Raw genomic sequence first — 56,738 nt, 5'->3', positions numbered from 1 at the left:
AGCCGCACGGCGGCCGGGACCTGCCGATGATCGTCATGCAGCACCAGTACCTGTTGACCGACGAGATACCGGCCATCGCCGACTGGACCCGCGAACACGGCCGCAAGCTGCCCATGATCCGCGACCCCGACGTCAGCTACTACCTGCGGCAGGAGAAGACCGGACTGAACCTGGGTCCTTACGAGCGCGGTTGCGAAGGGGCCTGGATGGTGCCCGATCAGCCCATGCCGGACGATTTCAGCTTCCAGCTCTACCCAGACGCGCTGGATCGCTTGGAACCCTACATCGAGGATGCGATGGCCCGCGTCCCCGTCCTGGCCGAGGCCGGGATCAGCAAGGTCATCAACGGTCCCATCCCCTATGCCCCCGACGGCCTTCCGCTGATCGGGCCCATGCCGGGTGTACGGAACGCATACGAGGCGTGCGCCTTTACCTTCGGCATCGCCCAGGCGGGGGGCGCGGGCAAGGCGCTGGCCGAATGGATCCTGGATGGCCGCCCCGAATGGGACCTGTGGTGCTGCGATCCCCGCAGGTTCACCGGCTACGCCGATCAGGACTATGCCGACGCGCGGGGCCTGCAGACCTACGGCCATGAATACGCAATGCACCACCCCTTCCACGCTTGGCCGGCCGGACGGAACAAGCGCCTCTCGCCCGCCCATGACCGGATCGTGGCGGCGGGCGGTCAGATGGGCGCGTTCGGCGGCTGGGAACGCGCGCTCTGGTATGCGCGCGCGGACGACGACACGTCCGAAACCGCAACGGAGACCTGGGATCGCCACGGCCCCTGGTGGGACGCCGTGGCCGAGGAGGTGGCTGCCGTGCGCGACGGCGTGGGCGTCATCGACCTTTGCGGGTTCACCCGCCTGAACCTGTCCGGCGACGGCGCGGCGGACTGGCTGGCGGCGAAGATCGCCGGGAAGCTGCCGAAGGTCGGCCGCATCGGGTTGGCATACATCGCGGATGCGGACGGCCGTTGCATCACGGAGATGTCGGTGCTGCGCCACGGCTCCGATTTCTTCACCCTGATCACCGCCGCCGCCGCCGAATGGCACGACGCCGAATGGCTGCGCCGGAACATCCCGGATGGGCTGTCGCTGACCGATCACACGGCGGACTATTCCACGCTGCTCGTGACTGGTCCCGAATCCCGCGACCTCCTTTCGCGCATCGGAACGCGCGCCGATCTGCACGCCCCGTGGTTGACTCACCAAGGGTGCCGCATCGGGGACGTGGCATGCGCCCTGGCCCGCGTCAGCTTCGCGGGTGAGCTCGGGTGGGAGATCCACGCAGCCAACGCCGACATCCCCGCCCTATGGGACGCCGTCACGAACGCGGGGGCCCGACCCTTCGGGATGATTGCGCTCGATTCGATGCGGATCGAGAAGGGGTGGTTGGCCTGGAAGACGGACCTATCCAACGACTACACCCTGCGCGAACTGGGTCTGGAACGGCTCATGCGCGATCCCGGACCAGCCCCCGACAGACGCCTGGTCCTGCTGCGTCACGACGGCGACTGCGACCCCCTGCCCATGTCCAACGCCCTGCACGACGGCCGCATCGTGGGCGAGGTGACTTCGGCTGGTTTCGCCCACCGTACGGGGCAGCCCCTGGCCCTGGCCATGCTGCCCGCCACGCTGACCGAGCCCGGTACGCAGATCGCCATCGACCTTTACGGCGAAGCCGTTCCCGCCACCGTCCTGGACGGCCCCGTCTGGGACGCCGACCTGACCCGGATCCGGGCATGACACCGCCCGCCCAGGCCCGGGTCGTCGTCATAGGCGGCGGCGTGGTCGGCTGTTCCGTCGCCTATCACTTGGCGAAGAAGGGCTGGGCCCCGGTGCTGCTGGAACGCAAGGCCCTGACCTGCGGCACCACGTGGCACGCCGCGGGCCTGATCGCCCAGCTTCGCGCCACCCCCGCCATGACGCGCCTGTCGAAGTATTCCGCGGAACTCTACGGCACCCTGGAGGCCGAGACGGACATCGCCACGGGTTTCCGCCGCAACGGGTCGCTGACGATCGCCGTCACCGAACACCGCCGGCAGGAGATCCTGCGTCAGGCCGGCATGGCCCGCGCCTGGGGCGTCGAGGTGCACGAGGTCGACCGCGACGCCGTTCGCGCCCTGCACCCCCATGTCCGCGTGGACGACATGACCGCGGCCGTCCACCTGCCCGGCGACGGTCAAGGCGACCCGGCCAACATCGCCTTGGCCCTGGCGAAGGGCGCCCGCGCCCACGGTGCCACGATCCTGGAACGGACGGCCGTTACCTGCATCTGGCGACAGGGGCGGCGGATCACCCATGTGGAATGGGTCCAGGACGGCGATGGGGGAGCGATCGCCTGCGACGCGGTGGTGAACTGCGCGGGCATGTGGGGCCGCGAGGTCGGCGCGATGCTGGGCACGGACGTCCCTTTGCAGGCCTGCGAGCACTTCTACGTCGTCACCGAAGCCATTCCCGATCTCGGCACCTTGCCGACGCTGCGGGTCCCCGACGAGTGCACCTACTACAAGGAGGACGCGGGCAAGATTCTGTTGGGCGCGTTCGAGCCGGTCGCCAAGCCCTGGGGTCCCATCCCCCCCGATTTCGAGTTCGACCAACTGCCCGAGGACGTCGAACACTTCGAACCCATCCTGGAGAACGCCATCGCCCGGATGCCCGTGCTGGAACGGGCGGGAATCCACACTTTCTTCAACGGACCCGAATCCTTCACCCCCGACGACGCCTATCACCTGGGTCCCTGCCCCGGCATGGACAACGTGTGGGTGGCGGCGGGCTTCAACTCCATCGGGATCCAATCCGCCGGTGGAGCGGGGCTCGCGCTGTCGGAATGGATGGACGGGGGCGAGATGCCCTTCGACCTGACGGGCGTGGACATCGCGCGGATGGAGCCGTTCCAGTCCAACCCCCGTTACCTGCGCGAACGGGCGACCGAGACGCTGGGCCTGCTCTACGCCGATCACTATCCCTATCGTCAGAAAGCCACCGCACGCGGCCTCCGGCGCACCCCGGTTCACCACGAGATGCTGTTCCACGGTGCCGTGATGGGGGAGCTTGCGGGATGGGAGCGCCCGAACTGGTTCGCCCACCCGAGCCAGGAACGGGTGTATCGCCACGACTGGCATCGGCAGAATTGGTTCGATAACCAATGCGCGGAACACGAGGCCGTCCGCGGCGCCGTCGGAATGTACGACATGTCGTCCTTCGGCAAGCTGCGGATCGAGGGGCCCGACGCGCTGGCACTGCTATCCCTCTGCTGCGGGGCGCGGATGGACGTCGCGGTCGGCCGCGTCGTCTATACCCAGATGCTCAATGCCCGCGGTGGGGTGGAGGCCGACGTCACCGTCACGCGTCTCGCCCCCGATGCGTTCCTGATGGTCACGCCCACGGCGACGCGGCTGCGTGACCAGACCCGTCTGGAGCGCCACGCTGTCGAACTTTCGGCCACCGTGACCGACGTGACGGCGGGCGAGGCGGTGCTGGCCGTGATGGGACCGAACGCCCGGGCCCTGATGGCCGACGTGGTATCGGAGGACATCGCAGCGGACGCCCTGCCCTTCGGCCGTGCCGCGACGGTGAACCTGGGTCTGGGGCGGGCACGCCTCCACCGTGTGTCCTATGTCGGTGAGTTGGGGTTCGAGGTGTACGTCTCCTGCGACATGGCCGGTCATGCGTTCGAGGTGATCGCCGATGCCGGCAAGCGGCACGACCTGTCCCTCGTTGGGTTGCACGCGATGGACTCGCTGCGGATCGAGAAGGGTTTCCGCCACATGGGCCACGACATCACCCCCGAGGACGACGTCGTTGCCGCCGGGCTTGCCTTCGCATGTCGGAAGGACGGGGGCTACGTCGGTGCAAAAGCCGTGGCCGCCAGCCGCGCGGACGGCCCTGCGCACCGGATGCTGCAGTTCCGCCTGACCGATCCGGCGCCGATGCTGTTCCATGCCGAGCCGATCCTGCGCGACGGTCGGATGGTGGGGCATCTGACGAGCGGAAACTATGGACATACGTTGGGCGGCGCGGTCGGCCTGGGCTACGTTCCCGCGAAGGGCGAGGCGATCGCGGACCTACTGGTCAGCGAGTGGGCGATCGAGGTCGCGGGGACGACCATCGCGGCCGAAGCATCGTTCGAGCCCATGTACGACCCGGCGGGCGCGAGGATGCGGGCATAGGGGTGCCGCTCCCGGGATCACGTCCGGAATGGGATACCTAGCCGTTCAAGTCCCCGAACTTCCCCGCAAGATACGTCAGCAACGGACCCGCTTCCGGCGCTTCCCCGGTCGCATGGCGAATCGTCGCCTTCGGTTCCCGCAACGCGCCGAACCGTTGCAGCCGCTCGCGCAGCCATCCCGTCGCGGCCGACGGATCGCCCCGGGCCAGCCCGTCGTCCAAACCTGGCACGTCCCTGCGCATCGCGCCCATCAGGCACCCGGCATAGACGTTGCCAAGCGAATAGGTCGGAAAGTACCCCATCAACCCCACCGACCAGTGCACGTCCTGCATGAACCCCTCCGACGGCCTCGTCACCGGCGTTCCGAAGTCCGCCGCGAAGCGGTCGTTCCAGGCACCGGGCAGGTCGGCGACCTCCAGATCGCCCCGGATCAGCGCACGCTCCAAGTCGAAGCGCATCATGACGTGGAGGTTGTATTGGAGCTCATCGGCCTCCGTGCGGATGAAGCCGCGGCGGACGGCGTTGACGGCACGATAGAAGTCTCGCGGGGTGGCGACGCCGATGTCGCCGAACGCATCCCGCATGCGCGCGAACAGCCAATCGCAGAACGGCTCGGACCGGGCCATCTGATTCTCGTAGATGCGGGACTGGCTTTCGTGAACGCCCATCGACGCCCCGCGCCCGATCGGGGTCAGCAGATGAGCATCGTCGACGTTCTGTTCGTAGCAGGCATGCCCGACCTCGTGGATCGTGGAATACAGGCAGTTGAACGGATCGCCCTCGTCCACCCGCGTGGTGATGCGGACGTCCTGGCCGCTGCCGGAACTGAACGGGTGCACCGCCAGATCGATGCGGCCCCGGTCGAAATCGTAGCCGAACCGTTCCGCGACCTGCCGCGACAGGGCCATCTGCGCATCGTGAGGAAACCGGCCCGACAGAACCGGCGCGGGGCCCGCTTCCAGGGCGGCGGCGCGGAGGTCGACAAGGACGGGGCGCAGCGCGTCGAACATCGCGGCCATCGCCGCGCCCGCCCCACCGGGTTCGTAATCCTGCATCAATGCATCGTAGGGGTCGCCACCATCCGCCAGCGCCTCACCCTCCCGGCGGCGCAAGTCGACGACATGGGACAGCACCGGCAGGAACGCGTCCACGTCCTCCTCCGCGCGGGCCCGGGCCCAACGTCCCTGCGCCGCGGAGGTGACGCGCGCGATCTCGGCGGCCAGATCCGTGGGAACCTTCGCGTTCCGCTCAAAGCTACGGCGCACATCGCGCAGATTGGCGGCGGCGACCTCATCGACGGGGTCCGCCGCGGCCAGCCATTCGCCGATGCGCGGATCGGTCCGCCGGGCATGCAGGACGGACTCGAGCGCGCCCATCTCCTCGGCCCGCATCGAGGCCGCACCGGGCGGCATCACCGTTTCCTGGTCCCACCCCGTCCGCCCCGCGACCGAGGCCAGCGCCTCCGTGGTGCGGACATGCGCCATCAAGTCGTCATAGGCCGTCACCGCGTCACCCCCGGACCGATTGAGGGATCGGATAGGACGCGCGATGCCGCGCGCGAACGGTCAGGGATAGCAGGATGACGGCGCCGAACTGATGGACGATCGCCAGATACCAGGGCGACGAATGCATGACCGTCACGATGCCCAGAAGCATCTGCAGCCACGTCATGTGCATCACGCCCGCGAAGGCCACCTCGGTCTTGCGATGGGCCGATGACCGCGCCGACCACCACGCCGCCAGGATCAGGCCGAACAGCACGTAGCCCCACAGCCGGTGGAAGAACTGCACCGTGCCGTCGTTCTCGAACAGGTTGCGCCACCAGGGCGCGATCTCCCACATGCCCGGCGGGGTCAGGCCGCCGGCCATCAGGGGCCAGTCGATGTAGTTGCGGCCAGCGTCGATCCCCGCGACCAGGGCGCCCCAGATCACCTGCAGGAAGGTGGCCGCGATGATCACCGTGCCCCAGGTCGCGAGCCGGGGTTCGCGCAACCGGTGTGCCTGGACCAACTGAGCCTGCGGACGCGACAGGTCCAGCATGAACCAGGCGATCGTTCCCAGGATCACGAAGGCCAATCCCAGATGGACCGCCAGGCGATAGGACGCGACGTCGAGCATCGTGCCGGTCAGGCCGCTCGATACCATCCACCACCCGATGACACCCTGCAATCCGCCGAGCACCCCGAGCGCGATCAGCCGCGGGGTCCAGCCCGGCGGCACCTTGCGCGTGGCCAACAGGGCGATCAGGCCTACAGCCCAGACGAGCCCAATCACCCGACCTAGTTGCCGATGGCCCCATTCCCACCAATAGATGACCTTGAACTCGGCCATCGACATGCCGCGATTCTGAAGCTGGTATTCCGGGATCTGGCGATACAGGTCGAACTCCGCCTGCCACCGCTCGTCCGACAGGGGCGGCAGGGCACCCGTCAGGGGGCGCCATTCCGTGATCGACAGGCCGCTGTCCGTCAGTCGGGTCAGCCCGCCCACCGCGATCATCACCACGACGAGGGCGAACAGGACGATGAGCCAGGCCCGCACGGCGAGGCGGTCGCCACGCTGCCCCGCCGCGATGCCACCCGTGGCGGCCGTGCGGGGGGCGTCGTCCCCGACCTCCTGGAATATCGCGCGCTTCGCCATGTCCGGCCCCCGTCGTTCCCGTGCAGGGCTCATGTAGGCGATGGACCGTCACGGCGCATCCCCCAAGGGCGTCGCAGGTCAGTTCCCGGCGCGCGGCCCCACGGGCTTGCCGTCCTTCCATCGGACCATTTGGCGCATCATCCCGTGGAACGTCTGCACGTCGGACCGGGTCAGCGGCATGCGGGACCACAGGTTGCGCAGGTTCCGCTTCATCGCGGGGGCTTTCGCTTCGGGGAAGAAGAAGCCGGCCTGGTCCAGCCGATCCTCGTAATGATCGGCCAATGCGGCCATCTCGGCCGCATTCGCCCAATCGGTGCCCGCCATGTCCATTCGGCTCGACGCGTCCTGCGCCACCCGCCGCCATTCGTACCCCATCAGGAGCACGCATTGCGCCAGGTTGAGCGATGGGAATTCGGGATTGGTCGGCACCTCCACGATCACGTTGGCGCGGGCGACGTCGTCGTTCTCCAACCCCGTGCGTTCGGGGCCGAACAGGATGGCCGTGCGTTGCCCCTGCGACCCACGGATCTGTGCGTCGCGCATGGCGTCCTCGGGCGTCATCACTGGCTTAGTCAGGTCGCGTCCCCGTGCCGTGGTCGCGTAGACGTGGGTCGCGTCCGCAACGGCATCCGCGGTGGCCGCGACGACCATCGCCCTATCCAGCAACCGCCCCGCCCCGGAGGCCAGCGCCACCGCGCGTTCGTTCGGCCACCCGTCACGCGGCGCCACGACGCGCATGTGCTCCAACCCGAAGTTCAGCATGGCGCGGGCGGCGGCCCCGATGTTCTCGCCCATCTGGGGGCGCACCAGGACGAAAGCGGGGCGGGGATCGTGCGACATGGACGGGGCGGTATCGCGGCGGCGCTTGCGGCGCAATCCGTGGGGGGCTATCGCCGCGCGCATGCCGGACGTCCCGCAAACCTACCTGATCCTTCCGCCCGAGATCGACGCCGCGTTGCCAGACCGCCTGGCGGCGCTTCTGGACGCGACACCGGTGGCTTGCCTGCGCCTGGCGCCGGCCACGACGTCGGAAGACCGCATCCGCCGGGCGGCGGATGCCTGCCGCACCGTCGCACATGCCCGCGACGTTCCCCTCGTCCTCGCGGATCACCCTGCCCTCGTGACGCAGCTCGGACTCGACGGTGTCCATCTGACCGATCCCCGCCCCCTACGAAAGCTGCGAACCGATTGGGGCACGGACCCGATCGTAGGGGCCTGGTGCGGGGCGTCGCGTCACGACGGGATGCTGGCCGGTGAGCACGGCGCCGACTACGTCGCCTTCGGTCCGATCGGCGAGAGCGCGCTGGGACACGGCACCCGGGCGGAGGACGACCTGTTCGCCTGGTGGTCCGAGATGATCGAACTGCCCGTCGTAGCCGAAGGCATGCTGGACCTGGCGGCCGTCGAACGCCTGGCGCCCGTGACCGACTTCTTCGCCTTCGGCGGCGAGGTTTGGGACGCCGACGACCCTGCGGCCGCGTTGCGCGACCTGACCGCGCCCTTGCGCTAGGGCGTGTCGAACGCCTCCCTGACCGCGGCCTCCGCCGTTCGGGCCAGGGCCTTCCGGTCCCCACCGAACGCCCCGGCGTCCAAGGCGCTTCCATAGGTAACTACGACGCGACCGTGCCGCCGGACCGCCAGCATGCGGATCAGATGGCTCCCCAGGTCCATGTCGCCCCACCATCCGTAGAACGCGCGGTCCCGCCCCCGGGGCGCGTGATAGCGAAGCGCGACCGGTTGGACGCTGATACCCTTCGGAAGGTCGCCCCCGAGGAACGCGGCGAACAGGGTGGTCTTGAACGGCAGAACCCGCAGGCCGTCCGTGCTCGTCCCTTCCGGGAAGAAGAGTAGCCGTTGCCGCAGACGCAACCGATCCCGCAGCATCGCGCCGTGCTTCGCCGCCTCGCCCCGTCTGCGGGCGATGAAGACCGTGCCCGTCGCGCGGGCCAGATGACCGATCCCTGCCCAACCCGCCACCTCCGCCTTCGCCACGAAATGGACCGGCGCGGTGGCGTTCAGGACGAGGACGTCCAGCCAGGAAACATGGTTCGCGACCTGCCCACCGGGTCGATCCATCGCATCCCCGCGAACCGTTCGCGACAGGCCGAGGATCCGCAAGGATAAGCGGCAGACCCCCACGGTGATCCAAGGGGTGACCGGACGCGCCTGCCCGTAGAGCGGACGCTCGATCAGACGAGCCAGTAGAAGCAGCCCTAGACCGAGGACGAGGATCGTGATGATCGACCCGCCCCGCCTCGCTATGCGCAGGCGGGCAGGCATGTCCAAGGTCTCCGACGGCGGAGGCGGAGGTCCGATCCATGTCATTGGGACCACGCCTTCAGGGCACGCGGCATCCGGACCGAGTCGAGCGGCAACACGACGCAGACGTCGATGGTGGCGAAGGCCGTGTCGATGAAGGCGCAATCCGCGACCATCGCGCCCGCGCGGACGTATCCCTTCACGAGGGCCGGGACGCGTCGCATGTCTGCCGGACGCCCCGCCCCGACGATCCGGCGCCCCGCCCGGGCAACGGGTCGGACCGTCCAGCCCCCTGGCAGCGCCGCCGCATCGCGCAGGGCGCGCAAGGCGGGCAGGTGGTGGTCGAAGGTCGTTCCAGGGAAGGACGCGGTCCCTACGAGCGTCCGGCACCCGAGCCCTTGCAGGCGATCGACCGCGGCCCTGAGAAGAAGCCCCGTGCCGACCCCTCCCCGTCGGGAGGGGTGGAGGCACATGCGCCCGATCTCCCCGAGGGGACGCGATCGATCGGGCAGACCGTCCAGCACGAACTCCTGCGATGTGTAGGACGAGCCGAGCGCGACCCGCAGCGTTCCAAGGATGGCCGGGTCCGACTCGTCCCGATCGATCAGGACGAGATGTTCGGCCTGTCCGTCGAACCGGTCGGCCTCCGCCCCCGCGCCGGCGCCCATCTCGTCCACGAAGACGGCGCGCCGCAGGGCGGCCGCTGCGTGCAGTTCGTCGTCACGGGCGGAACGGACCTGGAGGCGGGCCATGGCGGTCGGGTAGCGCCGCCGGCGCCCCCTTGCAAGATTTCGCGCGCTTCCACCAACAGGCAACTTGGGGTTGTGCCTGAGGCGGGTGTTCTTCAGGTATTCGTCCGTGGACCGGTCCGGGGGGACATGGGACGGTCAGTCATAGACCCGGAGTAGCAATATGCGTGTCCCATCGATGACCTGTTTTCCCGCATGCTCGAAGTTCACCGTGACGCGATCGCCCACGTTGGACTGGACCTGGCCCAGACCCCAGTCCGGCGCGTCCGGATGGCGAACCATCATACCCGGCTCCAGCATGGCGTTCGACGTGGCTGCAATGGACATGGGGGGGCATCCGCGATGACGACCTCCGACGACGTAGCGCGACGCGACTCGGTGGACGAGCCCGATCTGGTCGCATTGACGGGGTCCCGCTTGTGCCACGACCTCGCCTCGCCGCTGGGGGCGATCGGCAACGGGCTGGAGCTTCTGGAACTGTCGGGCGGCACGGGCACCGAGGAGTTGGCCCTGATCCGCGGCTCGCTCGACGCCGCGCTGGCGCGGCTGCGGTTCTTCCGCCTGGCATTCGGTGCCGGCGATGGAACGCAGATGATCCCCGCCCGCGACGTCATCGACATCGTGCGCGCCATGTACCGCGACACGCGGACCAAGGTGCATTGGCGCGATCAGGACGAACGGCCCCGAGCCGAAATGCGTTTGGCGCTGCTCGGGTTGAACTGCATCGAGGTGGCGATCCCTTGGGGCGCTGTGGTCGAGGTGACCCGCAACGATGCCTGCTGGGTCCTGCATGTCACCGCCGAACGCCTGCGCGTGGACGAACCGCTCTGGCAGTCGCTGGGTCGCGGCGACGTGCCGCCCGACCTGGCCGGGTCGGAGGTGCAGTTCGGTCTGTTGCAGCGTCAATCCCGCCGGCAGAAGCGTCCCGTCACCGTGACCGCCGACGAACGGCATCTGAGCCTCGTGATCTAACGCGTCGCCATCCGGCGGAGCGGGACGCTCCGTCAGGCGGCGGTCGGGTTCGGGAACGGAGTGGTACGGGCGGCGGGACTCGAACCCGCACGGCACGAGGCCAAGGGATTTTAAGTCCCATGCGTCTACCAATTCCGCCACGCCCGCACATCTCCCGCCATATGGGGGAACGCGACGATATGGAACCGTGGCCATCCCCGCGCCCGAGGGACGATACCGAATGACCGATTTTCGTGCTCGAACCGTCGCCGGACTGAACGACCTGCTGACCTGCGGCGATCGCGACTTGACCACCCACGCCGCCGCGATCCTGTCGGATGCGGTGGACTGGCACGGGATGGCGCCGGTGGAGGACTTGCACGGCCGCGACGCGGTGCTCGACGGCATGTTCCGGCCCCTGCGCCGTGCCCTCGCCGCACCGCGTTTCCGGGATGAGATCGTGATCGGAGGGGACAACCGGCGCGAGATAGGGGGTCGTTGGGTGGCGACCGTCACGCACGTCGTCGGAACGCATGTCGGATCGCTCTGGGGCGTGGCGCCGTCGGACCGATTGGCCTTCCTGCGGATGGGTGCCTTCTATCGCATCAACGGCGACGGTCGGATCGACCGAGCCCACGTGATCGCGGACCTCCCGGATCTCATGCGTCAGGCTGGTCGCGACCCCTACGGCGTGACGCTGGGAACGGAGGTGACGTTTCCGGGTCCGGCGACCCATGACGGCGTCTGTCCCGACCAGGCGAGCGGCGCCGGATCGCTCGATCTGGTCGAACGGATGCTCGGGGACCTCCACGTCTATGATCCCGAGACGTTCGGAAGCGCAGGGCAGACGGGCGAGGACGGGACCTGGGCCGATGACATGCTGTGGTACGGGCCCGCCGGTATCGGATCGAACTATCGATGGGATGGGTTCGTCAAGGACCACCGGGCGCCGTTCGTCACCGCCTTCCCCGATCGGAAGGGCGGTGACCACTATTGCCGAATCGGCGATGGGTCGTATGCCGCCGTGTCCGGCTGGCCGTCGATGACGATGACACACCGGGGTGACTATCTCGGCGTCGCGGCCACCGGCCTCCCTCTGACGCTGCGGGTCATGGACTTCTACCGCTGCGCCGATGGGCGGATCGCGGAGAACTGGGTGATGCTCGACTACGTCGATCTGTTCCGGCAGATGGGTCGCGACATCCTGCGCTGAGGATGGGCAGCAGCGATGCCGACGCTTCGGTGCGTCGATCCCGTGTCCCCCGCCCGGCCGGCCTCAGAACCGTCGATAGGTCGTCGTCGCGGCATAGGCCTTCGCCGGTCCGTCGACCCGCCACCGGCAGGTCCATGTCGGCCATTCCCTGAAGTCATAGGCGATTTGGTAGGTATCGGGCATGCAATTGTGCGTAGCCGACGGCATCGGTTCCGGCGCGATCAGGTGGAAGGGGCGCCCGTTCTCGAAGGTGACCTGCACCATGTCGCCCAAGGTCCGCCACCATGTAACGCGGTGCGCCTTGACCTTCACCCGTCCGGTCGTCAGCAGCCCCACCTCGCGCGCCTGGAGGGCGCCGTCGGACCAGGCCCATCGGCAGATGCCGTCGAACGAGGCGATCGCGCCGTCGTCGTGGCGGATGCGGCGCACGACCTGCCACGCGCCGACGAGGCGTCGCAGGTGCAACCGCGTCGATGTGTCCGTCCCCGTCATGTCCCATCCTTGCGGCCCATCGGTGCCGACGCTAGGCGGACCGCGGTTTGCAGGAAAGGTCAGCCATGATTCCGCGCTATTCCCGCCCCGAAATGGTTGCGATCTGGTTGCCGGAAACGAAGTTCCGCATCTGGTTCGAGATCGAGGCTCATGCCGGCGATGCCATGGCCGAGGCGGGCACCATCCCGGCTGCGAACGCGGCGGCCGTCTGGAAGGCCGCCGACGCGACCTTCGACGTCGAGCGCATCGACGCGATCGAGCGGGAGACGCGGCACGACGTCATCGCCTTCCTGACCCATTTGGCCGAGATCGCGGGGCCGGAGAACGCGCGCTTCGTCCACCAGGGCATGACGTCCTCGGACGTCCTCGACACCACGTTCAACGTCCAGCTCTGCCGCGCCGCGGATATCCTGATCGCCGACATGAAGGGCCTGCTGGACGCGCTGGAACGCCGGGCGTTCGAGACGAAGGACATGGTCCGCATAGGGCGCAGCCACGGCATCCACGCGGAACCCGTGACGATGGGCCTGACCTTCGCGCGCTTCCACGCCGAGATGGCACGCAACTTACGGCGCCTGCGGACGGCGCGCGAGGAGGTCGCGACGGGCGCGATCAGCGGCGCAGTCGGCACCTTCGCAAACGTCGACCCCGCCGTGGAGGCACATGTCTGCGCGATGATGGGCCTCGAGCCGGAACCGATCAGCACGCAGGTCGTCCCGCGCGACCGCCACGCCGCCTTCTTCGCGGCCCTGGGGGTGGTCGCCAGCAGCGTCGAGAACGTCGCGACGGAGATCCGGCACATGCAGCGTACCGAAGTGCTGGAGGCGGAGGAGGCCTTCGGCAAGGGACAGAAGGGCTCGTCCGCCATGCCACACAAGCGCAATCCCGTCCTGACGGAGAACCTTACCGGGTTGGCGCGGATGGTACGGTCGGCCGTCGTTCCTGCGATGGAGAACGTGACTCTGTGGCACGAGCGGGACATCAGCCATTCGAGCGTCGAACGAATGATCGGACCGGACGCCACGATCACGTTGGATTTCGCCCTCCACCGGCTGACCGGCGTTATAAGCGAACTCGTCGTCCATCCGGACAACATGGCAGCGAACCTGGACAAGTTGGGCGGCCTCGTCATGTCGCAGCGTGTCCTTCTCGCCCTGACGCAGGCGGGCGTCACGCGGGACGATGCGTATCGTTTGGTGCAACGCAACGCGATGAAGGTCTGGGAAAATGGCGCGGATTTTCGAAGCGAGCTTTCGAACGATCCGGAGGTGACGGCCGCCCTGAGCCCGGAGGACATCGCCTCGGCCTTCGACGTCGGTTATCACACCAAGCACGTCGATACGATCTTCGCCCGCGTGTTCGGCCATTCCTGACCCCCTGCGACGATTTCGACTTTTGCGCCGGCGCCCGGTCGCGCTAACGTTGCGTCATCATCCAACGACGGGAGCCTTTCGATGACCAAGACGAAGACGATCCTTGCCGCGCTTGTCCTGACCGCGGCCCCCTTGGCCGCAGCTGCACAGGGCTGCAACTACGACAAGTACCAGCAGGCTCAGAGCTGTGCACCCGGATCGAGCTGGAATGCCGACGAGGGCAAATGCCTGGCGGACGCCAACGCCTGACTGTGTCGCGTGCGACGAACGGAAGGCCCCGCCCGGGCGACCGGCGCGGGGCCTTTCCGTTCCGCGATCCCTGCCCTATCTGCGGGCCGGCAGGAGGGATTGGCGCATGACGAAGGTCTTCATCGACGGGGAAGCCGGGACAACCGGCCTTCGGATCCGGGACCGGCTCGCCGATCGGGGCGACATCACCCTGATCCGATTGGAGGAGGACCGCCGGAAGGACGACGGGGCTCGCGCGGAAGCTTACGGCCAGGCGGACGTGGCGATCCTGTGCCTGCCGGACGATGCCGCGATCCAGGCCGCGGCCATGGCTGGCCCGACGCGCTTGATCGACGCCTCCACGGCCCATCGCGTGAAGGAGGGTTGGGTCTATGGGATGCCGGAACTGCCCGGCGCGCGCAATGCGATACGCGATGCCGTGCGCGTGGCCAACGTCGGCTGCTATGCCACCGGATCCATCGCGATGCTGCGTCCGTTGACGGATGCCGGCATCGTTCCGGCGACCGCCCCAGTGACCTTGACGGGGGTGTCGGGATACTCCGGCGGGGGCAAGTCCCTGATCGCGGAGTTCGAAGCCGGAACGGCACCCGCCTGCTTCCTCTATGCTCTCGGGCAATCGCACAAGCACTTGGCGGAGATCGTCGAATACGGGGGATTGACGCGGACGCCCGCGTTCCAGCCGATGGTTGGCAACTTCCGGCAGGGTATGGCGGTACAGCTTCACCTTCACGCGGACATGCTGGGCGGAGGTGTTCCCGGCGCCCAGCGGCTCGAGGCCGCCTTACGCGAGTTCTATGCCGGCGATCCGTTCGTCCGCGTGGCCATGGCCCAGGACAGGGTGGACCCGCAGCGGTTGAACGGGACGAACCGCATGGAGTTGTCCGTCCACGGGAATGGATACGATCGCATAACCGTGGTCGCCGTTCTCGACAATCTGGGGAAGGGCGCATCGGGGACCGCGATCCAGAACCTGAACCTCATGATCGGCGCGGACGAGACGGAAGGTCTGATCGCGTGAACGCAATGGTTTCTTAAGGGCGACCTGCCATCCCCACGCACGACCCTTCCACCGCGCGTGATCCATGAACCAGCCCCTCTCGCATCCGGTGCTCCCCCTGACCAAGGCCGAGAAGGCGGCGGTCATCGTTCATCTCCTCGTGCAGGGCGGCGTCGATCCCGGCGTGGGTGAGCTGCCGCCGAACCTTCAGCGGACACTGGCTCGATCGATCGCGAAACTGCGTTTCGTCGACCAAGCGACGTTGATGGCCACTGCCGCCGAATTCACCGAAGTGCTCGACGCCGCTGGCCTGCGCTTCCCCGATGGGCTGGCGAAAACCCTGGGCGCCCTGGACGGCACGCTGTCCCCGTCCGTCATCCAGGATCTGACGGCCGAACTGCCGCCCGACGTCGTCCCCGATGTCGGCGCGTCGGTTTGGGAGGGCCTCCTCGCGATGCCTCCGGAGGTTCTGCAGGACATGCTGCGAACCGAGAGCCCCACGATCTGCGCCATCGTCCTGTCGAAGCTGCCGGCCGAACGGGCCGCGGGCTTGGTGGCCGACCTACCACCCGAGCGCATGGGCGACATCGCGGTTGCCTTTTCCGCCACAGATGCGATCCCACCGGCCACGGTAGCACGGGTCGGCCTCTCGTTGGGGCGGGCCGCGTCGTCCACCCCGTCGAAGGCGTTCCAGAAGACGCCCGTCGATCGCCTGGGCGCTATTTTGAACGCGTCCGGCTTCGGAGAGCGCACCGCCATGCTGCAGACGCTCGACGACCAGTCGCCCGATTTCGCCAGCGCGGTGCGTGCCGCCGTGTTCTCCTGGGAGAACATACCCGACCGGCTCGATGCCCGCGACGTTCCGCGGGTCGTGCGCGCCGTGGCCGCCGAGGACCTCCTGGCTGCCCTGTCGTCGGAGCAGGATGTCGAGGGAACGGTTGTTCATTTCCTGTTGGCGAACCTGTCCGGTCGTCTGGCGGACCAGACCCGCGCCGAGTTGGAAGATGCGGGAGAGATCGCGCCGGAGCGCGGGGAGGCGGGCAAGAAGGCCGTGGCCGTCGCCATACGTCAGATGGAGGACGACGGCGAACTCGCCTTGATCACCCCCGACTGACTCCGCGATTGGCCCGTGGACGACCCGCCCTATCTGAACCCGAAGGGACGGACGTGGGGGCGCGGGCGCCATGGTGCTGGAATTCAGGGACGAGGGGATCTTCTGTCCCGCCGGAGACTTCTACATCGATCCGTGGCGGCCCGTGCCGCGTGCGTTGATAACGCATGGCCACGCCGACCATTCCTATCCCGGGCATGGCCGCTATCTGGCCACGCAGGCGGCGCTGCCCGTCATGCGGCACCGTTTGGGCGACATTCGCGCGGAGGACATCACGTACGGCGAGGTCCGCCGTATCGGGGATGTCGACGTCACGTTCTTCCCCGCAGGGCACGTTCCGGGTTCGGCGCAGATCCGCGTCGAGCACCGAGGCGAGGTCTGGGTCGTATCGGGTGATTACAAGACCGGTCCGGATGCGCTGTCCGAACCATGGGAGCCCGTGGCCTGCCATGCCTTCGTGACGGAATGCACCTTTGGCCTGCCGATCTTCAAATGGCTGCCGGAGGCGGAGTTGTCCCGCCAGTTGAACGCATGGTGGTCGGTCAACGCCGCGGACGGACGGTTCAGCGTGATCGGTGCCTATGCGCTCGGGAAAGCCCAACGGATCATGTCGATGGTGGACCCCGGCATCGGCCCCATCCTGACTCACGGTGCCGTCGAGAACACGAACGCCGTCCTTCGGGAGCAGGGCGTGATCCTGCCCGATACGGTACGCGTGACTAAGGACATCGACTTGAAGGCCCATGCGGGAGGACTGGTCATCGCGCCGCCATCCGCCCTGGCGGGGGGATGGATCCGCAAGTTCGGTCCCTGTTCCACGGGCATCGCGTCGGGTTGGATGACGATGCGCGGCGTCCGGCGCAGGCGAGCCGCAGATCGTGGGTTCGTGATCTCGGACCATGCGGACTGGGCCGGCCTGAACCATGCGGTCCGCGAGACTGGGGCGTCGCGCATCTTCGTCACCCATGGCTATACGACGGTGTTCGAGCGGTGGCTGCGGGATCAGGGATTCGACGCGCACACCGTCAGCACAGAATACCAGGGCGAGGCGCTGGACGCGGATGCCGACGCGGACGTGGCCGACGCGGCATGATGGAAGCGCGTTACGATGCCGACACCGTTGGGGCGGTGCTGCTGGGCATGGCCTCCAAATGGGTCGCGCGCCCACTCTTAATGCTGCCCTGGCCGTGGTGGGTGTTTCGCGCCGCCTTCGCAATGGTCACGCCTCGCCGCCGAGCCGCCGGGCTGACCGTCGAATGGCGGGACGTTGGAGGGGTACCGTGTCGTATCGCATCGCCGGGGCCTGCCGCCCCCGCACTGGTATGGTGCCACGGCGGGGCCTTCGTCGCTGGCTCCCCGAACAGCCATGCACGCATAACCGACCGGATCGCTCGGCGCGGATTTCGGGTCGTGGTTCCGCGCTATCGCCTCGCACCGGAACATCCCTTCCCGGCTGGATTCCAGGACTGCCTCGCCGTCGCGGGCGCCATGTCTGGGCGGGAACCCATCGCCCTCGGCGGCGACAGCGCGGGCGCGACCCTCGCGGCATCCGTGCTCGCGCGCTTGCTGTTAGCAGCTACGCCGCCCGTGGCGGTCGCGCTGATCGCCCCCGCGGCCGAACTCGACCCGGCCCGTCGCATCGCCACAGGCGCCGATCCTATGTTCCTGTCCGTACCGATGCTGCAGCGCATCTTGGACGCCTATGCGCCCGGCGCGGATCCGTCGGACCCGGATCTGTCCCCTGGGCAGGCCGCGTTCCCCGCCTGCCCGCCCGTGACCATCCATTGCTCCGCCGGCGAGCTTCTGGAAGAGGATAGCCTCCGCCTCGGGGCCGCGATGGAGGCCGGAGGGGGCGCGGTCACGTTGGTTCGCGGCAGGGGACTGCCGCACGCCTGGCACCTCGCCGCAGGCTTCCTGCGCGTCGCCGATGACGCCCTCTCCGACTTGGGGGACTTCCTCGCCTCCCATGGGACCCCGAATGGAACCCCCCTCGATGCATGAGGAGGTGATATACGACGCGGGCCATTGGCGTGACAGGATGGCCACCCTGGTCGCGCGCGGCATCGTGAGACCCTCCCTTGCCGTCCCCACACCCTGGTCGATTCGCCGCCGGTTCATGGACATGGCCGCCCGGGGCCGTCCCAGGACGCCCGACGTCGTGGTACGGGAAAGGACGATCGCCGGCATTCCCTGCCGAGTTTCGCAGCCCTCCGCCCCGACGGACACCCGTCCGATGATCTGGATACACGGGGGCGGCTTCGTGATGTGCTCGCCCGACACGCACGCACCCCTGATCGATGCGGTGACACGCCAATCGAACCGAACGGTCGTCGCCCCGCGATACCGTTTGGCGCCCGAACATCCGTTCCCCGCCGGATGGGAGGATTGCCGTGCGGTGCTGGACGACCTGGGGGACTGCGACCTCGGCGGCGACAGCGCCGGCGCCAACATCGCGCTGTCCCTTGCGGCCACCCGGCCCGCGAGGATCGCCCAAATGGTCCTTCTGTCGCCGCCGGTCGACCTCGATCCGACCCGTCCGGTACCCGAAGGGTCCGATGACATGATCTTTCCGCCTTCGGTCCTCCGCCGCTTCCTTGCCGCCTATCTCCCTCCCAACGTCGACCCGCGTGATCCACGTGCCTCGCCCATCCATGCCGAGTGGACCGACCCGCCACGCACCCTGATCCAGATCGCCGAGGGCGAGATGATGGAGGGTGATGCGGATGCCGTCGCACGCCGCTTGGCGGAGGCCGGGGCGTCGGTTCGCGTCGAGCGATGGCGCGGCGTTCCGCACGATTGGCAGATGATGGTCGGACTGACGCCCGCGGCCGATGCCGCCATCGCGTCGATCGGTCGGTTCCTGCGGGTGACGGGATGAAGCGGTTCGCTCGGCTGTTCAACGAACTGGACCAGACGACGAAGACGTCGCGCAAGACCGCCGCCCTCGCGTCCTACTTCCGGGAGGCGGACGATCCCGACAAGCTATGGACCATCGCGCTCCTATCCGGACGCCGCCCGAAACGCACCGTCACCGCGAACCGTCTGGCCGAATGGGGGGCCAACCTGGCCGGGTTGCCGATGTGGCTGTTCCAGGAAAGCTATGACAAGGTCGGCGATCTCGCTGAAACGATCCACCTCGTCCTGCCCGACCCGACACGCGCCAGCGACCGCCCCCTGTCCGGTTGGATCGACGAAATACGTGCATTGTCGGACGTCGAGGACGACGCGAAGCGGACCGCGATCCTGGAAGCGTGGGACCGCCTCGGTGGCGTCGAACGGTTCATATACAACAAGCTGATCACCGGTGGCTTTCGTGTGGGCGTCAGTCAGAAGCTGATGACGCGCGCACTGGCCCAGGCGACCGATATACCGGAAACGGAGCTGGCACACCGGCTGATGGGGAACTGGGCACCGGGCACCACGACCTTCGCCGGCCTCGTGACGCATCCCGATCCGGAAGCAGACCTGTCCCGACCCTATCCGTTCTGCCTAGCCCATGGGATCGACAACGCGCCGGGCTACGACCCCCAGGAAGGGCCCGCGATCCTCGGCGACCCGTCGGACTGGCTGGCGGAATGGAAATGGGACGGCATACGGGGGCAACTGATCCTGCGCGACGGCAAGCATTACCTGTGGTCCCGGGGCGAGGAGCTGATGACCGACCGCTTCCCGGAATTCGCGCGGTGCATCGATTTCCTGCCCCCCGGGACGGTGCTGGACGGAGAGATCCTGGCGTGGGACGCGGAGGCGGGCCAGCCCATGCGCTTCGCCGCCCTCCAGCGACGCATCGGGCGCAAGACCGTGCCGAAGTCGCTGTTGAAGGACGCGCCCGCGGTCCTCTTCGCCTACGACCTGCTGGAAGACGGAGGTGAAGATATCCGCGAACGGCCCCTGCGGGAGCGCCGCTCGAGGCTGGAGGCACTGCTCCGGAACCTTCCAGCGGCGGCACCCATCCGCACCTCGCCCATGATCCCGTTCGCCGGGTGGGACGAACTCGCCGAAGCGCGCCGAGAGTCCCGCGACCGTCAGGCGGAAGGGATCATGCTGAAGCGACTGAGCAGCCCCTTCCACGTCGGACGCAAACGTGGCGATTGGTGGAAGTGGAAGCTGGACCCGCTCAGCCTGGACGCGGTGATGGTGTATGCGCAGGCGGGGCATGGGCGCCGGGCGAACCTTTATACGGATTTCACGTTCGCCGTTTGGAAGGGGAACGAACTCGTCCCCTTCACGAAGGCCTACAGTGGCCTCACGGACGCGGAGTTCCGCAAGATCACCGCTTGGGTCCGCAAGAACACGTTGGCCCGGTTCGGCCCCGTCCGGCAAGTAACCCCGGAACAGGTGTTCGAGATCGGCTTCGAGGGGATCCAGGCATCCCCCCGGCACAAATCCGGTGTCGCGCTGCGATTCCCGCGCATGCTGCGATGGCGGCACGACAAGACGGTCCAGGACGCGGACAGCCATGCGACGCTGATGCGGATGCTGGAAACGTATGGCTAGTGTGGGGTCATCCCGTCCGTGACGACCGCCAGCTCGGCCCGCAATCGACCCAACGCGTTCAGACACTGCGTTCCGAGTGCATCCAGATCGCCTGTCCCTCCGTCATGGGCGGCAGCGTTCAGTGCCCGGGCCGCGGTCTGCGTCGGCACACCGCCGACGGCGCCCGCCAGCGACAGCAGGATATGGGTCTGGAACCGCGTCGCGGGCTTGTCGCCTCCGTTCAACGCCGTCGTCAGTTCCGCTTCGGCGTCACGCAAATCTTGGGTCAACCGGATCAGGACCTCTTCGGCATGAACGGGTCCGGCGGCTTGGAGAAGCTCGGCCAGCATGATCGGGCTGAGCGGGGCGGATGCCTCCGGTTGCCAATGGGGAACGGCCGGCAGCTCGCGCAGGATGCTGTCGAGGATGCGACCGAACGTTCGCCGATCCGGGACCGGCTTGTCGATGACGCCGTCGGCCCCCTCCTCCAGGATGGCATCCCTCACCTGACGGGATATGTGTGCGGTCGTCGCGATCATGGGCAGGGGCGGTGCGACGCCCTTCGCTTGCCGAAGGCGCTCCGCCCGGATGACCTCGCGTCCGGACAGCATGGGCATCTCGATGTCGATCAGGGCGAGGTCGAACCGTTCGCGTGCCAGCCAGTTCAGCGCCACCACCCCGTCCGCGGCCGTTTCGCACGCGGCACCCATCTGTTCCAACATCCCGACGAACACGGTCCGCACCGTATCGCTGTCGTCGGCGACGAGGACGCGCATGCCGGTCAGATCGACTCCGACGTCCTCCTCCGAGGGGCGCAGGATGTGCAGGTCCCCCAATTCGAGCGTCACGATCGCACCCCCATCGGGATCGTTCCGCGCGGTCAGCGTACCGCCGATCTCCCTCGAATGGCCGGCGGCGATGTGCAGCCCCAAGCCGGATCCGGTCGATCCGGCACCCCTGGTGCCGCTGCCGAAAAGGTTCGGAAGGATGTCTGGGGGAAAGCCGGGGCCATCGTCCCGTATCGTCAGGACGATCCGATCGGCGGTGGGCGCACGGACGTCGATGTCGATCCGGCCACGGGCATGCCGCAGCGCATTCGACAACACGTTGTCGACGATCCGCCGCAATCCGAGGTGACGGGTCTGCACGACGCGGGGAACATCGTCCGCAACCCGCAACCCGATGGTCACGCCAAGGGGATCCGCGGCCCCGCGCCATCGGGCCATGACGTCGTCGAGGACCCTGCGCAGGTCTACGGCGGCGGGCGGTCGGTCGTCCGGCGGGCGATCGAGGCCGCCGTCCATCATCTCCTCCACCAAGCGGGACAGCAGTTCGGCGGCGGCGCGGACGCGTTCGACCTGGCGGACGGCGCCCGGCGCGAGCTTGCCATCGTCGAGCAGACGGACGCCCCCCACGATATCCGCCAGGGCGGCACGAACGTCGTGCGCCATCAAATCCATCGACGCAGGCTCGCGCGGTTGCGGCATCTCCCCCGTCATGGATCGTCGGCCCCCTTCGGATAGCCGAGGTTGCGAAGCGCCGCCGCGATCTCGGTTAGGATGGCGGGGTCGTCGATCGTGGCCGGGGTGGACCAGGGAGCGCCGTCGGCGATCTTCGTCATCACGCCGCGCAGGGTCTTTCCGGACCGTGTCTTCGGCAACCGGGGCACCACCGCGACGGACCGGAAGGCTGCGACCGGACCGATCCGGTCCCGGACCATCGCCACGCAGGCGGCCGGCACGTCGTCCGCCGACGCACCGGCGCCATCGTTCAGGCAGACCAGCCCGACGGGAACCTGGCCCTTGAGCGGATCGGCCGCCCCGATCACGGCGCATTCGGCCACGTGCGGATGGGCGGTCAGCACCTCCTCCATCGCGCCGGTGGACAGCCGATGCCCGGCCACGTTTATGACGTCGTCGGTGCGCGCCATGATCCAGAGGCATCCATCCTCGTCCAGGATCCCCGCATCGCCCGTGTCGTAGTATCCCGGATAGCTTGCGAGGTAGGAGGACCTGAACCGCTCCTCGGCGTTCCAAAGGGTCGGCAGGCAGCCGGGCGCCATCGGCAACTTGATCGCGACGCCGCCCAGTTCGCCCGCAAGGGCGGGCCGGCCGGTTTCGTCCAGGACCGCCACCTCGTATCCCGGCATAGGCACGCCGGGTGATCCGATCTTGATCGGCAGACGTTCGATCCCGATCGGATTGGCCGCGATCGCCCAGCCCGTTTCCGTCTGCCACCAATGATCGATCACGGGCTTGCCCGACACGCGCGCGATCCAGTCGACCGTCGGGGGATCGGCGCGTTCGCCGGCCAGGAAGATGTTCCGCAAGGCCGACAGATCCTGCCCACGCACCATGTCGCCATCCGGATCCGCACGACGCATCGCCCGGAAGGCCGTCGGCGCGGTGAAGAACGCGGCCACGCGGTGCCGGGCCATGATCCGCCAGAACGCGCCGGCGTCCGGGGTGCCGACGGGTTTCCCCTCGTATATGATCGACGTGCAGCCGTGGATCAGCGGGGCATAGACGATATAGCTGTGCCCCACGACCCAGCCCACGTCGGACGCCGCCCAGAAGACGTCGCCCGGTCGGCAATCGTAGATCGCGTCCATCGTCCAATCGAGTGCGACAAGATGACCGCCGGTCGGACGCACCACGCCCTTCGGCGCCCCGGTCGTCCCGGAGGTGTAGAGGATATAGGCCGGATGGTCCCCCCGGACGGGCACGCAGTCGGCTGGTTCGGCGCCCGCGATGGCGTCGAACCAATCCAACCAGCCGTCGCGAAGGGTGGCAGGTCCTGCATCGCGCTGCAACATCACGACCGTCGCGGGTCGATGAGACGCGATGTCGAGTGCCCCTTCCAGCAAGGGTCCGTAGGGAACCACCCGCAACGGCTCGATCCCGCAGGAGGCGGCCAGGATCACGGACGGTTCGGCGTCGTCGATCCGCAACGCGAGTTCACGGCTGGCGAAGCCGCCGAAGACGACCGAATGGATCGCACCGATACGGGCACAGGCCAACATCGCGATCACCGCTTCCGGCACCATCGGCATGTACACGAGGACGCGGTCCCCTACGCCCACGCCGTGGGCCGTCAACAAACCCGCGAGCCGCGACACGCGATCCTTCAGTTCCGCGTAGGTCAGGATCGCGCTGGCGTCCGTCACGGGGCTTTCGTGGATCAGCGCGGTCCGATCGCCCTGACCGGCCGCCACGTGGCGGTCCACCGCGTTCCAGCAACCGTTGACCATGCCATCTGCGAACCATTGCGGCGTAGTCCCATCGTCGTCGTGCAACGCCTTCGACGGAGGTGCAGACCAGTCGATCGAGCGGGCGGCGTGCATCCAGAACCCTTCCGGGTCCGCCTGCGCGTTCGCGTAGAGGTCATGGTAGCGCATCGTCCCCTCCCCGTCCGGCACCGCCGCGGACCGTATGCGCCGAGGCCCCGGCCGCGCAAGGCAAACCCCGCTTGACCCCGCTCCGCCCCGGGGGAAGGGTAATGGAATGGAACTGCGACCCTTGATCGACGGCGTGTCCGTCGCCCCCATGCTGGAACCCGGGGACATGGCCGTCCTGTCCGCGGGGGGCGTCGCCACCGTGATCTGCAACCGGCCCGACGCGGAGGTTCCGCCCTCGCACGCGATGGATGCGATGCGCATCGCGGCGGAGGCGGCGGGCCTGACCTTCGTCGCGAACCCGGTTGCCATGCCGGGCCTCACCGCGGATGCCGTCGACAAGCAGCGGGCGGCCTTGCAGGCCGCCGAAGGCGACGCGGTGGCATACTGCGCGTCCGGCACCCGGTCGGCGATCCTCTGGGCTTTGGCTTCTGCGGGCAAGGTACCCACCGCCGACATCCTGTCCCGCCTGGAGGCCGCGGGATACCCGATGCCCGGTCTCGGACCGCAGATTGACGCGATGGCGGCCCGATCGTGACGATGCCCGATCCAGGCCGCCGATGGCACGACATGGGCGGCAACGCCGCCGAACGGGTGCCGCGGGACGACTATGACTTCGCCCTGTGGGAGAAACGCGTCGATGCGCTCGTGATGATCGCGCAGGCTGCGGGTCTGATGACGGTCGATGGACTGCGCAGGGTCCTGGAGGACATGGGCGAGGACGCGTTCGAGACGATGACGTATTACGAGCGTTGGGTCGCGTCCCTGAACCAGAACCTTCTGGAAGAGGGCACCTATACCGTCGCCGAACTGGGCGCGCGGATGCGGGACGTGCGCGCGCGGGGCGACACCTATGGAACCGCGCAACGTGGTTGAGGTGGGCACCCGGGTGCGGGTCGCGGACATCGCCCCGCCGGGTCACGTCCGCACCCCCCATTACCTGCGAGGACGGGTTGGCGTGGTCGAGCGCGTCCTAGGCCCTTTCCCCAACCCGGAGGAGTTGGCGTACGGTCGTCGGACGACGCCACTGCCGCTCTATCGCGTGCGGTTCCCGATGGGCGAGTTATGGGCCGATGCGGAGCATCCCGGCGACACGTTGGAGGCGGAAATTTACGCGCACTGGCTTACGATCGAGGAGGATCCCGATGCCGCATGACGGCCACGATCCGCTCTCTCCGTCCGGGCATCCCTACAGGCCCGATCAGGACGAGCCGCTGACCTACTGGCAGTGCATGGAGATCGCAATTCGTGAACTCCTGGTCGAGAAGGGCGTGACGACGGACGCCGCAATTCGGGCTCAGGTCCAGACGATGGACGATCGCGGTCCCGCGCAAGGCGCGCGGGTCGTCGCCCGTGCCTGGGCTGATCCGGACTTCCATCATCGGCTGCGGTCCGACGGAAGCGCTGCCTGTCGCGAACTGGGGATCGAGGTAGGGCCGATGAAGCTGATCGCGGTCTCCAACACGCCCGACCTCCACAACGTGGTCGTGTGCACGTTATGCAGCTGTTATCCCCGTAACCTTCTGGGACTTCCCCCCGATTGGTACAAGTCACGCGAATATCGCAGCCGTACCGTTCGCGAACCTCGGGCGGTCCTGCGCGAATTCGGAACCACGCTGCCCGAAGGGGTGGCGGTCCGCGTCCACGACTCGACGGCCGACATGCGGTATCTAGTGGTCCCGATGCGTCCGGACGGCACCGAAGGTTGGACCGAAGGCGCGCTCGCGGCTTGCGTGACGCGCGACGCGATGATCGGCGTGGCGCAGGCCGCCCATCCGAAGTCCGACGGAATCTAGCGCCAGACCATCATGGGAACGCCCCCGCGCGGGGCAACGGCGAAGGCCCGCGATCTTGCGATCGCGGGCCAGCCGTATCCGTCATGATCGATCAGGCTATCGCACGGTTCCCGCGGAACCGACCCGCGGCGCCCAGGAAGCCCAGCCCCCCGAGCAGCAACGCGATGCCTGCCGGCAACGGAACGGGGGCGACGATGTCCCGGTCGGCGATCAAGGCCGCCGCACCGTCGAGGGTGAAGCCGTCGTTCACACCGGTCTCGATCGAGATCTGCGCGGACGTCACCTGCTGTCCGAAGTTGATCCGAACCAGTTGCGCCAGTCCGTTGCCGAACAATCCCGGATTGGTCGCGGTATCGTAGACCGTGGTCGTTCCACCGGCCAGGATCGACAGCGTGCGCTTCCCGACATCCGCGGCGTCGCGGACTGCGAACAGGAGGGTATCGAAGAGGCCGGACCCGCCATCCAGAGAAACGTCCCACAGGATGCCGCGCGTGTCGTTGGAATTCAGCGAGACGACACCGCCCGCCGGCAGGAGGTTGCCCTGTCCGTTGATGCTGCCGCTCTGTAAGGCCAATCCGGTACAACCGTTCGAAGCGCGGTCGTGCGATCCACAGGTCGTTCCCGACCCCGTTCCCCCGAGCGACGCGAAGGTGCCGACACGCGTACCGAGGGCACCGGCCAACTCGCCGAACCCACCGCCGGAGATGCTCGCGCCGACGCCGCCCGACGCGCCCTCGAAATTGCCCGACAGTTGGCTGCGAGTCTCGAAATCCTCGACCGTGGCGGAGGCGTTCAGCCCACCGGTGTAGTCACCGGCGGAGAACGTCTGGATCGTGACGGTCGCGGCGGACGCCGCGGACCCCATGGCCATGGCGAGCATGGCGGCCGTGATAAGAATGCGCATGATGGAAACCCTCGAACCAATCGTGACGATGGATCCACTAAGCACCCGCCGGATTTTCGATCAATTCGTAAGATGCATCGAACGGCGAACACATCGTATCCCGTTCGGCAACGGACCGGGCGGGACAGACGATCAGCCGATCCACAGCTTCAGGACCCAGGCCACCGCCCCCAACGTGCCCACGCTCGCGCACCAAAGGCCCACGAACCACGCGATGCGCCGCGCCCGCATGTCAGTGGTACCCGTCGTCGGGGTTTATCTTCCCGCGGAACACCCAATAGGCATAGGCCGTATAGGCCAGGATGATGGGCATCAGGATGCCCGCGCCGACCAGCATGAAGATCTGCGCGTTGCGGGGTGCCGCGGCTTCCCAAAGCGTGACCTGCGTCGGAACGATATAGGGAAACATGCAGATCCCCAAGCCGACAAAGCATAGGCCGAACAGCACCAGCGACAGCACGAAGGGCCGATACTCGTGGTTGTGGATCGTCAGCGATCGAAACATCAGCAGCGCCACGACGCCCACGGCCGCCGCCACTCCCCCCGCCATCGCCCACCCCACCCCGGTGAACCACCGCACGAAGTATCCGTCCTGCAGGAACGGCGTCCAAAGGCTGACGGTTCCGATGAATGCCAGCGTCGCCAGACCCAAGGGCCAGGCCCGCGCGCGCATCCGCTCCTGCAGATCCCCTTCGGTCTTCATGACCAGCCACGTCGCGCCGAGCAGCATGTAGCCCACCATCACGGCGACGCCGACCGTCAGGCTGAACGGGGTGAGCCAGTCCCACCAGCCGCCCGCATAGGCGCGCGCGCCCTCGTCCACGGTGATGCCCTGCAGGATCGCGCCCAGGATGATGCCCTGGCTCAGGGCCGCGACGGCCGATCCGCCGATGAACGCCAGATCCCAGACCCACTCCCACCGCTTCGTGCGCCAGCGGAACTCGAACGCCACGCCGCGGAAGATCAGCGCCAGCAGCATCGCGATGGCGGGGACGTACAGGGCGGGCAGGATCAGCGCGTATGCCAACGGGAACGCCGCGAAGAGGCCGCCGCCGCCCAGGATCAGCCAGGTCTCGTTGCCATCCCACACGGGGGCGACGCTGTTCATCATGACGTCGCGGTCGTGCTTCTTCGCCTCGACCACGAACAGCATCCCCAGGCCAAGGTCGAACCCGTCGAGGATGACATAGACGAGGACGGCGAACGCGATCACGAACGCCCAGACCACCGTCAGGTCGAAGCTGAACCCTTCCACGATCCCCATGGCGTCACTCCCCCGGAACGGCGTTGGGGCCGCCGCGCCGCGTGGCCTCCTCGGGCGCGGGCGTGATGCCCGCGGTCCTGATGGGCCCGTCGATGCTGTCCTTCAGCGGCTTCTCGTCGAACACCGGCGGCCGCGACATCAGGCGCAGGATATAGAACGTGCCCGCTCCGAACACCGCGAAGTAGATCACCACGAACGCGATCAGCGAGGCCGCCACCGCCGGCGCCTCCAGCGGCGCCACGCTGTCCGCCGTCCGCAGCAGGCCATAGACCGTGTAAGGCTGGCGTCCGACCTCCGTCGTGACCCAGCCCGCGAGGACGGCGATCAGGCCCGACGGGGCCATCACCAGGGCGGCACGGTGCAGCCAGTGGTCGTGGAACAGATCGCCCCGCAACCGGGCCCAGGCCGACCACAGGCCCACCGCGACCATCAGGAACCCCAACCCCACCATCACCCGGAACGACCAGAAGACCAGGAAGACCGGGGGCTGCTCGTCGTCGGGTATCGTGTCCAACCCGTCGGTCGGCGCGGTCAGGGACTTCTTCAGGACCAGCGATGCCAACCCGGGGATCCCCACGGCATAGTCCAGCGTCTGCGTCTCGTCGTTGGGGATGCCGAACAGATAGAGGGGCGCCCCCTCGGGGTGGGACTCGTAGTGTCCCTCCATCGCGTAGATCTTCGCAGGCTGATGCTCCAACGTGTTCAGGCCATGCTCGTGCCCCAGCACGACCTGCAGGGGTGCCACGATCACCGCCATCCACATGGCCATCGAGAACATGGTCTTCGTCGCCTCCGAGGGCCGCTCGCCCCGGGCCCGTCGCCGCAACAGATGATAGGCCCCGACCCCGCCCACGATGAACGCGGTGGTCAGATAGGCCGCCGTCAGCGTGTGCGTCAGGCGATAGGGGAAGGACGGATTGAAGATCACCTCCCAGAACGACGTGGCGATGAACTGCCCCGTGTCGGGGTCGATCTCGAACCCGGCGGGCGTGTGCATCCAGGAATTGACCGACAGGATCCAGAACGCGCTGATGAACGTTCCCACGGCAACGGCCCCGCAGGCGACCATATGCAGGGTCGGGCCGACCCGCTCCCGCCCGAACAACATGATTCCCAGGAAACCCGCCTCCAGGAAGAAGGCGGACAGCACCTCGTACGCCATGGGGGCGCCCAGGACCGGACCAGCCTTGTCGCTGAACACCGACCAGTTCGTCCCGAACTGATACGACATGACGATGCCCGACACGACGCCCATGGCAAAGGCCAGCGCGAAGATCTTCACCCAATAGCGGAACAGCTCCAGGTACTTGTGTTCCTTGGTCCACAGGTACAGCCCGTTGCAGACCGCCAGATAGCTCGCCAGGCCGATCGTGAAGGCGGGGAACAAGAAATGGAACGAGACCGTGAAGGCGAACTGGATCCGCGCCAGCATCACAGCATCGAGTGCGTCGAACATGCCAATCCCCGGCCTGCGGCCCGGATGGACCCAACGAGCCCTTGTTATCCCATCGCGATCCTCATTCACCCCCCAAAATTCCGACGAGCCCGCGGCGTATCGTCGAACCGCCGATGGCTGATGCGTTCGACGACGTCCGCCGCATCCTTGCGCGCGCGCTGACGCAGGCCGATCCGGCTCGCGCGTTGGCAGTGGCGCTGGCCCGCATCGAGCCGGACGGGTCCGAACGCGCGTGGCTCCAAGGCAGCGATGGCCCGGGCGGTCCCCCGGTCGGCGACGCGGCCCTCCGCTTCCGCGTCGCATCCGTGACGAAGATGGCGACCGCACGGACGGTGTTGGACGTGCTGCCGCCCGACGCTCCCGTCCCCGCGATCCCCGGCGCTTCGGTATCGCATTTGCTGTCGCATACGGCGGGGCTGTCCGACGAGGCCGGATACGTGGTCGAGCCGCCCGGCGATCCGTTCGCGCTTATACGGAAGGCCCGTACCGGAACGCGCCCGGGTGCCTTCTTCCGCTACTGCAACCTCGGCTACGTCCTCGCGGCGAACATGGCGGAACACGTGACCGGGGAAGGCTTCGACGTCCTGATGCGCCGTCACGTCCTCGATCCGGCCCGCATCGGCGGAGGCCCGAACTGGGCGGGCGTGCCGAACCGCGCCGCGCGCCTCGCGCTTTGGCAGTGGGACGGCGACCGATACGCCCGGCAGGTCGACGGGCCGGGCGGGGATTGGGACGCCGACTCGATCTGGCGCGACGGCGAGGGTCGCTCGCTCGCGAGTTGGAAGCCGGGACAGGCCGCGTGGTTCTCGCCGCAAGGGGGCCTCCGCCTGAACGTGATCGAGATGGCGCGCCTGGTCCGGATGGTGGCGGTTGACGACCGCATGGCCCGGCCGGCCTGGCGCTTCGACGGGCGCAACGGGATGGATGGCGGCGGACTGTTCCGCGCCGTGGGCCAGGGGCTGACCCTCTACGACGGGCACCCGGAATTGCCGGGGCTCCTCGTCGGCCACGCCGGCCATGCGCTAGGGTTCACCGGCGGCGCGTGGCATAAGCCGGACGGCACGTGCTGGGCCTATGCCATCCTGGGCGGGCCGGACCTCACCGACGGCATGGGGGACGAAGTGTTCTATCGCGGGATCGAACGCGAGGTCATGGTCGCCATCGCCCGCTGATCGGGCAGCCGGCATCCCTACCGCGACGTTAGAGCGCTTTTCCGCCGCAGGCGCTTGCATCCGGGCCGAAAGGGGCTCCAAGCTTTATGCATAACGACAGGGGCGAAGCGCCCGACAGAACCATGCAGGGAGATCCCGAATGATCCGCAGAACCTTGATCGGCCTGACGACCGTATCCGCGCTGGCGTTGACCGCCGCCGTCCCCTCCTTCGCCGCGGACCCCCAGCCGGGTGAGACGTTGGCGGAAGATCAGGTGTTCCGCTATCGGCTCGCGGCTCAGTTCCCCACGCTCGACCCCCAGCTCAACGAGGAGACGGAGGGCTTCCATGTCATCCGCCAACTCTTCGAGGGGCTGATGAACCAGGACTCGGAGGGCAACCTCGTGCCGGGCGTGGCCGAGTCCTTCGAGGCATCCGAAGGCAACACCGTCTATACCTTCACCCTGCGCGAGGATGCGCGCTGGTCGAACGGCGACCCCGTCACGGCGAGCGACTTCGTTTATGGCTGGCGGCGCGCGGCCGATCCGGCGACGGCGTCCCCCTATCAATGGTACGTCGAGCTGACGCAGATCGAGAACGCCGCCGCCGTCGTGGCCGGTGACATGGAACCGGACGCCCTGGGCGTCGAGGCCGTGGACGACCGCACCCTGCGCGTCACGCTCGAAGCGCCCCTCCCCTACTTTCCGGCAATGACGACCTATGGCGTGCTGTTTCCCGCCCACGAATCGACCATCGAGGCACATGGCGACGACTGGACGGACGTCGAGAACATCGTCTCGAACGGTGCCTATACGCTTGAATCACTGTCGCTGAACGAGGGGTTCACGCTGGTTAAGAACGACCAGTACTGGGATGCGGACTCGGTGGAGATCGAGCGGATCGAAGGTTACGTCATCGTCGACGACAACCAGGCCCTCACCCGCTACGAGGCCGGCGAGTTCGACATGCTCGAACCCGTCCCGGCGGGCACCTTCCCGCGCCTGCAGGAGGAACGGCCGGACGAGGCGAACTCCGTCCCCCGGCTGTGCTCCTACTACTATCCGTTCAACTTCCGTGCGGGCGACGACGTGCCGGAAGCCCTGTCGGATCCGAACGTCCGCTACGCCCTGTCTCTGGCGGTCGATCGCGACGTGATCGTCGACCAGATCCTGCAGGGCGGCCAGGAAGCCGCTTATAACTTCACGCATTGGGCGACCGCCGGGTTCGAGCAGCCCACCATGCCCATGCAGGAGATGACGCAGGCGGAGCGCGACGCGGAAGCCCAGCGCTTGTGGGAGGAAGCGGGCAGCCCGGACCTCGATCTGCGCTTCATCTACAACACGTCCGACCAGCACCGGCAGATCGCCACGGTGGTCAGCCAGATGTGGAAGCAGAAGCTGGGTGTCGACACGACGCTGTCGAACTCCGAATGGGCGGTGTACCTGGAACAGCGGCGCGAGGGGGGGTTCGACCTGGCCCGATCGGCCTGGTGCGGGGACTACAACGAGGCTTCGACCTTCCTCGATCTGATGACGACCACCCATGGATCGAACGACGGTAAGTATTCCAACGAACGCCTCGATCAGCTGATGGCGGAGTCGAAGACGTCCGAGAACCCGCAGGAGATCTATACCGAGGTGGAGCAGATCATCTACGACGACACGGCGATGATCCCGATCTACCATTACGCGCTGACGTTCCTCCTGAACCCGGAGATCAAGGGCTGGCCGCTCGAGAACGTGGAGAACAACTGGTACGTGAAGGACTTCTACCGCACCGCGTCCGAGTGATCGCGGCGTGACCACCGCCCCCAGCCACCGACGCCCCCGCCTCGCGCGGGGGCCTCGCCCGACGGGCGGCGTCCCCGCCCCGTGGCTTGGCGGCGCCATCTCCGGGCCCGACGCGGGAACCTCCGCCGGGGAAACGGGACCGTCGAAGATTTCCTTCGGGTTGCTTTCGTGACCGCCTTCGTCGTCCGCCGCCTGCTGATCGCTATCCCTACGATCCTCTTCCTGATCGTGCTGACCTTCACGCTGATGGAGCTGGCCCCCGGCTCGCCCTTCGACAGCGAACGGGGCGTGCCGCAATACGTGCTGGACAACCTCGAAGCGAAGTACGGGCTCGACCGGCCGGCTTGGCAACGGCTGGGCCTCTACGTCTGGAACCTGGCGACCGACTTCGACTTCGGCCCTTCCTTCACCTATCGCGACCGCACCGTGAACGACGTGATCGCGCAGGGCTTCCCGATCACGCTGACCTACGGCCTCTTGTCGGGACTGGTCGCGATGGCGGTGGGCATCCCATTGGGCATCACCGCGGCGATCAAGCACAACACCTGGCTGGACACGCTCGCCGTGGGCTTCTCCATCGGGGCCAGCGTGCTGCCGAACTTCGTGATGGCCCCGATCCTGGTGCTGGTCTTCACGCTCTGGCTAGGCTGGCTGCCGGGCGGCGGGTGGAACGGGGGACAGTGGAACTATCTGATCCTGCCGGTCGTGGCACTCGCGACGTCGTACATGGCGTCCATCGCCCGCCTGACGCGTTCCTCCATGCTGGAGGTCCTGAACGCTCCCTTCATCCGCACCGCGCGGGCCAAGGGGCTGCCGATGCGGCGCGTGATCCTGCGGCACGCCCTCAAACCCGCCATGCTGCCCGTCATCAGCTATCTCGGACCGACCTTCGCCTTCCTGCTCACCGGGTCCGTCCTGATCGACATGTTCTTCTCGACCGGCGGCATCGGGCAGTTCTTCGTCGCCGCCGCGCTGGGACGCGACTACGCGATCATCATGGGGGTCACGGTCCTCTACGGCGTGATCGTCGTGGCCCTAAACCTCCTCGTCGATCTGCTCTATGCCTGGATCGACCCGAAGATACGGTACGGCTGATGTCGATCCGCCAGGCCACGAAGGCGTTCCTGTCGCCCGCCGCGAACCCGTTCCCCGACGGGGTGACGGTGCCGGTGAAGGGTCGATCCCTGTGGATGGACGCGCGCACGCGGTTCCTTCGCAACAAGGCCGCGACCGGCTCTCTCCTGGTTCTGGTGCTGCTCGCGGCCTTCGCCTTCCTGGGGGACACGATCAGCCCCTGGGACAACGAGACGATAGATTGGGGCATGCTCGGGCAGGTCCACGTCGTGGGTGGCCCATCGCTGGAAACGGGCCACTGGTTCGGGGTTGACGAGACCGGACGCGACCTGTTCGCCCGCACCGCGCAGGGGACGCGCATCTCGCTCGCGGTGGGCTTCGTCGGCGCCGCCGTGGCCGTCGTGATCGGCACGATCTACGGGGCCGTGTCGGGCTATGTCGGCGGACGCGTGGACGACGTGATGATGCGCATCGTCGACGTGCTGATCGCCGTCCCCTACATGTTCGTGCTGATCCTGATGATGGTGGTCTTCGAACGCTCGGTCATCATGCTGTTCGTGGGCGTCGGCCTGATCTCGTGGCTCGACATGGCCCGCATCGTGCGGGGGCAGACCCTGTCGCTGAAGAACCGCGAGTTCGTCGAGGCCGCGATCGCCACCGGGGTCCGCTCGCCGATGATCATTGCCCGTCATATCGTGCCGAACCTGCTGGGGATCGTGGTCGTCTATGCGACCCTGCTCGTGCCCCAGATGATCCTGTTCGAAAGCTTCGTCAGCTTCCTGGGCTTGGGGGTGCAGGAACCGCTCACCTCGCTCGGTGCGCTGATCGCACAGGGCGCGGGCCAGATGCGCAACGACGTGCCCTGGATGCTGGGCTTCCCCCTCGCCGCCTTCGTCGCCCTGCTGTTCGCGCTCTTCTTCGTCGGCGATGGCCTGCGCGACGCGCTCGATCCGAAGGATCGCTGAGGTGGACGAAGCGACGACCCCGGTTCTGGAGATCGAGGACCTGCGCGTGTCGTTCGCCACCGGCGACGGCACGGTCGACGCGGTGAACGGACTGTCGCTGTCGCTGGAACCGGGCGGCACGCTGGCCATCGTCGGCGAATCCGGATCGGGCAAGTCGCAGACGGCGTTCGCGGTCATGGGGCTCCTGGCCCGCAACGGCACCGCCACCGGCATCGTCCGCCTGCAGGGACGCGACGTCCTGACCATGCCGGAGGCGGCGCTGAACCGCGTCCGCGCGGAAACGGTGGCCATGGTGTTCCAGGACCCGATGACCTCGCTGAATCCCTACATGCGGGTGGGCGAGCAGATGGCGGAGGTCCTGGTCCTGCACGAGGGGCTGTCGAAGCGCGAAGCCCTGGCCCGGTCCGCCGCGATGCTGGACGCCGTGCGCATCCCCGACGCGAAGGGGCGCCTGCGGCAATACCCGCACGAGTTCTCCGGCGGCATGCGCCAGCGCGTGATGATCGCGATGGCCCTGCTGTGCCGTCCCGCCCTCCTGATCGCGGACGAGCCCACGACCGCGCTCGACGTGACCGTTCAGGCGCAGATCATGGACCTGCTCGCGGACGTCCGGTCGGAGTTCGGGACCGCGCTCCTGCTCATCACGCATGACATGGGCCTGGTGGCGGAAACGTGCGAGCGCACGATCGTCATGTACGGGGGCCGCGTCATGGAACAAGGACGCACGATCGACGTCTTCGCCGATCCGACCCACCCCTATACCCGTGGCCTGTTGGACGCGGTGCCGCGACTGGACGGCGACGAGGGGGAGCTTCGGGCCATTCCCGGCGAACCGCCGGACATGGCGAACCTGCCCCACGGATGCCCCTTCACGCCGCGCTGTCCGCTGGCGATGGATCGTTGCGGGACCGTGCAGCCGCCGCTGGAACCCTGCGGTCCCCTGCTGCGCGCCTGCCATGCGCCGCCGGAGGCCGTGGCATGACGACCAACGACCAGACCCTCGTGCGGACGGCCGGGCGATGACGCTGCTATCCGTCCGCGACCTGAACGTGACGTTCGACGTCCCCCGGAAGGGTGCGATGCCCTGGACCGCGCCGGACCGGCTGCGCGCGGTGAAGGACATGTCGTTCGACCTGGCGGCCGGCGAAACGCTCGGCGTGGTCGGGGAATCGGGATCGGGCAAGTCGACCCTCGCGCGGGCCATCGTCGGCACGATCCCGGCAACCTCCGGCGTCGTGTCGTGGGAGGGGACCGACCTGACCGCCCTGTCGCCCGGCGAACGCCGCCGCCACCGGGCGGACGTGCAGATGGTGTTCCAGGATCCCCTCGCGGCGCTGAACCCCCGCATGACCGTGGGCGACATCATCGCCGAACCCCTGCGGACGCACCGCGACGTGTCGCGCACGGACGCCCGGAACGCGGCACAGGCGATGATGGAGCGGGTCGGCCTCCTGCCCAACCTGGTCAACCGCTTCCCGCACGAGTTCTCGGGCGGGCAGTGCCAGCGCATCGGCATCGCGCGCGCCCTGATCCTGGAACCGCGCCTGCTGATCTGCGACGAACCCGTCAGCGCGCTCGACGTGTCGGTCCAGGCGCAGGTCGTGAACCTGCTCCGGCGCCTGTCGCGCGAGATGGGGTTGGCGATGATCTTCATCGCACACGATCTTTCGGTCGTCCGCCACGTCTCGGACCGCATCATGGTGATGTATCTGGGGCGCCAAATGGAGGTCGGACCGGCGCGCGCCGTCGTGGGTGATCCCCTGCACCCCTACACGCAGGCGCTGGTCGCCAGCGTTCCCGTCCCCGATCCGACCGCCCGGCGCCGCGATCGGCAGGCGGTCCGGGGCGAGTTGCCGTCACCCCTGACCCCGCCATCCGGCTGCGTCTTCCACACCCGCTGCCCCAGGGCCCGGCCGGACTGCGCCGATGCCGTGCCGCCCGCCCTGCGGCCGCAGCCAGAACGCATCGTGGCCTGTCCCTATCACGGGCCGGCCGAGGCGACGGCGGCGGAGTGATCCCCCGTATCGGTCCGACCGACCCCGAAGCGCCGTCACCGCTACGGGTCGGCCGCCCCTAGCGCGACAACCACCGCACCATCGCACGGGCGCGGTCGTCGTAGGGCGGCGGCAGGAAGGACAGGACGCTGCGGTGCAGGGGCTGGAACAGCGATCGCTCGTGGCTGAACTCCACGAACCCGCGCTCCCCGTGATAGGCCCCCATCCCCGACGATCCGATGCCCCCGAACGGCACGTCGTGCAGGGTGACGTGGACCATGGGGACGTTGACCGCGGCGTTCCCCGACCGGATCGACGTCACGAAGCGACGGGCCCGCCCCGCATCCGCCCCGAACGCATAGGCCGCCAACGGGTTCGGGTTGGCGGCGACGATGCGCCGGGCATGGTCCAGGTCGTCGTACTCCAGGATCGACAGCACGGGGCCGAACACTTCCTGCGTCATGATCTCGGCGTCGGGCGGGGGGCAAAGCACGACCGCCGGGGGATGCGCGTCGTCCCGTCCGTCGATGGGGTCCAATGCCCGGACCGTGGCGCCCCGCGCCGCCGCGTCGCGCACCAACCCCGCGATGCGCTCGCGATGCCGTCCGTCGATCAGACCGGTGTAGTCCGGCGCCCCCTCGCCCGCGACGAACGCGCGTGCCGTGTCCAGGATCGCGTCGGCCCATTCCGCCGCCCGTCCCTTCGGCACCAGCAGGTAATCGGGCGCGACGCAGGTCTGCCCCGCCGCATAGAACTTACCCCAGGCCACCATCGGGGCGTGGTCGTCCGGTCGCGCGTCCGGCATGGCGATGGCGGGGGACTTGCCCCCCAGCTCCAGCGTCAGGGGTGTCATGGTCGTCGCGGCCTGCGCGGCGATGCGGCGCCCGATCGCCTCCGACCCGGTATAGAACAGGTGTTCCCATGGCAGCACGGCCATCGCCTGCGCCAGATCGACGTCACCCGTCACGACGGCATAGGCATCGCCGGGCAGCGCATCGGTCACGATCCGGGCGATGATCGCGGCGCTGGCGGGCGCGCGTTCGGACGGCTTCAGGATGGCGCGGTTCCCCGTCGCCACGGCCGTCGCCAGCGGGACGAGGCACAGATAGATGGGATAGTTCCAGGGCGACAATATGCCGACCAGACCCTTCGGCTCGCGCAGCCGGGTGGCCCAACCGGGCAACGGTCGCATCACGAGCCTGCGCTTCGGCGCGGCCCAGCGGGGCAGCCTGCGCCGGGCATGCGCGATGAAGTCGAGCGTGGCGCCGATATCCGCCGTCAGGGCCTCCATCTCCGCCCGGTGACCGAAATCGGACGACAGCGCATCGCGGATATCCTGCCGGTGGGCGCGTATGCCGGCTGTCAACCGGTCGAGCGATGCCCGTCGGGCGTGGATGGATGGGACGTCCGACAAGTCGAACCTGGCCCGCATCGCCGCGTGCATTGCCCGCATGTCTGCAATGGTCGTTCCGGCGGCCTGCGTGGCGTCGAACATGATGGCTCTCCCTTCCGGCCTCGGATGCGGCTCAGTTGACCTCGTAGGTGCGGCCGCGCCAGGTGGCGCGCCCGCCCTTGCGCGCGGCGGCCAGCGCGCCGTACTGGATGGCCAGCGTGATCCAGACGCCCACGGGATGCAGCAGCACCGACAGCGGGTGTTGGCGCACCTTGATCGCCAGCACCGTGCGCGCGAACAGCACCATCCCAATCGCCCACAGCGACAGCGTCCATGCCGTCGCCGCACCGAACGCCCAGGACAGGATCGCCAGGAACCAGGGCAGGATGTGGCCCCCGCCCAGCAGCACCGTCCAGACCGGCAACGCGACGGGCTTGGCCATGCCCTCGGTGGCGTTCTTGCTGAACCCCGACCAGATGTCGTCCCAGTTGTCGTACATCCGGCAGGACGCCACGGGCGTCGCGTCCAGGATGTCGGTGCGTCCCCCCGACAGGCGGACGTTGCGGGGCAGGTTCAGGCCGTCGTGCATCCGATCGCGGAACGCCGCATGCCCCCCCGCCGCGGCATAGGCGTCCGCCGTCACCAGCATCAGCTGCCCGCAACCGGCCGCCAAACCGGCGACGTTCGTCATCCGCGCGAAGGGAAACGGCAGATAGCCCAGCAGGACGACCAGGATCTGCGGGATGGCGACGATCTCGGCCAGGGTGCGGGTCACCTGTCGCGGAAAGCCCGACACCAGGTCGAGCGCCCGATCCTGCCGATAGGCGTCCATTCGGGCCACGGCCTCGGGCTGCAGACGCACGTCGGCGTCCACGAACAGGAGGACGGGATATCGGGCGTGTTCCGCCAGTTGGTGACACGCATGTTGCTTGCCGTTCCAACCCGGGGGCAGCGGGCGACCCTGCTCCAACCGCACGCGGTCGTCGCGCCGCATGACCGCGCGCACGCGATCGACCGTGTCGTCGGTGGACCCGTCGTCCAGGACCACGACCTCCACCTCCGCGCTTTCCTGCGCGAGTGCTGCGTCCAACGCGGCGACGATGTTGTCCGCCTCGTCGCGGGCCGGGATCAGGATCGACACGCGGGGCGTCGGACGCCCCGACCCCGCGGGTCCAGGTGCACGGAAGATGGCCAGGTTGACCAGGGTCAACCCGGCATAGAGCGCGGCGAGCGCGAACCCGATCCAGGCCAGCGGTGTCAGCACGAGGGTATCCAATGTCATCGCGTCCGTCTTATCGTCCGGTGGGATCCTGCAGATGGTCCCCATCATAGCGCCGCCCGGAGGCGATGGCACGCGCCCGCGACCAAAGGCCATAGACACCGCCCGTCCCTCGGCGCCCGACTGCCAGCCGATCGAACGCGATCGGGTCGCGCCCCATCGCCGCATCCCGCAGCCTGTCCATCGTTCCGCATAAGGCATCGGTCAGGGCGGCCTGCATCCCCTCCGTGGTGCCGCCCGCCTCGATTGGCGGGCCGAAGGCGCAAAGCGCCTCCGCGCGCTTTTCCGACCAGAACGGGTACTCGACGGCCAGGGGTACCGCGACCGCGTTCGGCACCCGCCCCATCAGGTGGGCCAGACCGGATCGCAGGGCCACGGGACGTGTCCGGGGATCCGTGAACTCACCCTGGGCGGTGACCCACAGCATGCGGCGCGGATCCGACAGCACGTGCGCCCCGACCCGCAGAAACCGCACCGCTCCCGTTCGCTGTGCGGGATCGATCCCGAACAGACCGATCCGCTTCATGAAGCCGTAACGCTCCAGCGCCTCCGCCTCCATAACGCCATAGCTTTCCCGATCGCCCAGCAGGTGGACCGCCAGCACGATGAAGAAGGCCGGGTCCCACCACGATGGGTGGTTCGCATAGACGATCAACGGGCGGTCCGGCGGCAACGTGGGAAGGCCAGGCTTCAGGACCCGTACGGCTCGGAAGCCCCCGCGCATCTGCCGGGTCATGACGCCGCCGAAGAACCGGCACATCGCGGGGGAGCGCAGGGCGACGGGATCGCCGTCGGGCGCCCCCGTCGTCATGGGATCACTCCGCCGCGACGGGCGCGTTGGCGACGGCGTCCCGGTGCAGGCAATCGGCCGCGATCCAGCCCGACATCAACGCCATCGGCATGCCCGGCCCCGGATGCGCGGACCCGCCGGCCAGGTACAGGTCCCGGACCTGTCGCGAACGGTTGCCCGGCTTGAACGCGCCCATCATCTTGCCATGACTTACCAAGCCATAGATCGCGCCGTCCAACACCTTGTACCGATCGTTGATGTCCTGGGGCGTCAGGGTCCGCTCGAACACGATGCGGTCCTCCAGGTCGCCCAGCCCCGCCGCGCGCCCCAACTTGTCGAGGATCACGCGGCGATACTCCGGCAGCATCCGCGACCAGTCGTGCCCGGGACGCAGATGCGGCGTGTGCACCAGGATATAGAGCGCCTCGCCACCCTCCGGCGCGCAGGCCGTGGCCGCCCCCGCCTCCGTCCGCATGGGCGCCGCGACATAGGCGGTGGGGTCCGGGGCGGGCACGCCCTCGTCGTAGATCGCGGCGAACTCCTCCTCGGGGTCGCGCGAGAAGACGAAGTTGTGGTGCGCCAGGTGGTCGTACGCCTCCCGGAGGCCAAGATACAGGACCACGCCGGAGCAGGCGGCCTCCCGCTTCCTGTAGCCGAAGTCGCGCCAGGCGGGCCCGCCCACCAGCTCCTTGTAGGTGCGCACCGAATCCATGTTCGACACGACCTTGTCGAAGCGCAGGATCTCGCCGTCCGCCTCCACGGCGACGGCCTGCCCGTCCTCGACCACGATCCGGCTGACGTCGACGCCGGTGCGGTAGTCCACGCCCAGCTCCTCGCCCAGCCGGGTCAGCGCGACGGGCACGGCCCGCGTGCCGCCCATCGGGTACCATACCCCCTCGCCCTGCTGCATCTGCGCGATGCCGCACAAGACCGCGGGCGATGCCAACGGGCTGGAGCCGACGTACTGGATGAAGTGCTCCAGCATCTGGCGGACGCGAGGGTCCTGGATGTCCTTCTTGATCTGCCCCGCCACGGTCCGGTGCATCCGCAAGGCCATGACGTCCTTCAGCGTGTCCAGGCTGAAGTTCTGCTTCATGTTCATCGTGTCGCGCAGGTCCTCGACCGACTTCCAGAAGAAGAACCGGTCGCTGACGTCCGACAGGCGGTCGGCGACCTTCATGAACTCCTTGAAGCCCTGCTCGTCGGGCGGGGACAGCCTGCCGATGTCGCGCGCCGCCTCTGCGGGGTCGTTGCGCAGGTCAAGGACGGTCCCGTCGTCGTAGAAGCAGCGCCATTGCGGGTCGAGGCGCCGGAGGTCGAGGTAGTCGTTCATGTCGCGGCCCGATTCCGCGAAGATCCGTTCCAGCACGCGGGGCATCGTCAGGATCGTCGGACCCATGTCGAACCGGAACCCGTCCTCCTCCAGCACCGCGGCCTTGCCGCCCAGCCAGTCGTTCTTCTCCAGCAGGGTGACCTTGTGACCCCGCGCCGCCAGTGTCGCGGCCGCCGCCAGGCCGCCCAGGCCGCCGCCGATGATGCCGACCGTGCTCATTCCGCGGCCTCCTTGAACTTGGGTTGCGTGGGCAGCTGATCGGGCAGCCGGTCCGTGTCCAGCCCCAGGTCCCCCGCCGCCAGCCGCGACGCGATGCGCGCGCTCTCGAATATGGTCGGCAGCCCGCTGCCGGGATGCGTCCCGCCCCCGGTCAGGTACACGCCGTCCACGTCCTCGAACCGGTTGCGGGGCCGCCAGTGCAGCATCTGTCCCAGGTTGTGCGCCAGGTTGAACGTGGCCCCCGCATGGATCCCCATTTGGGATTCCCAGTCGGCGGGCGTGTACATCCGTTCGGTCCGGATATGCGGCCGGATATCGTGGCCGGTCAGCTTGGACAGCCGGTCGAGGATGCGCTCCCGGTACACCGGGCCGAACGCCGCCCAGTCGATGCCGCCCGTCAGGTTGCCGGTGGGCACCAGCACGTACAGCGTCGAATGCCCGTCGGGCGCCAGCGTCGGATCGGTGACGCTCGCGTTCTGGACATAGATCGTCGGTTCCTCGGGGGCCTGCCCGTCGTCGATCTCCTGGATGTTCCTGAGATAGTCGCCCGACAGGTGGATCGTGTGGTGCGACAGGTCGTCGAACCGCTTGTCCAGACCCAGATACAGCATGAACGTGCTGCACGAATACCGCTTCGCGTCGATCCTGTCGTCCGTCCACCGCTTGCGCAGCCGGTTGGGGATCAGCCGCTTGATCGTGCCCGCGAAGTCCGCGTTCACCACCACCGCGTCCGCGGCATAGGTCCGGTTCGACGTGCGCACCGCGCTGGCCCGCTTGCCGTCGAACAGGATCTCCTCGACCGGCTCGGACAGGCGGATGTCCACCCCGATCTCGGACGCGACGCGCGCCATGGCCCGCGGGATCGCGTTGCAGCCCCCGATCGGGTGGAACACGCCGAAGCCGTACTCGACATGGGCCACGATCGTGAACAGCGACGGGCACTTGAAGGGCGACATGCCCAAGTACTTGGACTGGAAGCTGAAGGCCAGCCGCAGGTCCTCCGACTTGAAGAACCGCCGCAGGTCCTGGTCCACCGTCAGCCAGGGCCGGAACAGCGGGAACGCCTTCAGCATGTCCGGCTTCACCAGGTCCAGGGGTCCGTTGAACGGACGCTGCAGGATGGGCTTGAACACGGCGAACTTGTCGATCTGCTCCTGCAGGTAGGCGGGGACGTTCTTCGCGTCGTCCGGGTCGATCTTCGCCGCCTCCGCGGTCAGGCGCTCGACGTCCGGCGTCGCATCGAAGGTCGTGCCGTCGTCGAACTGCAACCGGTACATCGGCTCCAGCTGCCGAAGGTCGACCTCCTCGAACAGGTCGTGGCCGCACGCCTGGAAGATCTCCTGCAGCACCTCGGGGTACAGATAGAAGGTCGGCCCGTAATCGAACGTATAGCCGTCCTGCGTGAAGCTGGCGGTGCGGCCGCCGACGCGGTCCTCCCGCTCGATCAGCGTGACCTCGGCGCCGGCGGCGCGCATCAGCATCGCGGTGGCGAGGCCGCCTGGGCCGGCGCCTACGACGACGACGCGCTTGGGGGTGTTGGGTGCGGAACGGGTCACGGGTCCCCTCGTGGTGGTCGTGGTCATGGAAAGTATCTCATCGTCATGGTGATGCGGACGGCGCCCACGTCGGGCAACCCGAAGGCCGCGTCCTCGAAGCGGGGCGGGCCCATCAGCATCCGGGCGTTGCGGCTGAAGCCCAGGCCCTCCTGCGGAAGGAAGCCCATGCGGTCCAGCTGCCCGTCCGAATCCTCGTCGTGGAAGACCTGCACCGCATAGGTGCCGGGGCCCACGCCGTCGATCGTCACCAGCGGTGCCGCGGCGGGCACCGCGGCGGCGTGACCGCAGCGGGGGGTCAGGAACTCGTCGCGCGTGCACAGGGCCGCGCGCAGCAGCCCCTCGCCGGACCGCAGCCCCTTCACCTCGATCTGGACCTGACCGGCCGCGGCGGGGATGCAGGCGGCCAGCCACAGCGCGGCGCCCGTGCAGGCCCTGATCGTCCGGTTCGCGGTCACGCCGACACTCCCCAAGGAAGGCACCCCCCGGCGCCACAGCCCGGACATAGCGGACCGTCAGGCGGTGTCGACACCCCGACGTGGCGTTAACGTCCTCGCGCGCCGGGGCCGGGGCTGGACAAAGGCGCTGTCCGTCCGACCTTATGGCGGGGACCACGCGCATCGATGCCGATGCAACGCGGACCCATGGGGAGCGGGACGACGCGGCGCCTGAGATGACGCAGACCGACACAGCATCACGGGCGCGGGCCCATCCGCCGCGGGGCGAGAACTTCCCCCTCGTCGGTTTGTTCGCGCCGTCGGAAAAAGCCCGTGCGATCAAGGCGTTCTATGCGTTCGCCCGCACGGCCGACGACGTCGCGGACCGTGCCGACCTGTCGCCTCAGGCGAAGCTCGACCGCTTGGCGGACATGGAATGGGGACTCGAAGGGGGTCCCGACCGGACCGGGCGGACCCTGCGGAACGCGGTCGGCGAAGGGCCTGGCCTCCAGGCGGCGCGCGACCTGCTGGGCGCGTTCCGGCAGGACGCGAAGGGAAAGGTTTACGCCGATCTCGACGATCTGCGCGCATATTGCCGCATGTCGGCTGATCCCGTCGGCCGCTTCCTCCTGTCGCTCTACGAAGAAGCCCAGACGACCCATGACCCGTCGGACGCATTGTGCACCGCATTGCAGATCCTGAACCACTTGCAGGACATCCGCGAGGACGCGGCGACCTTGGACCGGGTCTATCTCCCGGCCGATTGGATGGCGGAGGCGGGGGTGGCACGGGCGGATCTGACGGCCGCCGGCAGCACGCCGGCCTTGCGCCGCGTGATCGACCGGGCGTTGGACGAATGCGACGGCCTCCTGCGCCGTGCCGCCCCCCTGCCCGGCCTGATCCGCGCGCGATCGCTGCGGGGCCAGGCGACGGCCACCTTGCATCTGGCGGGCACCCTCGCCCGCCGGTTGCGCCGCGGCGATCCGTTGGCCCGCCGCATCGCGCCCACCCGGTTCGACTTCGCCCGCGCCGCCCTGCGTGGCGCCGGCGCGGCGGCGCGCCCGTGATCGCCCCGGCGCTCTCCCCTGAAGCCGACCGGGCGGAGGTTCGGCGCATCGTCGCGCAGGCCGGCTCGTCCTTCGCGGCGGGGATGCGCGTCCTGCCCCGACCGCGCCGGGACGCGATCCATGCCGTCTATGCGTTCTGCCGCGTCGCCGACGACATCGCCGATGGCGACCTGCCCGGCACGTCCGATCCCCGGACCCGGGCCGCCCGGCTGGACGATCTCCAGGCGGAGGTCGCGGCGACCGAGGCCGGCCACCCCCGCACCGCCATCGGGACCGAACTGGCCCGCGCCATCGGGCGCTTCGATCTGCCCACGGCGGAACTGCACCTCCTGATCGACGGGATGCGGATGGACGCCCAGGCCATCGTCGCCCCCACGGCGGAGGCGCTGTCCGAATACGTCCGCCGCGTGGCGGGGACCGTGGGGCTCCTGTCGATGCGCTGCTTCGGGGCGTGGCGGGGGGCGCCCTCCGAACGGTTCGCGCTGAACCTCGCCCGCGGGGTGCAGCTGACGAACATCCTGCGCGACGTGGCGGAGGATGCGGCGATGGGGCGCCTCTACATGCCGCGCGACGTCCTGGACGCGGCGGGGATGCCTCACGACGTGAACGCCGCCACGCATCCGAACCTGCCGGCCGCCCGTGCGGCGCTGGGAAAACAGGCCCGCGCCGCCTTCGACGCCGCCCTGGCGGAGGTGCCCGCCCATCCCCGCCTGCCCCTCGTGCCCGCGCTGGTGATGATGGGCCCTTACGAACGGCTCCTGCGCATCATGGAAGGCGATTGGACCGCCCCGCCCGTCCGCTTGTCGGGCCGGGCCAAGCTGCGTGCAGGGCTGGCGCAGGCGATGCGCGGGGGACGGTGATGACCCGTTGGAACGACCGATCGGACCCCGCCTCCCGGGGCTGCGGACGGAATGCGGGGATCGCCGCGTTCGGGCGCCGGAACGGGCGGTTGCGTCACGCCGGGCATCCCCGCCGGATGCTGCGATGACCCCGCCTCGTCTCCGTCCGGCCCCGTGAGCGCGCGCATCTACGTCGTCGGCGCGGGCCTCGCCGGCCTTGTCGCGGCGGAGCATCTCGCATCGCGGGGGGGCGCGGTCACGATCCTCGAAGCGTCGCCCAAGGCGGGGGGGCGGTGCCGGTCCTATCGCGACGACCGCCTAGGCCGCGTAATCGACAACGGCAACCACCTGATCCTGTCGGCCAACACCGCGGTGCTGGGTTGGGCCGATCGGATCGGCGGAGCGGACCGACTGCGCATGTTGGACGCCGCGTTCCCGTATCTCGACCTGGACACCGGGGCGCGCTGGTCCCTCGAACTCGGCCGTGGTCCGTTCGCGGCCCTGTCCCCGCGCGCCCGCGCCCCGGGAACGCCGCTGGGGCCGCTGCTGCGGGACATGGTCCGCTTGATGACCGGTCCCGCCCGCCGTCCGCTGGGGCGCGTCGTCCGCGACCGTGGTGCGCATTGGCGGACATTCTGGGATCCGCTGACCCGGGCCGTCCTGAACGAACCGCCCGAAGGCGGCGATGCCGGCCTGATGCGCGCGACGCTGATGCGCTCCTTCGCGAAGGGCGGCGGCACCGCCCGCCCCGTGGTGGCGCCAGACGGGCTGGGCGCCGCGCTGATCGAACCCGCCCTGGACCGCCTCGAACGAGCCGGCGCGACGATCCGCTATCGCACGGCCGTGCAGGGCCTGTCCGACGACGGGTCGCGCGTGACGGGCATCCACCTGCGCGACGCGGACATCAGGGTCGGGCCGGGGGACCGCATCGTGCTGGCCTTGCCACCCGCACCCCTGGCGGCCGTGCTGCCGGACCTGCCGCTTCCCGCACCGGGCGGGGCCATCGCGAACGCGCATTTCGTGGTCCCGGGCACCGACCTGCCACCGATCCTGGCGGTGCTGGGCGCGACCACGCAATGGGTGTTCCGCCGCGGCGACGTCGTATCGGTCACCGTGTCCGCGGCGGAGGATTCAGCGTTGGACGGCATGGACCGCGCCGCCGCCCTTGACCATCTATGGGGCGAGATGCGGGCCATCCTGATCGCGCATGGGTGTCACGCCCCCCGGGACAGGCCCGCCGCCCGCTTCCTGCGCGAGAAGGCCGCCACCTTCGACCAGACCCCGGACGGCGTGCGTCGCCGGGCCTCCACGACGATGCCCTGGGCGAACCTGTTCCTGGCGGGCGACCATACCGACACCGGCCTGCCCGCGACCCTCGAAGGGGCTGTCCTATCGGGCCAGGCCGCGGGGCGCGCGGCCCTCGACTGACCATTCGGGCCAATCCGGATAGACGATGGGATTCAGCGTCATCCAGCCCGGCAGCAATCCCGCACCCGGAGGCGCGGACCCATGCGTCAACCGGCGGTTCACGGCCCAGGCCCCCCAGGTCGCGCCGACGGCATCGGCCACCAGGTCCCACATCGTGTCCGGCAGGCCGGACCGCTGGGCATTCGTGCCGAAGAGGCCATCAATCGTGAACTCGAAGATCTCCCAGCACGCGCCGACCATCATCGAGAAGCCGAAGGCCAGCGTCGCCAGGATCCAGATCGCGGTCCGTGGGCGTCCGCCCGCCGTGACGAGCAGCACCAAGGCCGCGCCCACCTGCACCAGCACGACCGATGCGACCACGTGCAGGCCCAGATCCCACCACCAGAAGCGGCCATAGAACCCGGCCATTTCGCCCAACAGCAGCGCGGCCATGCAGAAGACCAGCACCCCGGTGCAGAGCCCGTCGGGAAACCGCAGCCCGGACACCCGGGTGAACGCCTTCGGCAGCAGCGCCAGGATCACGCAGCCCGCGCCCGCCAGCGCCGTCAGCCACGCCCCCGTCGCCGCGGCCACCACTGGCACGAGGCAGGCGAACGACCAGATCAGGGACCGGATCGGCGCGCCGCGTATGTCAAAGAATGTCGGACTGATAGCAGACACGGAGCAGACATAGAGCAGACACCGACGGGACCACCCCGCTCAAACCTCGTCGCGCCACGACAGCCCCTCCTCCACCGTGCCCGCGGGCACGTATTCGCATCCGAACGGACGGTCGTAGCCGGCATCCCGCAACGCCCGCAGCGTGTCCCCGATGCCGCGCGGTTCGCCCCGCGTCTCCGGGTCGGCTATCTGCACGTGCCCCACGATGTCGGCATGGGCGCGATAGGTCGCGACCGGATCGTCCCCCTCGTTGGATACGTGGAACAGGTCGAACATCGCCCGCAGGTTCGGCGCCCCCACGCGATCCCGCAAGGTCGCGATGTCGGCGATGCGGCGCAGCGGATAGACCGGCATCGCCCGGGCGCAGAGGGGCTCGATCAGGATCGTCAGGTCGGGGCCGGCGTCGCAGGCATACGTCAAGTTCGCCACGTAAGCCGCTATGCTGTCGTCGTTTCGCTCGACCTTCCCGGCCAGGACGTGAACGCCGCCCGCACCCAGCGCGCGCGCCATCGCGACGGCCGCGTCGATGTCCGCGCGCGCCTGCCCGCCAGGCATCGCGGCGCACCCCGCCGTCTCGCCCATCCGCACGTTCAGCCCCAGGACGGGCATGCCATCCAGCGCGTCGCGGATCGCGTCCGGGTCGTGGTCCCGCCATTCGTCATGGAACTCGACCGCCTCGAAGCCGGCGGCCCTGGCCGCCGCTATGCGGTCCAGGAAGGGTCGGTCCTTCCAAAGGAATCCCGTATTCGCGCTGAACCGCATTGCCTTCTCCCCCGCTCAGGCGAACGATGCCCACAACATCCGTAATGCGGTGATCGCCAGGAACAACGCGAACACTTGTTTCAGCCGCACCGCAGAAAGCCTGTGCCCCAGCCCCGCGCCGACAGGCGCCATCGTGACGGTCAGTGGCACGATCACCGCGACGGCCGGAAGGTTAACATAACCTAAAGAAAGGGGCGGGCGACCTGCCTCGCCCAGCCCGCCCAGCACGAAGCCGAACGTCCCGGGCACCGCGATCACGAGCCCGATCGCCGCCGCCGTGCCGACCGCCCGGTGCGCCACGTATCCGAACAGCGACAGCACGGGCACGCCGAACGTTCCGCCGCCTATCCCCATGAGTGCGCTGAACAATCCGATCACGGACGCGATCGAGGCCTGCGCCCCCCGCCGCGTCGGCAGGGTCCGGGTCGGACCGCCACCGCGGGGAAAGGCCATGTTCGCCGCGACGAGCAACGCGACCGTCCCGAACAGCAGCGTCAGGGCGGTCCCGTCGAGCACGTAGGACAGCAAGCCCCCGGTCATCGCGCCCGCGAACACGAAGGGCGCCCATCGCCGAAGCAGCGCCGTATCGACGTTGCCCTTCGCATGATGCGCCCGCGCGGACGAGATGGAGGTCGGGATAATGGTCGCCAGCGACGTGCCGACCGCGACGCTCATGGCGACGTCCGGGGCGACCCCCAGGGCGGAAAGCACCCAGAACAACGCGGGCACGATCACGATCCCCCCGCCGACCCCGAGCAGCCCGGCCAGCAGTCCCCCCGCCACGCCGACCAGCGCGAGTAGCCCTGCCATCAGGACCAGTTGGCCGGTCTCGAACGCCATGCTCCGCTTCCCTCAGTCGACCGTGACGAACGCGGGCGCGGCGCCCGGACGCAGATGCGCGGCCGTCAGGCGCCCGGTGCGGTACACACCAGTATCTGTCGCGATCCGGGAGCCGGCGGCATGCGGTCGATCGACGATGGTATGGCCATGGGCGATCCACAGCCCGTCCGTCCGGGGAACTGTCATGAAGTCGGGATGCCCCCACACGGCGACCTCGTCCGACTGGCCATCGACCGGCGCGCCCGGGTCCAGTCCCGCGTGGACGCAAACGACGTTCCCGTTGCGCCACCGCGTCGGCAGGTGGTGGAGCATGGCCAGGGTATCGGCACCCGCCGCCACCGCCAAACGGTCGGCGGCATCGCGAAGCTCGGCCGGGGTGGCATGGACCGTGATGCCGCCCACCCCGAAGCTGGCCAGCGTATCGATGCCGCCGAAGCGCAGCCAGCGGCGTCCTCGCTGCACCGGCTCCTCCAGGAACTCGAGCATCATACGCTCGTGGTTGCCCACCAGGGCCACGGCCGCATGCATGGACGTGCCCCCGTCCAGCCGTTCGGACAGTCGATCCAGCACCGCCTTCGACGCCGGGCCGCGATCCACGTAATCCCCCAGAAACACGATGGTCGACCTTTCAGAATGACGGTCGGCATCGACCCGGGCCAGCAGCCTGTCGAGGGGGTCGATGCATCCATGGACATCGCCGATCAGCCAGATGTCTTGGTCGACGGCCACGGGGGTCGACGGCTCGTCCTTCGGCCCGCGCCCCAACAGGCGCGACAGGATTCCGCTGGCCATCCCGACTTCCCCCGCATCGTCCGATCGCGCCATCGCCTTATCGGACGGGGGCGGGGAATGTCCAACCCGTGACGGCGCGGGTTTCAGGCGGCGCGGCGTTCCACCTCGGGGCGATACTCGAGCGGTGCCGCCTGCAGCAGGGTGCGGATCGGTTCGTCGTGACCGGCTTCCATTGCGATCCACAGGGCGTCCAGGACCCGCGACAGTTCGGGCCAACCCATCATCCGTTCGGTCGCCGTCATGATGCGCGGATGCGCGGTCTCGGCGGTGGCGTCCGCGATCAGCAGTTCCTCGTAGAGCTTCTCGCCCTTCCGCAGGCCGGTGAACGTGATCTCGACGTCGCCTTCCGGATCCTGGCCCCGGATCCACGGCTCCAGCCCCGCCAAGCGGACCATGCGCCGGGCCATGTCGACGATCCGGACCGACTCCCCCATGTCGAGCACGAACACGTCCCCACCCCGCGCCATCGCCCCGGCCTGGATCACCAGTTGCGCCGCCTCGGGTATGGTCATGAAGTAGCGCGTGATCTCCGGGTCAGTGACCGTGATGGGCCCGCCCGACGCGATCTGCTCCCGGAAGACCGGTATCACGGACCCCGAGGAACCCAGGACGTTGCCGAACCGGACGGAGGAGAACAGCGTCCCGTCCTGGCGCAGGTCGTGCGCCTGGCAGATCAGTTCCGCAAGACGCTTGGTGGCACCCATTACGTTCGTCGGTCGGACCGCCTTGTCGGTGGAGATGAGGATGAACGCCTCCACCCCCGCCTCCACGGCGGCACGGGCCAGGTTCAGGGTTCCGAAGACGTTGTTGCGCACCGCCTCGATCACGTTCTCCTCGACCATCGGAACGTGCTTGTAGGCCGCTGCGTGATAAACGGTCTGGATGCCGTGCCGCTTCAGCGTGGCGACGGTCCGCTGCGGATGCTGGACCGATCCCAACACGGGGACCACCCGGACGGGCACGTCACGGGCGGCGTTCAGCGCCGCCAACTCCCGCTCGATCGTATAGAGGGCGAACTCGGATTGATCCAACAGGACGAGGCACGACGGATCCTGACGCAGGGCCTGCCGACACAACTCCGATCCGATCGAGCCGCCCGCACCGGTTATCATGACCCGACGACCCGCGATGTCCGCGGCCATCAGGTCGGCGTCAGGCGGCACCGGGTCCCGCCCCAGCAGGTCCTCGATCGGAACGTCGCGGATATCTCCCATCTCGGCCGTGCCATCGACGAGGTCGCGCATGGACGGAATCGTCTTCACCTCGACCGGAAGCGATTCCAGCCGCGCCAGGATGTCGCGCTTCCGCCGGCGCGACGTGCCCGGCATCGCGAGGAGCACGAGTTGCGCGCCATACCGTTCGATGAGATCGGGCAATGCGTCCGGTGCATGGACACGCAGTTCCGACATCCGGATGTTCTGCACCGCCGGGTCGTCGTCCACGAACGCGATGGCGCGGTACTCCGGGCTCGCCCGGAGGCTGCCCAGGACCTCCTTGCCGGCGACGCCCGCGCCGTAGATCACCACCCCCGTGCGGGCGGCCGCGTTGCCGCGCGACAGGACGGACCGCATCGTGAGCCGCGACCCGCCGATCACGAACAACGCCACCAGACCATAGACGACCGGCACGGTGACCGGCAGCGGGAACCCCATGCTCCAGTTCGCCAGTGCCAGGGCCGCGGCGGACGCCACGATGCCACCGAAGATCACGCCCGACGCGGTCGAGCTGATATAGCGCACCACGGCGTGATAGAACCCGAACCGAATGAATACCGCCAAGCTGATGATCATGGCCGGCAGGAACGTCAGCCAGACGTCCCTGTCCCGGAAGAACGCGAAGCTTTCCTGCCGCAGCACCATCGCGACCACGAAGCAGATTGTCAGCAGAACGACGTCCGCGAGCACCTGAACCGCCCGTTTCGTCGGACGCGACCATCCCAGCAAGATTTCGGTAAAGGGCGACATCCGCAATACGTCCGGTCCGTCGTAATGATGCGCTTTCCGGCGCCTTGCATTCACGCTTAGGTCATGAACGTGGGAAAAGCACCCCTGCGGGCTTCATTCGGCGGGGGGCCGCCCAACGGTATAGGATCGCGCGAAGCCGGCATTCGCGACGTCGAGCGGGGCATAGACCCCCCGCAGGTCGGCGAGACGGGGGACTCGCATCGCCTGTGCGAGGCGCGACAGGTCCAAGGCGCGGAACTCGTTCCACTCGGTCAGCAACACGATCAGGTCCGCGCCCACCGCCGCGGCATAGGGGTCGTCGACCCAGTCGACGCGCGGCAGCAGCGCCTCTCCCTCGCGGCGACCGTGGGGATCGATCACCCGGACCTGCGCACCGCCGCCTACCAGGGCGGGTACGATCGTCAGGCTCGGCGCGTCTCGCATGTCGTCCGTGTTGGGCTTGAACGTCACGCCGAGGACGAGCACGACCTTGTCGCGGAACGTCCCGTCGCACAGATCCCGCACGTGATCGAGCATGCGTCGCTTCACGCCATCGTTCACCTGCATCACGGCTTCGGTGATGCGCATGGGAACGCCGTGCTCCTGCCCGATGCGGGCGAGCGCCGAAGTGTCCTTCGGGAAGCAGGAACCGCCGTACCCAGGACCGGCGTGGAGGAACTTGTTCCCGATCCGGTTGTCCAGACCGATCCCGTTCGCGACGCGCTTCACGTCGGCGCCGACACGCTCGCACAACGCGGCGATCTCGTTGATGAAGGTGATCTTCGTCGCGAGAAAGGCATTGGCCGCGTACTTCGTCAGTTCGGCCGATTCGATGTCCATCGTCACGATCGCGAAATCGCGCAGATAGAGCGGGCGATAGACCTTCGACATGACCTCCGCCGCTCGGTCCGCCTCCACGCCGACCACGACGCGATCGGGGCGCATGAAATCCTCGATCGCCGCCCCTTCGCGCAGAAACTCGGGGTTCGAAGCGACCTCGAAGTCGGCGTCCGGATTCGCCGAGCGGATCTCCGCGGCCACCTTCCGGTTCGTGCCGACGGGAACGGTGGATTTAGTGACGATCACGGCGAACCCGGTCAGGGCGTGCGCGATGTCGCGTGCCGCGGCCATGACATAGGTCAGGTCCGCATGGCCGTCGCCCCGGCGTGTCGGGGTCCCGACCGCGATGAACACGGCATCCACCCCGTCGAGGGCGGCGGACAGGTCGGTCGTGAACGACAGCCGACCCGCTGCGACGTTCGTCTCCATCAGGGTGTCGAGCCCAGGCTCGTAGATCGGAACGTGCCCCGCGTTCAGCGACTCGATCTTAGACGCGTCCTTGTCGACGCAGACGACGTCATGCCCGAAATCCGCGAAACACACCCCGGACACCAAGCCGACATAGCCCGTACCGATCATCGCAATCTTCATGGTGCCTCACACAGTGCTGTTGCCGCGCCGCCTGTCGTCGAACGCGCGCCTTCGGACGCCCCCCGGATCGCGCGCATGACGGAACGACCCTCGTTTGGCAAGCACGGCGCAGATCGTCACCAGGGGACGAGCCACAGGACCAGTCCGGGCACTGCGACCAGCAGCACGACCCGCATTAGATCGGACGCGACGAACCATCCCACCGCGCGATAGGTCGCGGTCATCGGCGTGGCGCGATCCATCGCGTTGATGACGAAGAGGTTCATTCCGACCGGGGGCGTGATCAGCCCGACCTCGACCACCACCAGGACGAGGATCCCGAACCACAGAGCGAGGCGATCGGCGTTCAGACGATCGAGCGTGGCCTGCGACACGCGGCGCAGCTCCAGGGCGCGGATCTGGTCGCGCGTCAACTCGGCGCCGTCCGCGAGGACGCGCGTTATCTGCGCCCGCATGTCGGGGGACAGATCGATGCCGGCGGCCAGGGCGTCGGCGGCGCGGGCCGCGTGCAGATCGGCCAGCGTGACGAAGGTCACGTCGAGACCCTGCACGACGGGCCAGAAGATCGGAATGGTCAGCAGGATCATGGACAGGCTGTCCATCACGCATCCCAGGACCAGGTAGAACAACAGGATGACGCAGATCACCGCGACGGGGGGCAGATCGACCGACCCGACCCACGCAGCGATCGATTGGGGCACGCCCGTCAATGCGAGGAACCCGTTGTAGAAGGCCGCCCCCAGGACGATCAGGAAGATCATGGCGGTCGTGGTGGCCGTTTCCGTGAAGGCCGTCGCCATCGTCGACGGCGTCAGCCCGCCCCGCCTCCAGGCCACCAGCGCCGTGCCCGCTGCACCGACCGCCGCACCCTCGGTCGGAGTGAAGAGACCTCCGTAGATCCCCCCAACGACCAGTCCGAAGACCAGGAGGACGGGCCAGACCGCCGCCACCAGATGCAGGCGGTGGGGCCAAGGGGTCCGATCGGACCGACCCGCCCGATCCGGGTGGCGGCGGACGTACAGGGCCACGGCAGCCATGTAGCCCAGCGCCGCCAGGATCCCCGGCACGATCGCGGCGACGAACAGGTTCGCGATGTTCTGATCGGTCAAGATCGCATAGATCACCAGCACGATGGAGGGCGGGATCAGGATGCCCAGCGTCCCCCCCGCCGCGAGCGTGGCGGTAGCCAGGCCGCCATCGTAGCCGCTGGCCCGAAGCTCGGGAAGGGCGACCCGGCCCATGGTCGCCGCCGTCGCGAGCGACGACCCGCAGATCGCACCGAAGCCCGCACAGGCCGCGATCGACGCCATCGCCACCCCACCGCGCCGGTGTCCCAGGAAGCCCCGCGTGGCCTGGAACAATGCACCGGACAACCCACCCAGGGTCGCGAACTGTCCCATCAGCAGGAACATCGGCACGATCGATAGCGTGTAGGACGAGAACGTGGTGTACGTCTCCGACTTAAGGCGGCCCAGGGGAACGGCCCAGTCCCCCGTGACCAGCACCAGCCCGACGAGCCCCACGCCGAACATCGCCAATCCGATCGGCACCCGCAGCAGGATCAGCGCCAGGAGGACGGGCAGCGACGATGCGCCGATCGCAGCATCGGTCATTCGAGCGCGGTGGCCATGCGCAGCGCCGATGCCGCCCGCGCGAACGCGACGGCCACGGTCAGGGCAAGGGGCGGAACGCAGGCGGCATAGCCCCACCAGACGGGGAACTGCAGCCGAAGGGTCACCTGCCCCGATCCCATCTTGCTCACTAGGCCGGACCACAACTGAACCGCGATCAGGACCAGCACGACCGCGAACGCGACCGCCACGACGGCATCGCCCCAACGCCGGACGGGGACCGGCATGCGGTCGGCGAACAGGTCCACGCGGGCATGCGCCCCCCGCGCCTGAGCCAGGGGCAGGAAGGCCGACACGACGAACGCGACCCCCGCCTCCACGATCTCGAAGTCGCCCGGGATCGCGCCCAGGCCGGCACCGAGCAACCACCGGCCCACCGCGGACCCGTCCAACCCGGAGGCGTACAGCGCGTCGTTCGCCTCCCGTCCCAGGATGGACAGGCAGACCACCAGGATCAGTCCGACCAGGACCGCGCCCCCCGCGATGGCGGACAGGCGCGCGGCGTGATCCAACATGCGGACCATCCGCCGATCAACGATCCCCGTAGGTGTCCGCCGACGGGTCGAACCCATCCATCAAGGCCTGCGCGCGGGCGAGGATGCCCGCCCCGTCGCGTCCGGCAGCATCCATGTCGGCGATCCAGGAATCATAGACGGGTTGCACGGCCGCGCGCCATTCGTCCGCCCGGTCGGCGGGGATGGTGATGATCTCGTTGCCGAGATCCACGGCGAGGTCGCGGGCGGGGGCATCCGCGTCGGCCTGCGTGCCGCCCGCGAAGACCGAGAAGGCGAGGCCCGAGTTGTCATCCACCACGGTTCTGAGGTCGTCAGGCAACGAGGCGTAGGCCTCGCGGTTCATCACCAGCACGAAGGTCAGGGTATAGAGCGCGGGTCCGTCGAACCCCGTGTGGAACTCGACCAGCTCGTGCACGCGCAGGGAGGGGACGACCTCCCAGGGCAGCATGGCCCCGTCGATCACGCCCTTCGACAGCGCCTCCGGCACCGCCGGGACAGGCATGCCGACGGGTTCCGCGCCCAGCACGTCGAGCATGGCGTTGACCATGCGGCTCGGACCCCGGACCTTGACACCGCGCAGGTCGTCCAGCGACTCAATCGGGTCGACGCTGTGGAACAGGCCCGGGCCGTGAACCCAGGTGCCTAGCACGTGGACGTCCGCGAACTCCGCCTGCATCTCTTCTTCGTATAGGGACCAGAACGCGGCCGATGCCGCACGCGCGTCGGTCACGAAGAACGGAAGCTCGAACACCTCCGTCGTCGGGAATCGTCCGGGCGTGTAGCCGACGACGGTCATCACGATGTCGGCGACCCCGTCGATGGCCTGATCCATCAGTTCCGGTGGGGCGCCGCCCAGCTGCATGGATGGATAGCGCTCGATCGCGATGCGGTCGTCCGACGCATCCTCGATCCGGTCGGCCCACACGTCGAGGATCAGCTCTGGCACGTTGGCCTGCGCCGGCAGGAACTGATGCAGGCGCAGCGTCACCTCCTGCGCGGCGACCGGCGGAGACGCCGTCAGGAGAACGGCCAAACCGACGCCCAGGATGGGAAGTCGGCGGAACCAATCGGGGATGGGACTCATGATGCCGCACTCCGTCATCGACACGGGACCGTCGGGGGATCACTGGCAAGTCCCCGTCCGGATTCCAAGACCCGGCGTGCGATTGGCCCGAACGGGGACATGCCGTATGGGCGGGTCCATGTCCTTCGCCCTTCCCGCGTTTCCCGCCCTCGGCGCCCTGCCATTCGGCGGCGTCGTCGCTGTCCGCGCCCCGTCCGTGTACGCGGAGGATCACATTCCCGGCGCAATCAACCTGCCCGTCCTGTCGGCCGCCGAACGCGCGAGGGTGGGCA

At 68.5% G+C, this 56,738-nt stretch carries 53 protein-coding genes, 1 tRNA gene and 1 pseudogene (1 of these 55 running past the window's edge); 26 read left to right on the top strand and 29 right to left on the bottom strand.

The genetic code is table 11. The features are described 5' to 3' along the window. Together P0084_RS00275 and P0084_RS00270 are read left to right on the top strand one after the other, a co-directional pair. Nucleotides 1–1,748: the 3' portion of a GcvT family protein gene (locus tag P0084_RS00275; RefSeq protein WP_308914798.1), read on the top strand. Its footprint begins 649 nt before the window's first position; only the last 1,748 of its 2,397 coding nucleotides appear in the window; the start codon falls outside the window, past its left edge; its stop codon occupies nucleotides 1,746–1,748. Continuing rightward, nucleotides 1,745–4,174, top strand: a complete 2,430-nt coding sequence (locus P0084_RS00270; RefSeq protein WP_308914797.1) for a GcvT family protein — start codon at nucleotides 1,745–1,747, stop codon at nucleotides 4,172–4,174. The genes P0084_RS00275 and P0084_RS00270 overlap by 4 nt, the downstream gene beginning before the upstream one ends. Nucleotides 4,175–4,211: 37 nt before the next feature. On the opposite strand, the gene P0084_RS00265 is transcribed toward P0084_RS00270, so the two are convergent. The 3 genes from P0084_RS00265 to P0084_RS00255 form a co-directional block, all read right to left on the bottom strand. Next, nucleotides 4,212–5,678, bottom strand: a complete 1,467-nt coding sequence (locus P0084_RS00265; RefSeq protein WP_308914796.1) for a carboxypeptidase M32 — start codon at nucleotides 5,676–5,678, stop codon at nucleotides 4,212–4,214. A 4-nt stretch (nucleotides 5,679–5,682) separates the two neighbouring features. Beyond that, nucleotides 5,683–6,813, bottom strand: coding sequence for a heme A synthase (gene ctaA, locus P0084_RS00260; RefSeq protein WP_308914795.1), 1,131 nt, complete (start codon nucleotides 6,811–6,813; stop codon nucleotides 5,683–5,685). Nucleotides 6,814–6,891: 78 nt separating this feature from the next. Next, a complete protein-coding gene (locus P0084_RS00255) occupies nucleotides 6,892–7,653 on the bottom strand; it encodes an RNA methyltransferase (protein ID WP_308915050.1) in 762 nt (253 codons plus the stop codon). A 61-nt stretch (nucleotides 7,654–7,714) separates the two neighbouring features. Here P0084_RS00255 and P0084_RS00250 point away from each other — a divergent pair, with 61 nt between their 5' ends. Next, nucleotides 7,715–8,323, top strand: a complete 609-nt coding sequence (locus P0084_RS00250) for a thiamine phosphate synthase (protein WP_308914794.1) — start codon at nucleotides 7,715–7,717, stop codon at nucleotides 8,321–8,323. Here P0084_RS00250 and olsA read toward each other — a convergent pair. The 3 genes from olsA to P0084_RS00235 all read right to left on the bottom strand — a co-directional run bounded on the left by olsA (nucleotide 8,320) and on the right by P0084_RS00235 (nucleotide 10,148). Further along, complete coding sequence (olsA, locus tag P0084_RS00245) at nucleotides 8,320–9,138, bottom strand: lyso-ornithine lipid O-acyltransferase (RefSeq protein WP_459554086.1); 819 nt, start codon at nucleotides 9,136–9,138, stop codon at nucleotides 8,320–8,322. The two genes, P0084_RS00250 and olsA, sit on opposite strands and share 4 nt — an antisense overlap. Beyond that, the gene (locus tag P0084_RS00240; RefSeq protein WP_308914792.1) at nucleotides 9,135–9,824 is read right to left on the bottom strand and encodes a GNAT family N-acetyltransferase; all 690 of its coding nucleotides are present in this window, start codon (nucleotides 9,822–9,824) and stop codon (nucleotides 9,135–9,137) included. The genes olsA and P0084_RS00240 overlap by 4 nt, the downstream gene beginning before the upstream one ends. 135 nt (nucleotides 9,825–9,959) lie before the next feature. Continuing rightward, on the bottom strand, nucleotides 9,960–10,148 hold the full coding sequence (locus P0084_RS00235; RefSeq protein WP_308914791.1) for a DUF3553 domain-containing protein: 189 nt from the start codon (nucleotides 10,146–10,148) through the stop codon (nucleotides 9,960–9,962). Between the two features lie 15 nt (nucleotides 10,149–10,163). On the opposite strand from P0084_RS00235, the gene P0084_RS00230 reads away from it, so the two are divergent. Further along, on the top strand, nucleotides 10,164–10,793 hold the full coding sequence (locus P0084_RS00230; protein ID WP_308914790.1) for a histidine phosphotransferase family protein: 630 nt from the start codon (nucleotides 10,164–10,166) through the stop codon (nucleotides 10,791–10,793). Nucleotides 10,794–10,854: 61 nt separating this feature from the next. Here the strand turns inward: P0084_RS00230 and P0084_RS00225 are convergent. Continuing rightward, nucleotides 10,855–10,940 (bottom strand) — tRNA-Leu (locus P0084_RS00225). Between the two features lie 73 nt (nucleotides 10,941–11,013). Between P0084_RS00225 and P0084_RS00220 the strand changes: the two genes are divergently transcribed. After that, nucleotides 11,014–11,985 (top strand): nuclear transport factor 2 family protein, encoded by a 972-nt coding sequence (locus P0084_RS00220; protein ID WP_308914789.1) that lies wholly within the window; start codon nucleotides 11,014–11,016, stop codon nucleotides 11,983–11,985. 63 nt (nucleotides 11,986–12,048) lie between these two features. Here the strand turns inward: P0084_RS00220 and P0084_RS00215 are convergent, their stop codons facing one another. Further along, nucleotides 12,049–12,477: a DUF6314 family protein gene (locus tag P0084_RS00215; RefSeq protein ID WP_308914788.1), complete on the bottom strand. Its 429-nt coding sequence runs from the start codon at nucleotides 12,475–12,477 to the stop codon at nucleotides 12,049–12,051. A gap of 65 nt (nucleotides 12,478–12,542) precedes the next feature. Between P0084_RS00215 and purB the strand changes: the two genes are divergently transcribed. The 8 genes from purB to P0084_RS00175 all read left to right on the top strand — a co-directional run bounded on the left by purB (nucleotide 12,543) and on the right by P0084_RS00175 (nucleotide 20,704). Beyond that, a complete protein-coding gene (gene purB, locus P0084_RS00210; RefSeq protein WP_308914787.1) occupies nucleotides 12,543–13,850 on the top strand; it encodes an adenylosuccinate lyase in 1,308 nt (435 codons plus the stop codon). An 81-nt stretch (nucleotides 13,851–13,931) separates the two neighbouring features. Then, nucleotides 13,932–14,099: a hypothetical protein gene (locus tag P0084_RS00205; RefSeq protein WP_308914786.1), complete on the top strand. Its 168-nt coding sequence runs from the start codon at nucleotides 13,932–13,934 to the stop codon at nucleotides 14,097–14,099. A 106-nt stretch (nucleotides 14,100–14,205) separates the two neighbouring features. Further along, complete coding sequence (argC, locus tag P0084_RS00200; RefSeq protein WP_308914785.1) at nucleotides 14,206–15,117, top strand: N-acetyl-gamma-glutamyl-phosphate reductase; 912 nt, start codon at nucleotides 14,206–14,208, stop codon at nucleotides 15,115–15,117. Nucleotides 15,118–15,181: 64 nt separating this feature from the next. After that, on the top strand, nucleotides 15,182–16,210 hold the full coding sequence (locus P0084_RS00195) for a FliG C-terminal domain-containing protein (protein WP_308914784.1): 1,029 nt from the start codon (nucleotides 15,182–15,184) through the stop codon (nucleotides 16,208–16,210). A gap of 70 nt (nucleotides 16,211–16,280) precedes the next feature. After that, nucleotides 16,281–17,300, top strand: coding sequence for a ligase-associated DNA damage response exonuclease (locus P0084_RS00190; protein WP_308914783.1), 1,020 nt, complete (start codon nucleotides 16,281–16,283; stop codon nucleotides 17,298–17,300). Continuing rightward, a complete protein-coding gene (locus P0084_RS00185) occupies nucleotides 17,297–18,208 on the top strand; it encodes an alpha/beta hydrolase fold domain-containing protein (protein ID WP_308914782.1) in 912 nt (303 codons plus the stop codon). Before P0084_RS00190 ends, P0084_RS00185 begins: the two co-directional genes overlap by 4 nt. A gap of 232 nt (nucleotides 18,209–18,440) precedes the next feature. Next, nucleotides 18,441–19,085, top strand: coding sequence for an alpha/beta hydrolase (locus P0084_RS00180; RefSeq protein ID WP_308914781.1), 645 nt, complete (start codon nucleotides 18,441–18,443; stop codon nucleotides 19,083–19,085). Continuing rightward, on the top strand, nucleotides 19,082–20,704 hold the full coding sequence (locus P0084_RS00175) for an ATP-dependent DNA ligase (protein WP_308914780.1): 1,623 nt from the start codon (nucleotides 19,082–19,084) through the stop codon (nucleotides 20,702–20,704). The genes P0084_RS00180 and P0084_RS00175 overlap by 4 nt, the downstream gene beginning before the upstream one ends. Here P0084_RS00175 and P0084_RS00170 read toward each other — a convergent pair. Together P0084_RS00170 and P0084_RS00165 are read right to left on the bottom strand one after the other, a co-directional pair. Further along, nucleotides 20,701–22,182, bottom strand: coding sequence for a hybrid sensor histidine kinase/response regulator (locus P0084_RS00170; RefSeq protein WP_308914779.1), 1,482 nt, complete (start codon nucleotides 22,180–22,182; stop codon nucleotides 20,701–20,703). The genes P0084_RS00175 and P0084_RS00170 overlap by 4 nt on opposite strands. Next, on the bottom strand, nucleotides 22,179–24,080 hold the full coding sequence (locus tag P0084_RS00165; protein WP_308914778.1) for an AMP-binding protein: 1,902 nt from the start codon (nucleotides 24,078–24,080) through the stop codon (nucleotides 22,179–22,181). The genes P0084_RS00170 and P0084_RS00165 overlap by 4 nt, the downstream gene beginning before the upstream one ends. Before the next feature lie 106 nt (nucleotides 24,081–24,186). Between P0084_RS00165 and P0084_RS00160 the strand changes: the two genes are divergently transcribed. The 4 genes from P0084_RS00160 to nthA are packed head-to-tail and all read left to right on the top strand — an operon-like array spanning nucleotide 24,187 to nucleotide 25,873. After that, complete coding sequence (locus P0084_RS00160; protein ID WP_308914777.1) at nucleotides 24,187–24,615, top strand: protein tyrosine phosphatase family protein; 429 nt, start codon at nucleotides 24,187–24,189, stop codon at nucleotides 24,613–24,615. A 32-nt stretch (nucleotides 24,616–24,647) separates the two neighbouring features. After that, nucleotides 24,648–24,953, top strand: a complete 306-nt coding sequence (locus tag P0084_RS00155; RefSeq protein WP_308914776.1) for an SH3-like domain-containing protein — start codon at nucleotides 24,648–24,650, stop codon at nucleotides 24,951–24,953. 1 nt (nucleotide 24,954) lies between these two features. Then, nucleotides 24,955–25,233 carry an SH3-like domain-containing protein gene (locus P0084_RS00150; protein ID WP_308915049.1) on the top strand — a complete coding sequence of 93 codons (279 nt, stop codon included), beginning with the start codon at nucleotides 24,955–24,957 and terminating at the stop codon, nucleotides 25,231–25,233. Next, a complete protein-coding gene (gene nthA, locus P0084_RS00145) occupies nucleotides 25,223–25,873 on the top strand; it encodes a nitrile hydratase subunit alpha (protein WP_308914775.1) in 651 nt (216 codons plus the stop codon). Before P0084_RS00150 ends, nthA begins: the two co-directional genes overlap by 11 nt. Nucleotides 25,874–25,964: 91 nt before the next feature. Here the strand turns inward: nthA and P0084_RS00140 are convergent, their stop codons facing one another. The 4 genes from P0084_RS00140 to P0084_RS00125 form a co-directional block, all read right to left on the bottom strand. Beyond that, complete coding sequence (locus tag P0084_RS00140) at nucleotides 25,965–26,777, bottom strand: VPLPA-CTERM sorting domain-containing protein (protein ID WP_308914774.1); 813 nt, start codon at nucleotides 26,775–26,777, stop codon at nucleotides 25,965–25,967. Nucleotides 26,778–26,909: 132 nt separating this feature from the next. Next, nucleotides 26,910–27,008, bottom strand: coding sequence for a DUF2474 family protein (locus P0084_RS00135; protein ID WP_308914773.1), 99 nt, complete (start codon nucleotides 27,006–27,008; stop codon nucleotides 26,910–26,912). A gap of 1 nt (nucleotide 27,009) precedes the next feature. Beyond that, on the bottom strand, nucleotides 27,010–28,041 hold the full coding sequence (gene cydB, locus P0084_RS00130; RefSeq protein WP_308914772.1) for a cytochrome d ubiquinol oxidase subunit II: 1,032 nt from the start codon (nucleotides 28,039–28,041) through the stop codon (nucleotides 27,010–27,012). Nucleotides 28,042–28,045: 4 nt separating this feature from the next. Then, on the bottom strand, nucleotides 28,046–29,497 hold the full coding sequence (locus tag P0084_RS00125) for a cytochrome ubiquinol oxidase subunit I (protein ID WP_308914771.1): 1,452 nt from the start codon (nucleotides 29,495–29,497) through the stop codon (nucleotides 28,046–28,048). Nucleotides 29,498–29,610: 113 nt separating this feature from the next. Between P0084_RS00125 and P0084_RS00120 the strand changes: the two genes are divergently transcribed. From P0084_RS00120 to P0084_RS00095, 6 genes are all read left to right on the top strand, one after another. Then, complete coding sequence (locus P0084_RS00120) at nucleotides 29,611–30,669, top strand: serine hydrolase domain-containing protein (RefSeq protein ID WP_308914770.1); 1,059 nt, start codon at nucleotides 29,611–29,613, stop codon at nucleotides 30,667–30,669. Between the two features lie 139 nt (nucleotides 30,670–30,808). Continuing rightward, a complete protein-coding gene (locus P0084_RS00115; protein ID WP_308914769.1) occupies nucleotides 30,809–32,437 on the top strand; it encodes a peptide ABC transporter substrate-binding protein in 1,629 nt (542 codons plus the stop codon). Nucleotides 32,438–32,605: 168 nt separating this feature from the next. Next, a complete protein-coding gene (locus P0084_RS00110; RefSeq protein ID WP_308914768.1) occupies nucleotides 32,606–33,532 on the top strand; it encodes an ABC transporter permease subunit in 927 nt (308 codons plus the stop codon). A gap of 95 nt (nucleotides 33,533–33,627) precedes the next feature. Next, a complete protein-coding gene (locus tag P0084_RS00105) occupies nucleotides 33,628–34,476 on the top strand; it encodes an ABC transporter permease subunit (protein WP_374213572.1) in 849 nt (282 codons plus the stop codon). Nucleotide 34,477: 1 nt separating this feature from the next. Further along, nucleotides 34,478–35,458 (top strand): oligopeptide/dipeptide ABC transporter ATP-binding protein, encoded by a 981-nt coding sequence (locus P0084_RS00100; protein WP_308914766.1) that lies wholly within the window; start codon nucleotides 34,478–34,480, stop codon nucleotides 35,456–35,458. 37 nt (nucleotides 35,459–35,495) lie between these two features. After that, nucleotides 35,496–36,491 (top strand): oligopeptide/dipeptide ABC transporter ATP-binding protein, encoded by a 996-nt coding sequence (locus P0084_RS00095; protein ID WP_308914765.1) that lies wholly within the window; start codon nucleotides 35,496–35,498, stop codon nucleotides 36,489–36,491. A 58-nt stretch (nucleotides 36,492–36,549) separates the two neighbouring features. On the opposite strand, the gene P0084_RS00090 is transcribed toward P0084_RS00095, so the two are convergent. The 6 genes and pseudogenes from P0084_RS00090 to P0084_RS00065 all read right to left on the bottom strand — a co-directional run bounded on the left by P0084_RS00090 (nucleotide 36,550) and on the right by P0084_RS00065 (nucleotide 43,543). After that, on the bottom strand, nucleotides 36,550–37,965 hold the full coding sequence (locus P0084_RS00090) for an aldehyde dehydrogenase family protein (protein ID WP_308914764.1): 1,416 nt from the start codon (nucleotides 37,963–37,965) through the stop codon (nucleotides 36,550–36,552). A 31-nt stretch (nucleotides 37,966–37,996) separates the two neighbouring features. After that, entirely contained in the window at nucleotides 37,997–39,145 is a 1,149-nt protein-coding gene (locus P0084_RS00085) for a glycosyltransferase family 2 protein (RefSeq protein WP_308914763.1), read from the bottom strand. A gap of 10 nt (nucleotides 39,146–39,155) precedes the next feature. Beyond that, entirely contained in the window at nucleotides 39,156–39,953 is a 798-nt protein-coding gene (locus tag P0084_RS00080) for a lysophospholipid acyltransferase family protein (protein WP_308914762.1), read from the bottom strand. A 4-nt stretch (nucleotides 39,954–39,957) separates the two neighbouring features. Next, nucleotides 39,958–41,484: a phytoene desaturase family protein gene (locus P0084_RS00075; RefSeq protein WP_308914761.1), complete on the bottom strand. Its 1,527-nt coding sequence runs from the start codon at nucleotides 41,482–41,484 to the stop codon at nucleotides 39,958–39,960. After that, nucleotides 41,481–43,115: pseudogene (locus P0084_RS00070) on the bottom strand (phytoene desaturase family protein); the annotation flags it as partial. The pseudogene P0084_RS00070 and the gene P0084_RS00075, both read right to left, overlap by 4 nt. Then, complete coding sequence (locus tag P0084_RS00065) at nucleotides 43,064–43,543, bottom strand: DUF2141 domain-containing protein (RefSeq protein WP_308914760.1); 480 nt, start codon at nucleotides 43,541–43,543, stop codon at nucleotides 43,064–43,066. The gene P0084_RS00065 and the pseudogene P0084_RS00070, both read right to left, overlap by 52 nt. 167 nt (nucleotides 43,544–43,710) lie before the next feature. Here P0084_RS00065 and P0084_RS00060 point away from each other — a divergent pair, with 167 nt between their 5' ends. The 3 genes from P0084_RS00060 (at nucleotide 43,711) to hpnE (ending at nucleotide 46,808) form a co-directional block, all read left to right on the top strand. Continuing rightward, nucleotides 43,711–44,541: a squalene/phytoene synthase family protein gene (locus P0084_RS00060; protein WP_308914759.1), complete on the top strand. Its 831-nt coding sequence runs from the start codon at nucleotides 43,711–43,713 to the stop codon at nucleotides 44,539–44,541. Further along, a complete protein-coding gene (locus P0084_RS00055; RefSeq protein ID WP_308914758.1) occupies nucleotides 44,538–45,401 on the top strand; it encodes a squalene/phytoene synthase family protein in 864 nt (287 codons plus the stop codon). The genes P0084_RS00060 and P0084_RS00055 overlap by 4 nt, the downstream gene beginning before the upstream one ends. Before the next feature lie 153 nt (nucleotides 45,402–45,554). Beyond that, a complete protein-coding gene (gene hpnE / locus P0084_RS00050; protein WP_308914757.1) occupies nucleotides 45,555–46,808 on the top strand; it encodes a hydroxysqualene dehydroxylase HpnE in 1,254 nt (417 codons plus the stop codon). Here hpnE and P0084_RS00045 read toward each other — a convergent pair. The 9 genes from P0084_RS00045 to P0084_RS00005 form a co-directional block, all read right to left on the bottom strand. Then, complete coding sequence (locus tag P0084_RS00045; protein WP_308914756.1) at nucleotides 46,770–47,468, bottom strand: hypothetical protein; 699 nt, start codon at nucleotides 47,466–47,468, stop codon at nucleotides 46,770–46,772. The two genes, hpnE and P0084_RS00045, sit on opposite strands and share 39 nt — an antisense overlap. 39 nt (nucleotides 47,469–47,507) lie before the next feature. Next, nucleotides 47,508–48,230, bottom strand: coding sequence for a TIM barrel protein (locus tag P0084_RS00040; RefSeq protein WP_308914755.1), 723 nt, complete (start codon nucleotides 48,228–48,230; stop codon nucleotides 47,508–47,510). 15 nt (nucleotides 48,231–48,245) lie between these two features. After that, nucleotides 48,246–49,070: a sulfite exporter TauE/SafE family protein gene (locus tag P0084_RS00035; RefSeq protein ID WP_308914754.1), complete on the bottom strand. Its 825-nt coding sequence runs from the start codon at nucleotides 49,068–49,070 to the stop codon at nucleotides 48,246–48,248. 12 nt (nucleotides 49,071–49,082) lie between these two features. Next, nucleotides 49,083–49,862 carry a metallophosphoesterase gene (locus tag P0084_RS00030; RefSeq protein WP_308914753.1) on the bottom strand — a complete coding sequence of 260 codons (780 nt, stop codon included), beginning with the start codon at nucleotides 49,860–49,862 and terminating at the stop codon, nucleotides 49,083–49,085. 83 nt (nucleotides 49,863–49,945) lie between these two features. Beyond that, nucleotides 49,946–51,766 carry a polysaccharide biosynthesis protein gene (locus tag P0084_RS00025; protein ID WP_308914752.1) on the bottom strand — a complete coding sequence of 607 codons (1,821 nt, stop codon included), beginning with the start codon at nucleotides 51,764–51,766 and terminating at the stop codon, nucleotides 49,946–49,948. A 153-nt stretch (nucleotides 51,767–51,919) separates the two neighbouring features. Then, entirely contained in the window at nucleotides 51,920–53,236 is a 1,317-nt protein-coding gene (locus P0084_RS00020; RefSeq protein ID WP_308914751.1) for a UDP-glucose dehydrogenase family protein, read from the bottom strand. A gap of 116 nt (nucleotides 53,237–53,352) precedes the next feature. Next, nucleotides 53,353–54,849 (bottom strand): TRAP transporter large permease, encoded by a 1,497-nt coding sequence (locus P0084_RS00015; protein ID WP_308914750.1) that lies wholly within the window; start codon nucleotides 54,847–54,849, stop codon nucleotides 53,353–53,355. Continuing rightward, complete coding sequence (locus tag P0084_RS00010; RefSeq protein ID WP_308914749.1) at nucleotides 54,846–55,382, bottom strand: TRAP transporter small permease; 537 nt, start codon at nucleotides 55,380–55,382, stop codon at nucleotides 54,846–54,848. Before P0084_RS00010 ends, P0084_RS00015 begins: the two co-directional genes overlap by 4 nt. A 16-nt stretch (nucleotides 55,383–55,398) precedes the next feature. After that, nucleotides 55,399–56,466, bottom strand: coding sequence for a TRAP transporter substrate-binding protein (locus P0084_RS00005; RefSeq protein WP_308914748.1), 1,068 nt, complete (start codon nucleotides 56,464–56,466; stop codon nucleotides 55,399–55,401). Nucleotides 56,467–56,738: the final 272 nt, after the last annotated feature.

The sequence above is a fragment of the Jannaschia maritima genome (assembly GCF_030973515.1).
GTDB classification, from domain to species: Bacteria; Pseudomonadota; Alphaproteobacteria; order Rhodobacterales; family Rhodobacteraceae; genus Jannaschia; species Jannaschia maritima.
Note: the sequence above shows the minus strand (reverse complement) of the source record. Positions and strands in the feature narration are given on the sequence as shown.

Excerpts from the sequence above, each read along its gene's own strand:
- P0084_RS00075 (WP_308914761.1), bottom strand. The coding sequence starts at position 41,484 with ATGAGCACGGTCGGCATCATCGGCGGCGGCCTGGGCGGCCTGGCGGCG.
- P0084_RS00170 (WP_308914779.1), bottom strand. The coding sequence starts at position 22,182 with ATGACGGGGGAGATGCCGCAACCGCGCGAGCCTGCGTCGATGGATTTG.
- P0084_RS00160 (WP_308914777.1), top strand. The coding sequence starts at position 24,187 with ATGGAACTGCGACCCTTGATCGACGGCGTGTCCGTCGCCCCCATGCTG.
- P0084_RS00005 (WP_308914748.1), bottom strand. The coding sequence starts at position 56,466 with ATGAGTCCCATCCCCGATTGGTTCCGCCGACTTCCCATCCTGGGCGTC.
- P0084_RS00255 (WP_308915050.1), bottom strand. The coding sequence starts at position 7,653 with ATGTCGCACGATCCCCGCCCCGCTTTCGTCCTGGTGCGCCCCCAGATG.
- P0084_RS00105 (WP_374213572.1), top strand. The coding sequence starts at position 33,628 with ATGGACGCGCGCACGCGGTTCCTTCGCAACAAGGCCGCGACCGGCTCT.
- P0084_RS00010 (WP_308914749.1), bottom strand. The coding sequence starts at position 55,382 with ATGTTGGATCACGCCGCGCGCCTGTCCGCCATCGCGGGGGGCGCGGTC.
- P0084_RS00175 (WP_308914780.1), top strand. The coding sequence starts at position 19,082 with ATGAAGCGGTTCGCTCGGCTGTTCAACGAACTGGACCAGACGACGAAG.
- P0084_RS00190 (WP_308914783.1), top strand. The coding sequence starts at position 16,281 with ATGGTGCTGGAATTCAGGGACGAGGGGATCTTCTGTCCCGCCGGAGAC.
- P0084_RS00120 (WP_308914770.1), top strand. The coding sequence starts at position 29,611 with ATGGCTGATGCGTTCGACGACGTCCGCCGCATCCTTGCGCGCGCGCTG.
- P0084_RS00090 (WP_308914764.1), bottom strand. The coding sequence starts at position 37,965 with ATGTTCGACGCCACGCAGGCCGCCGGAACGACCATTGCAGACATGCGG.
- P0084_RS00155 (WP_308914776.1), top strand. The coding sequence starts at position 24,648 with ATGGGCGGCAACGCCGCCGAACGGGTGCCGCGGGACGACTATGACTTC.
- P0084_RS00040 (WP_308914755.1), bottom strand. The coding sequence starts at position 48,230 with ATGCGGTTCAGCGCGAATACGGGATTCCTTTGGAAGGACCGACCCTTC.
- P0084_RS00220 (WP_308914789.1), top strand. The coding sequence starts at position 11,014 with ATGACCGATTTTCGTGCTCGAACCGTCGCCGGACTGAACGACCTGCTG.
- P0084_RS00215 (WP_308914788.1), bottom strand. The coding sequence starts at position 12,477 with ATGACGGGGACGGACACATCGACGCGGTTGCACCTGCGACGCCTCGTC.
- P0084_RS00030 (WP_308914753.1), bottom strand. The coding sequence starts at position 49,862 with ATGGCCAGCGGAATCCTGTCGCGCCTGTTGGGGCGCGGGCCGAAGGAC.
- P0084_RS00085 (WP_308914763.1), bottom strand. The coding sequence starts at position 39,145 with ATGACATTGGATACCCTCGTGCTGACACCGCTGGCCTGGATCGGGTTC.
- P0084_RS00235 (WP_308914791.1), bottom strand. The coding sequence starts at position 10,148 with ATGTCCATTGCAGCCACGTCGAACGCCATGCTGGAGCCGGGTATGATG.
- argC (WP_308914785.1), top strand. The coding sequence starts at position 14,206 with ATGACGAAGGTCTTCATCGACGGGGAAGCCGGGACAACCGGCCTTCGG.
- P0084_RS00060 (WP_308914759.1), top strand. The coding sequence starts at position 43,711 with ATGACGCAGACCGACACAGCATCACGGGCGCGGGCCCATCCGCCGCGG.
- P0084_RS00185 (WP_308914782.1), top strand. The coding sequence starts at position 17,297 with ATGATGGAAGCGCGTTACGATGCCGACACCGTTGGGGCGGTGCTGCTG.
- purB (WP_308914787.1), top strand. The coding sequence starts at position 12,543 with ATGATTCCGCGCTATTCCCGCCCCGAAATGGTTGCGATCTGGTTGCCG.
- P0084_RS00230 (WP_308914790.1), top strand. The coding sequence starts at position 10,164 with ATGACGACCTCCGACGACGTAGCGCGACGCGACTCGGTGGACGAGCCC.
- nthA (WP_308914775.1), top strand. The coding sequence starts at position 25,223 with ATGCCGCATGACGGCCACGATCCGCTCTCTCCGTCCGGGCATCCCTAC.
- P0084_RS00250 (WP_308914794.1), top strand. The coding sequence starts at position 7,715 with ATGCCGGACGTCCCGCAAACCTACCTGATCCTTCCGCCCGAGATCGAC.
- P0084_RS00205 (WP_308914786.1), top strand. The coding sequence starts at position 13,932 with ATGACCAAGACGAAGACGATCCTTGCCGCGCTTGTCCTGACCGCGGCC.
- P0084_RS00080 (WP_308914762.1), bottom strand. The coding sequence starts at position 39,953 with ATGACGACGGGGGCGCCCGACGGCGATCCCGTCGCCCTGCGCTCCCCC.
- P0084_RS00165 (WP_308914778.1), bottom strand. The coding sequence starts at position 24,080 with ATGCGCTACCATGACCTCTACGCGAACGCGCAGGCGGACCCGGAAGGG.
- P0084_RS00065 (WP_308914760.1), bottom strand. The coding sequence starts at position 43,543 with ATGTCCGGGCTGTGGCGCCGGGGGGTGCCTTCCTTGGGGAGTGTCGGC.
- P0084_RS00135 (WP_308914773.1), bottom strand. The coding sequence starts at position 27,008 with ATGCGGGCGCGGCGCATCGCGTGGTTCGTGGGCCTTTGGTGCGCGAGC.
- P0084_RS00140 (WP_308914774.1), bottom strand. The coding sequence starts at position 26,777 with ATGCGCATTCTTATCACGGCCGCCATGCTCGCCATGGCCATGGGGTCC.
- P0084_RS00015 (WP_308914750.1), bottom strand. The coding sequence starts at position 54,849 with ATGACCGATGCTGCGATCGGCGCATCGTCGCTGCCCGTCCTCCTGGCG.
- ctaA (WP_308914795.1), bottom strand. The coding sequence starts at position 6,813 with ATGGCGAAGCGCGCGATATTCCAGGAGGTCGGGGACGACGCCCCCCGC.
- P0084_RS00270 (WP_308914797.1), top strand. The coding sequence starts at position 1,745 with ATGACACCGCCCGCCCAGGCCCGGGTCGTCGTCATAGGCGGCGGCGTG.
- P0084_RS00035 (WP_308914754.1), bottom strand. The coding sequence starts at position 49,070 with ATGGCGTTCGAGACCGGCCAACTGGTCCTGATGGCAGGGCTACTCGCG.
- olsA (WP_459554086.1), bottom strand. The coding sequence starts at position 9,138 with ATGACATGGATCGGACCTCCGCCTCCGCCGTCGGAGACCTTGGACATG.
- P0084_RS00095 (WP_308914765.1), top strand. The coding sequence starts at position 35,496 with ATGACGCTGCTATCCGTCCGCGACCTGAACGTGACGTTCGACGTCCCC.
- P0084_RS00020 (WP_308914751.1), bottom strand. The coding sequence starts at position 53,236 with ATGAAGATTGCGATGATCGGTACGGGCTATGTCGGCTTGGTGTCCGGG.
- P0084_RS00240 (WP_308914792.1), bottom strand. The coding sequence starts at position 9,824 with ATGGCCCGCCTCCAGGTCCGTTCCGCCCGTGACGACGAACTGCACGCA.
- cydB (WP_308914772.1), bottom strand. The coding sequence starts at position 28,041 with ATGGGGATCGTGGAAGGGTTCAGCTTCGACCTGACGGTGGTCTGGGCG.
- P0084_RS00115 (WP_308914769.1), top strand. The coding sequence starts at position 30,809 with ATGATCCGCAGAACCTTGATCGGCCTGACGACCGTATCCGCGCTGGCG.
- P0084_RS00180 (WP_308914781.1), top strand. The coding sequence starts at position 18,441 with ATGATCTGGATACACGGGGGCGGCTTCGTGATGTGCTCGCCCGACACG.
- P0084_RS00125 (WP_308914771.1), bottom strand. The coding sequence starts at position 29,497 with ATGTTCGACGCACTCGATGCTGTGATGCTGGCGCGGATCCAGTTCGCC.
- P0084_RS00195 (WP_308914784.1), top strand. The coding sequence starts at position 15,182 with ATGAACCAGCCCCTCTCGCATCCGGTGCTCCCCCTGACCAAGGCCGAG.